At 69.6% G+C, this 57,671-nt stretch carries 37 protein-coding genes, 1 tRNA gene and 3 pseudogenes (2 of these 41 cut by a window edge); 20 read left to right on the forward strand and 21 right to left on the reverse strand.

All coding sequences use genetic code 11. The annotated features are described in order from the left end of the window. Positions 1 to 2,331, reverse strand: partial view of an AAA domain-containing protein gene (locus ACF08N_RS01450; RefSeq protein WP_392322498.1) — the start only. The gene continues 3,657 nt to the left of window position 1, outside the view; only the first 2,331 of its 5,988 coding nucleotides appear in the window; the start codon lies at positions 2,329 to 2,331; its stop codon lies beyond the left edge, outside the window. A 576-nt stretch (positions 2,332 to 2,907) separates the two neighbouring features. On the opposite strand from ACF08N_RS01450, the gene ACF08N_RS01455 reads away from it, so the two are divergent. The 4 genes and pseudogenes from ACF08N_RS01455 to ACF08N_RS01470 all read left to right on the forward strand — a co-directional run bounded on the left by ACF08N_RS01455 (position 2,908) and on the right by ACF08N_RS01470 (position 7,018). Continuing rightward, positions 2,908 to 3,297: a hypothetical protein gene (locus ACF08N_RS01455; RefSeq protein ID WP_392322499.1), complete on the forward strand. Its 390-nt coding sequence runs from the start codon at positions 2,908 to 2,910 to the stop codon at positions 3,295 to 3,297. Beyond that, entirely contained in the window at positions 3,242 to 3,697 is a 456-nt protein-coding gene (locus tag ACF08N_RS01460; protein ID WP_392322500.1) for a hypothetical protein, read from the forward strand. The genes ACF08N_RS01455 and ACF08N_RS01460 overlap by 56 nt, the downstream gene beginning before the upstream one ends. Positions 3,698 to 3,783: 86 nt before the next feature. Continuing rightward, positions 3,784 to 6,332, forward strand: a pseudogene (locus tag ACF08N_RS01465) (DUF262 domain-containing protein). A gap of 11 nt (positions 6,333 to 6,343) precedes the next feature. Then, entirely contained in the window at positions 6,344 to 7,018 is a 675-nt protein-coding gene (locus tag ACF08N_RS01470) for a hypothetical protein (protein WP_392322501.1), read from the forward strand. A gap of 248 nt (positions 7,019 to 7,266) precedes the next feature. On the opposite strand, the gene ACF08N_RS01475 is transcribed toward ACF08N_RS01470, so the two are convergent. After that, positions 7,267 to 8,322, reverse strand: coding sequence for an EcsC family protein (locus ACF08N_RS01475; protein ID WP_392322502.1), 1,056 nt, complete (start codon positions 8,320 to 8,322; stop codon positions 7,267 to 7,269). Between the two features lie 686 nt (positions 8,323 to 9,008). On the opposite strand from ACF08N_RS01475, the gene ACF08N_RS01480 reads away from it, so the two are divergent. Both ACF08N_RS01480 and ACF08N_RS01485 read left to right on the forward strand, forming a co-directional pair. Continuing rightward, positions 9,009 to 10,100 carry a MerR family transcriptional regulator gene (locus ACF08N_RS01480; RefSeq protein WP_392322503.1) on the forward strand — a complete coding sequence of 364 codons (1,092 nt, stop codon included), beginning with the start codon at positions 9,009 to 9,011 and terminating at the stop codon, positions 10,098 to 10,100. 363 nt (positions 10,101 to 10,463) lie between these two features. Continuing rightward, positions 10,464 to 13,361, forward strand: a complete 2,898-nt coding sequence (locus ACF08N_RS01485) for a type ISP restriction/modification enzyme (protein WP_392322504.1) — start codon at positions 10,464 to 10,466, stop codon at positions 13,359 to 13,361. 298 nt (positions 13,362 to 13,659) lie between these two features. Here ACF08N_RS01485 and ACF08N_RS01490 read toward each other — a convergent pair whose 3' ends face one another. From ACF08N_RS01490 to ACF08N_RS01515, 6 genes and pseudogenes are all read right to left on the reverse strand, one after another. Beyond that, positions 13,660 to 14,064, reverse strand: coding sequence for a hypothetical protein (locus ACF08N_RS01490; RefSeq protein ID WP_392322505.1), 405 nt, complete (start codon positions 14,062 to 14,064; stop codon positions 13,660 to 13,662). 91 nt (positions 14,065 to 14,155) lie between these two features. After that, positions 14,156 to 15,562: a hypothetical protein gene (locus ACF08N_RS01495; protein WP_392322506.1), complete on the reverse strand. Its 1,407-nt coding sequence runs from the start codon at positions 15,560 to 15,562 to the stop codon at positions 14,156 to 14,158. A gap of 168 nt (positions 15,563 to 15,730) precedes the next feature. After that, positions 15,731 to 16,594 (reverse strand): SMI1/KNR4 family protein, encoded by an 864-nt coding sequence (locus tag ACF08N_RS01500; RefSeq protein WP_392322507.1) that lies wholly within the window; start codon positions 16,592 to 16,594, stop codon positions 15,731 to 15,733. Continuing rightward, entirely contained in the window at positions 16,591 to 16,923 is a 333-nt protein-coding gene (locus ACF08N_RS01505) for a deoxyxylulose-5-phosphate synthase (protein WP_392322508.1), read from the reverse strand. The genes ACF08N_RS01500 and ACF08N_RS01505 overlap by 4 nt, the downstream gene beginning before the upstream one ends. A 264-nt stretch (positions 16,924 to 17,187) precedes the next feature. Continuing rightward, positions 17,188 to 18,267 (reverse strand): pentapeptide repeat-containing protein, encoded by a 1,080-nt coding sequence (locus ACF08N_RS01510; protein ID WP_392322885.1) that lies wholly within the window; start codon positions 18,265 to 18,267, stop codon positions 17,188 to 17,190. 66 nt (positions 18,268 to 18,333) lie between these two features. Continuing rightward, positions 18,334 to 18,957, reverse strand: a pseudogene (locus ACF08N_RS01515) (pentapeptide repeat-containing protein); the annotation flags it as partial. Positions 18,958 to 19,134: 177 nt separating this feature from the next. Here ACF08N_RS01515 and ACF08N_RS01520 point away from each other — a divergent pair. After that, complete coding sequence (locus ACF08N_RS01520; RefSeq protein ID WP_392322509.1) at positions 19,135 to 19,674, forward strand: hypothetical protein; 540 nt, start codon at positions 19,135 to 19,137, stop codon at positions 19,672 to 19,674. A gap of 52 nt (positions 19,675 to 19,726) precedes the next feature. On the opposite strand, the gene ACF08N_RS01525 is transcribed toward ACF08N_RS01520, so the two are convergent. Then, positions 19,727 to 20,899: a hypothetical protein gene (locus tag ACF08N_RS01525; protein ID WP_392322510.1), complete on the reverse strand. Its 1,173-nt coding sequence runs from the start codon at positions 20,897 to 20,899 to the stop codon at positions 19,727 to 19,729. A gap of 146 nt (positions 20,900 to 21,045) precedes the next feature. Between ACF08N_RS01525 and ACF08N_RS01530 the strand changes: the two are divergent. The 3 genes and pseudogenes from ACF08N_RS01530 to ACF08N_RS01540 all read left to right on the forward strand — a co-directional run. Then, positions 21,046 to 21,333 (forward strand): annotated as a pseudogene (locus tag ACF08N_RS01530) (Scr1 family TA system antitoxin-like transcriptional regulator); the annotation flags it as partial. A gap of 245 nt (positions 21,334 to 21,578) precedes the next feature. Then, entirely contained in the window at positions 21,579 to 22,412 is an 834-nt protein-coding gene (locus ACF08N_RS01535) for a helix-turn-helix domain-containing protein (RefSeq protein ID WP_392322865.1), read from the forward strand. After that, positions 22,409 to 22,615 carry a DUF397 domain-containing protein gene (locus tag ACF08N_RS01540; RefSeq protein ID WP_392322511.1) on the forward strand — a complete coding sequence of 69 codons (207 nt, stop codon included), beginning with the start codon at positions 22,409 to 22,411 and terminating at the stop codon, positions 22,613 to 22,615. The genes ACF08N_RS01535 and ACF08N_RS01540 overlap by 4 nt, the downstream gene beginning before the upstream one ends. 85 nt (positions 22,616 to 22,700) lie before the next feature. Here ACF08N_RS01540 and ACF08N_RS01545 read toward each other — a convergent pair whose 3' ends face one another. The 4 genes from ACF08N_RS01545 to ACF08N_RS01560 form a co-directional block, all read right to left on the reverse strand. After that, positions 22,701 to 27,029: an Eco57I restriction-modification methylase domain-containing protein gene (locus ACF08N_RS01545; protein WP_392322512.1), complete on the reverse strand. Its 4,329-nt coding sequence runs from the start codon at positions 27,027 to 27,029 to the stop codon at positions 22,701 to 22,703. Further along, positions 27,026 to 30,283, reverse strand: a complete 3,258-nt coding sequence (gene drmD, locus ACF08N_RS01550) for a DISARM system SNF2-like helicase DrmD (RefSeq protein WP_392322513.1) — start codon at positions 30,281 to 30,283, stop codon at positions 27,026 to 27,028. Before drmD ends, ACF08N_RS01545 begins: the two co-directional genes overlap by 4 nt. 131 nt (positions 30,284 to 30,414) lie before the next feature. Beyond that, on the reverse strand, positions 30,415 to 31,671 hold the full coding sequence (locus ACF08N_RS01555; protein WP_392322514.1) for a protein kinase: 1,257 nt from the start codon (positions 31,669 to 31,671) through the stop codon (positions 30,415 to 30,417). Positions 31,672 to 31,769: 98 nt separating this feature from the next. Continuing rightward, on the reverse strand, positions 31,770 to 32,711 hold the full coding sequence (locus ACF08N_RS01560; protein ID WP_392322515.1) for a serine/threonine-protein kinase: 942 nt from the start codon (positions 32,709 to 32,711) through the stop codon (positions 31,770 to 31,772). A gap of 141 nt (positions 32,712 to 32,852) precedes the next feature. Between ACF08N_RS01560 and ACF08N_RS01565 the strand changes: the two genes are divergently transcribed. After that, a complete protein-coding gene (locus ACF08N_RS01565; RefSeq protein ID WP_392322516.1) occupies positions 32,853 to 34,838 on the forward strand; it encodes an N-6 DNA methylase in 1,986 nt (661 codons plus the stop codon). Between the two features lie 42 nt (positions 34,839 to 34,880). Here ACF08N_RS01565 and ACF08N_RS01570 read toward each other — a convergent pair whose 3' ends face one another. Next, positions 34,881 to 36,356, reverse strand: a complete 1,476-nt coding sequence (locus ACF08N_RS01570; RefSeq protein ID WP_392322517.1) for a serine/threonine-protein kinase — start codon at positions 36,354 to 36,356, stop codon at positions 34,881 to 34,883. Positions 36,357 to 36,585: 229 nt separating this feature from the next. Between ACF08N_RS01570 and ACF08N_RS01575 the strand changes: the two genes are divergently transcribed. The 5 genes from ACF08N_RS01575 to ACF08N_RS01595 all read left to right on the forward strand — a co-directional run bounded on the left by ACF08N_RS01575 (position 36,586) and on the right by ACF08N_RS01595 (position 47,157). Continuing rightward, positions 36,586 to 38,259, forward strand: a complete 1,674-nt coding sequence (locus ACF08N_RS01575; RefSeq protein ID WP_392322518.1) for a PD-(D/E)XK nuclease family protein — start codon at positions 36,586 to 36,588, stop codon at positions 38,257 to 38,259. Continuing rightward, on the forward strand, positions 38,252 to 39,433 hold the full coding sequence (locus tag ACF08N_RS01580; RefSeq protein WP_392322519.1) for a hypothetical protein: 1,182 nt from the start codon (positions 38,252 to 38,254) through the stop codon (positions 39,431 to 39,433). The genes ACF08N_RS01575 and ACF08N_RS01580 overlap by 8 nt, the downstream gene beginning before the upstream one ends. Then, positions 39,426 to 43,082, forward strand: coding sequence for a hypothetical protein (locus ACF08N_RS01585; RefSeq protein WP_392322520.1), 3,657 nt, complete (start codon positions 39,426 to 39,428; stop codon positions 43,080 to 43,082). Before ACF08N_RS01580 ends, ACF08N_RS01585 begins: the two co-directional genes overlap by 8 nt. A 39-nt stretch (positions 43,083 to 43,121) precedes the next feature. Then, the gene (locus ACF08N_RS01590) at positions 43,122 to 46,208 is read left to right on the forward strand and encodes a pPIWI_RE module domain-containing protein (protein ID WP_392322521.1); all 3,087 of its coding nucleotides are present in this window, start codon (positions 43,122 to 43,124) and stop codon (positions 46,206 to 46,208) included. Between the two features lie 145 nt (positions 46,209 to 46,353). Continuing rightward, positions 46,354 to 47,157 carry an N-formylglutamate amidohydrolase gene (locus tag ACF08N_RS01595; protein ID WP_392322522.1) on the forward strand — a complete coding sequence of 268 codons (804 nt, stop codon included), beginning with the start codon at positions 46,354 to 46,356 and terminating at the stop codon, positions 47,155 to 47,157. 27 nt (positions 47,158 to 47,184) lie between these two features. On the opposite strand, the gene ACF08N_RS01600 is transcribed toward ACF08N_RS01595, so the two are convergent. Next, on the reverse strand, positions 47,185 to 47,739 hold the full coding sequence (locus tag ACF08N_RS01600; protein ID WP_392322523.1) for a M23 family metallopeptidase: 555 nt from the start codon (positions 47,737 to 47,739) through the stop codon (positions 47,185 to 47,187). A gap of 184 nt (positions 47,740 to 47,923) precedes the next feature. Between ACF08N_RS01600 and ACF08N_RS01605 the strand changes: the two genes are divergently transcribed. The 3 genes from ACF08N_RS01605 (at position 47,924) to ACF08N_RS01615 (ending at position 49,996) form a co-directional block, all read left to right on the forward strand. After that, positions 47,924 to 48,472: an NUDIX hydrolase gene (locus tag ACF08N_RS01605; protein ID WP_392322524.1), complete on the forward strand. Its 549-nt coding sequence runs from the start codon at positions 47,924 to 47,926 to the stop codon at positions 48,470 to 48,472. 145 nt (positions 48,473 to 48,617) lie between these two features. Further along, positions 48,618 to 49,274: a hypothetical protein gene (locus tag ACF08N_RS01610; RefSeq protein ID WP_392322525.1), complete on the forward strand. Its 657-nt coding sequence runs from the start codon at positions 48,618 to 48,620 to the stop codon at positions 49,272 to 49,274. Continuing rightward, positions 49,271 to 49,996 carry an SMI1/KNR4 family protein gene (locus ACF08N_RS01615; protein WP_392322526.1) on the forward strand — a complete coding sequence of 242 codons (726 nt, stop codon included), beginning with the start codon at positions 49,271 to 49,273 and terminating at the stop codon, positions 49,994 to 49,996. The genes ACF08N_RS01610 and ACF08N_RS01615 overlap by 4 nt, the downstream gene beginning before the upstream one ends. 137 nt (positions 49,997 to 50,133) lie before the next feature. Here ACF08N_RS01615 and rbsD read toward each other — a convergent pair whose 3' ends face one another. The 6 genes from rbsD to ACF08N_RS01645 all read right to left on the reverse strand — a co-directional run bounded on the left by rbsD (position 50,134) and on the right by ACF08N_RS01645 (position 56,447). After that, positions 50,134 to 50,523 carry a D-ribose pyranase gene (rbsD, locus tag ACF08N_RS01620; protein ID WP_392322527.1) on the reverse strand — a complete coding sequence of 130 codons (390 nt, stop codon included), beginning with the start codon at positions 50,521 to 50,523 and terminating at the stop codon, positions 50,134 to 50,136. Next, positions 50,520 to 51,419, reverse strand: coding sequence for a ribokinase (gene rbsK / locus ACF08N_RS01625; protein ID WP_392322866.1), 900 nt, complete (start codon positions 51,417 to 51,419; stop codon positions 50,520 to 50,522). The genes rbsD and rbsK overlap by 4 nt, the downstream gene beginning before the upstream one ends. 110 nt (positions 51,420 to 51,529) lie before the next feature. Next, positions 51,530 to 53,476, reverse strand: coding sequence for a substrate-binding domain-containing protein (locus tag ACF08N_RS01630; RefSeq protein WP_392322528.1), 1,947 nt, complete (start codon positions 53,474 to 53,476; stop codon positions 51,530 to 51,532). Beyond that, complete coding sequence (locus tag ACF08N_RS01635; RefSeq protein ID WP_392322529.1) at positions 53,466 to 55,100, reverse strand: sugar ABC transporter ATP-binding protein; 1,635 nt, start codon at positions 55,098 to 55,100, stop codon at positions 53,466 to 53,468. Before ACF08N_RS01635 ends, ACF08N_RS01630 begins: the two co-directional genes overlap by 11 nt. After that, positions 55,097 to 56,122, reverse strand: a complete 1,026-nt coding sequence (locus ACF08N_RS01640; protein ID WP_392322530.1) for a LacI family DNA-binding transcriptional regulator — start codon at positions 56,120 to 56,122, stop codon at positions 55,097 to 55,099. Before ACF08N_RS01640 ends, ACF08N_RS01635 begins: the two co-directional genes overlap by 4 nt. 237 nt (positions 56,123 to 56,359) lie before the next feature. Then, a tRNA-Leu gene (locus ACF08N_RS01645) sits at positions 56,360 to 56,447 on the reverse strand. Positions 56,448 to 56,613: 166 nt separating this feature from the next. Here ACF08N_RS01645 and ACF08N_RS01650 point away from each other — a divergent pair. Next, positions 56,614 to 57,671: the 5' portion of a DUF2254 domain-containing protein gene (locus ACF08N_RS01650; protein ID WP_392322531.1), read on the forward strand. It continues 271 nt past the right edge of the window; 1,058 of the gene's 1,329 nt are visible here — the first part of the coding sequence; its start codon is at positions 56,614 to 56,616; its stop codon lies off the right edge, out of view.

Below are 57,671 nucleotides of genomic sequence, written 5' to 3' on the forward strand. Positions count from 1 at the left end.
GAACGCACGGGTGGTGTGCAGCAGGCGCAGGGCTTCGGCGGCGCTCACCGCGGGCTGTTCCTGTGGCACCGGTCCGAGCCAGTCGTGGGTCGGGGCTTCTCGGACGAGTCGCTCGGCGATGTCCTGAAGGCTGCCGCGGTAGTCACCGATCTCCGCCTCGAACCGGTGTGTCTCCTGTTCCCGCAGCATGGCCAGGTCGCGGAGCATGCTCTGCTGTGCGGTCCGGGCGGTGCTCAGCCGTGTCTGCAGTGTGTGGATGGCGCGCTCGGAGGCCTGCGGATCGTAGCCGGCGTACTCGTGAAGGATCCGCTGGACCGAGGCCTCCAGCTCGCGCTGGGCCGCGGCGCCGTCCTCAGTGCGGCTGACGCACAGGTCGCGTACGGACTCGGGCAGCTTGTCGCGCAGCACACGCAGGGCACGCGGTGTGTGGCTGGTGATGAGGACGCGCTTGCCCTGCGCGAGCAGGTCGGTCACCAGGTTGGCGATGGTGTGCGTCTTGCCGGTGCCGGGCGGGCCCTGCACGACGACCAGCCGGTTGGAGCGCAGCCGTTCGGCGATGGTGCGCTGCTCCTCGTTGGCAGGGAGCGCGAAGTACATCTCTCCTGCGGCGGGGTCCGTGCCGTTGTCCTCGGACGCCGCCAGGTCGGCGGCGGTGAGCGCCCCGTCGCGGCCAGCGATGTAGCCGAGCAGTTCGGTGGGCGGCGTACCGGCGTCGACCTGACGGGCGATGGCCCGCAGGGCGTCGAGGGTGGAACGCCGGTTGCGCTCGCGCAGCACGAGGGCGGGGGTGAAGCCGACGTGCGGCACGTCCAGGCTGCGCGGCTTGGCACGCTCGACGGTCGGCAGATAGCCGCCCGCGCTGTGCGCGGCGTTGACCCAGCTGCGCAGGGCGGTGTGCAGGGCGTCGAGGTGTTCCGGGTCGGTGGCGTCGGACGCGTTCTCCAGAACTGCGACGATCTCCTCGCGTACCGGGCCGGGTACGTGCTGGACGGCTTCCAGCATGCCTTCTTCGAGCTCCATGCCGACGCCCGTCGGGTCCGGGGCGGCGGTGAGCAGGCCGGTGGAGGGATCGAGCTGAATGGTGGCCCGGTGGGTGACGAGGTGACGTTCGACGCGCTGCCCGGAGGTGGTCTGCCAGGTCAGCCTGCCGAAGCCGAGGACGAGTTCGTAGGCCTCGCCGAGGTTGGCGGCGTCCTCGTGCATCTTGTGGAGCCGGTCGTACAGCCGCACCAGCGGGTCGATCGCGCGCCGGCGCTCGGCCCAGGCGAGCCACTCCTGTTCCCAGGCCGCGTACAGCTTCTCGATCTTCTCGCGCTTGGGGTGCTCGTCGAGTTCGTGATACGTCTTCTCCAGCGGGATGCCCGCCGCCCAGTCGGGGAACTCGGGATCGATCCGCCGACGCAGGTGCGGGGCGTGGACCTGCTTGAAGTCACGGATGCGGCTCTCATCCACCCAGGGCGCCAGCACAGGCTTGGGCTGCGGCGCGTCCTCACGATCGGGACGGGCGACGGTGAGCCACGCCGGGTCGTCGGTCGCGAGCTCCCCGTCGAGCATGACGGCGACACCGTGATCATCGGGAAGTTCGTCGAACCACACGGTCCCGGCGGCCCCGTCCAGGGTGCGCACGGGCCGTGTCCTCGACGCCTCGGCCTCGGCGAGGAAGCGGAAAATCTGCCGGACACGCGTCGCGTCGTCGGCCTCTGACGCGGCGTCCTGGGGCCGGGCTGCGGGCGCGGTCAGCGCCGGAGCGAGCAGGTAGTCGTCGGCGGCCGCGTCCGGCTCGGGGTCCGCGAACAGGGACCGCTGTTCGTCACCGAACAGCACCGCCTGGTCGGGCAAGGCCGCAGGTACGGTGGCGGCGGCCGGCGCACGAGCACCGTCGGGCGTCGGGGCAGCAGTGGTGAACGTGACGCTCTCCCGCCCGTGCCCGCTCCCGAACCGCACCTCGATGTCCATGTCTCCGGCGGTCCCGGCCGGAATGCTGTAGGCCCAGGTCGCCGACAGCCGCCGTCCGGTGCGCAGCGTCCCGTCGAGTTCGTCGTCGAGGACGTTGCTCTTGTAGTCCTGCACCTGACGGCCGGTCTTACCGTACGGCCCGCAGCGGACGCGCAGGCTGATGCCGTCGACGTCGATGGGCCGCCCCGTGCCGTTGCTCAGGAACAGGGTGCACCGGATCAGGTCGTCTCCCTGTCGCACGCCGTGCGAGTCGTCGGGGTCCACCAGCTCGTACGGCACGACGTCGTCGACCCGGACATGCAACCCGTCGTCGTAGTGATGAACGGAGCCGACCGGCAGGATACCGTCGCTCAGCACGTTCTCGCCCTGGCTCACACGCCACTCCACTGAATACTGAGGGCCAAGAAGCTGGCCTGCTTGTGATCGCGCCCCGGCAGCCCGGGACATCAGTGCAGCACGCGCCCCCAGCACCGCCCCACCTCATGTGAACTCAGCACACGCATGGAGCGTACCAGGATCTCCGCACTGCGGGCCCTGTTGATGTCACATCGTCGCGGACGACAAGCCTGCGCGCGCCGACTCACCGCCGACGGAGGTGCCGCGACGCGCGCCTCGCGTGACACCGCGACGCCGTCAACTTGCCTACTACTTCCGCCGTAACGACCTGCAAGACCCAGCAAGAGCACCACACCGAGACCGACCAGGCAGCCCCGGACAACCTGGACCCTTTCGCCCGCGGTCGCGGGGCTTGTCGAGCTTTTCGCGTGTCGACCGGCCATCGACGCCTCCCCTGCCGCACCCGAGGGCACCCGATCCCGGGAGCCGACCCAAGAGACGCATGAACCGTAGCATCTACACATTGACTCTGTTCACAATCAGCTGCAATCTGTTCCCACGCGGACCGGCCGTTCAGCCCTCCGCACCGAGAGAGCGAAGGACAGAACACGCCCCATGCACATGGAAGTTCGCGAGGTCACACCGGAGCTGGCCGCCAAGTGGCTCACGTGCAACACCAACAACCGGCCGCTCAGCAAGAACACGGTTCAGCAGCTGGCAGCCCAGATCCAGCGCGGCGAGTGGCAACTCACCCACCAGGGCATCGCCTTTGACGAGGACGACGTCCTCATCGACGGCCAGCACCGGCTCGCCGCGATCGTCAAGGCCGGCACCGGAGTGCCGTTGACGGTCACACGCGGCGTGCCCCGTACGGCTTTCACGGTCATGGACACAGGCCGCAAACGCACCGGCCGCGATGCTCTGGCGCTCGCCGGCGAGGCAAACGTCAGTGACCAGCAACGATCAGCTGCTGGACCTGCTGGAGGAACATCCCGGCGTCCGTGACGCCCTGCACGACGGCATCGCCCTCAACCGGGGCTGCCGCATCACGGTCACGGCAGCGACGATCGGCTGGTACGTGACGTCCCGAGAGCGACCCGACGTGGACCAGTCCGCATGGCGGGAGGGAGTCGTCACGGGTGCCTGGCTGGAGCCGGGCGACCCCCGCCTCACGTTGCGCAACACGATGCTGAGCCTCGCCGTCGGCAAGACCCATCGCCGCCGCGACGACTCACGCGAGCACCTGCTCTACTACCTCAAGTCCTGGAACGCATGGCTCGAGGGACGCAGCATGAAGCTTCTGCGCCGCTCCCCGAACGAGACGATGCCGAGGATCTCCAGCCGGCGGCCGGCCGTCCCGCCGCAGGGGCCTCGCACCGACACCGACTTCCACACGCTCGCATAGCGGCAACGACCCGCATCCTTGACAGAGTTCACGTACATTCCCCGGCAGGGGACGGCTCGAGCAGAGCCGGCACGGAAAGGAAGCGCATGCGCGCGCAGGAGATCACCTTCCTCAAGCTGGTCCAGGGGGACAAGCAGTTCCAGGTTCCGCTCTACCAGCGCACCTACAGCTGGGGACGTGAACAGTTGCAGCGGCTGTGGGAGGACGTGGGCGAGCTGGTCGACCAGCATCTCGCGGGTGAGGCGGCCGCGCCGCACTTCCTCGGCTCGGTGGTTCTCGCGCCGGGGCAGATCCAGGCCGGCGGCGTACAGCGATGGCTGGTCGTGGACGGTCAGCAGCGCCTGACCACACTCATGCTGGCATTCACCGCGCTTCGCGACCACCTCAAGGACCGCTCCGACACCAGGGCGGCGGACCGGGTCCATCGCCAGATCCTCGTCAACGAGTTCCATGAGGGACTCGACCACTACCGCTTGCTGCCCACGCAGGCGGACCGCGAGGCGTACACGCGTGCATCGCCTCAAGTCCCCAGGCGGGCGGCGGCGACAACATCGGCGCGGCGTACCGCTTCTTCCGCGGCGCCCTCGCCGAGGCCGAGGAGACCTCCGACGACGACCGATGGGTCGGGGCGATGGAGAACGCTCTGAAGGACCTGCTCTCCATCGTGGAGATCACTGCCGAGCCCGGCGACAACGTCTACCGGATCTTCGAGTCGATCAACAACACCGGCGTCGGCCTCAGCCAGAGCGACCTGCTGCGCAACTACGTCTTCATGCTCCTGCCCAAGCGCGGCGAGCGCGTCTACCAGGAGCTCTGGCTGCCGATGCAGCAGAGCCTCGGCCCGAAGAACCTGGAACTGCTCGTCTGGCCGGACCTGGTCGTGCGTGGGCACCACAAGACCAAGCAGAGCGAGATCTACCGGGAGCAGCAGAAGCGGCTTCAGCCCCTTGCCGGTGACGAGGACGCTCTCCAGCGCGAAATCGCACAGCTAGCCGAGCGGGGGCAACGCTTCCTGCGCATCATCGAACCGCAGCGCGAAGCGTCCGGCTCCTTGCGTGCCGCCCTGGAACGCCTCAAGGCCTGGGGCGGGCAGGTCCACTACCCCCTTGCCCTTCATCTCCTGGACCTCATCGACGCCGGCGCCACGACCGATGACGACGCGGCAGAAGCCCTCCGCTACGTGGAGTCGTATCTCGTACGACGACTGATCTGCCAGACCCCCACCGCGGGCATCAACCGCATCATGATGGACGCGCCGAAGGAGCTGGAGACCGACCGATCGGCCGCCGAAGCGGTGCGTCGGTTCCTGTCCGCCCGACGACGCCGCTGGCCCAGCGACGAGGAACTGCGCTCCGCGATCCGCAGCAAGCCCTTCTACTGGAGCGGCCGTCCACCGCAGCGCGGTTTCATTCTCCGCCGTCTGGAGGAGAGCTACCGGCCGTCGGAGCCGGTCGATTTCGAAAAGGCCTCCCTCACCGTGGAGCACGTGCTGCCCCAGCGGCCGGCCCAGGCATGGTTCGACCTGCTCGCCGACGAGACCGAGAACGGCCAGTCGCCGCAGGAGCTGCACGATCTGTTGGTGCACACCCTCGGCAATCTCACCCTGACCGGGGAGAACTCAAAGCTGTCCAACCACCCTTTCCGGCGCAAGCAGCAGATCCTGGACTCCAGCGCGCTCCGGATGAACCTGGAGATCGCCGAGTCGGACCGCTGGGGCAGGGCCGAGATCACGGCCCGTGGCGACCGGCTCGCGGACCGGGCCACGCAGCTGTGGCCGGGGCCGGTCGGCGGGATGAGGCCGTCCGGTGAGGAGCTGCCCGGTTGGTCGGAGTTGCGCGCCGCACTGGTCGCTATGCCCAGCGGCAGTTGGACGACCTACGGCGATGTGGCCGAACTGATCGGCAGCCACCCGGTACCGGTTGGCAACTTTCTCGCTTCCAACTCGTCCGTGATCGGCGCCCATCGGGTACTCACCGCCGACGGCAAGGTCTCGCCCGCCTTCCGCTGGCCCGACGGCAGTGACCGGCAGCCCCCGCGGGAACTACTGGCCGGCGAAGGCGTGCGGTTCGACCCGTCGGGTCGCGCCCATCGTTCGCAGCGTCTGACAGCTGCGGAACTGGCGACACTGCTCGGCAAGGATGTCCCTCAGTCGGGGCCGACCGCTCAACTCCCGGGCGACGACAGCACTGAGGCAGCCGCGCGCTTCCGTACCCAGCTGCAGGAGCACTGCCCCGAGGCAGCGCCGGGGCTGCTCGCGACGCTCGACTTCTGGTGCGGCCAGGGAGGTCACCTGCACTACGGGAAGCACGAGGAAACCAGCTGCTTCCCGATGCTGGACGCCGGCACGAGCCACCAGCCGCACCTCTTGCGGCCCTTCGGGATCTACCCCGTCAGCGGAACTGTCGAGGTGGTCTTCCAGTACCTCAAGGACCGCGCCCCGTTCGACGACACGGCTCAGCGCCGGGAGTTGCTCCAGCGTCTCAACAAGATCGACGGCATCGACCTCCCCGAGGCGAAACTGGAGCTCCGACCGTCGTTCCCGCTCCGCATCTTCGCCGAGCACGGCGAGGCCGTCTGCGAGGTGCTGGACTGGTTCGTCCACACGGCGGCGCTGGACCTGGCCCGGCGCGGTTGAGGACGGCACCGATGGCCCTTCTGCCCGACGACGAGCCCGTCCCCGACCGCGACGACGTACTGGCCCAGTCGGTTCCCTTCGACCGCGCCCGCTGGCTGTCTCTCCTGCCCTCTGCCGGCTGGTGGCCGCCGGAACTCGACGACTGCCCGCAAGTGGGTGGCCGCCCTCGGGTGGACCGCAGGGCCGTGTTCGGCACGGCCCGCCGCGCCGACACCGCCGAAGGACGCCGCCACCTTCTCGTCGCGGCGCTGGTGTGGGGCAGCGGGACCAAGGCGCGGTCGGTCGCCCGCCGGGCAGAGATCTTCCCCAAGTCTTCGGTGCGGGACATCGAGGAGCGTCTCGAGTGCGGACTGAAGGTGCTCCGGCAACAAGGAGCAGTCGACGCATACTTCGCGTTCAACAACGAGCAGAAGATCCCACACCTGGGGCCCGCGTTCTTCACCAAGGTGCTGTACTTCGCCGGTCACGATCAGCCGGTCGGTCCGTGGCGTCCGCTGATCCTGGACAGCGTCGTGGCACGCGCGCTGCGGGCCGCCGATCGCGGCACTCGGTGGCCCGGTGCAGGCTGGACGACGCCGAAGTACACCCGGTACCTGTCCCTCGCCCATGACCACGCACGGCAGGCGGGGGTCCTGCCGGACCAGGTCGAGGCCGCGCTTTTCGACTACGGCAAGCGGCTGACCTGACCCCGGCATGCGCTCCTCGTCCCATATATCGGGCCGGTGTGCCACCGGCCCGATACAGATGCCCCTTGCCGTACCCGGGGTCCTGCTTCCACTTCGTCCTGCCCCGCCAGGTCTCGTCGACGCCCAGCATCGATAGGCAGCGGGGCGACGAAAACTTCGCGCGCCGACGTGCGGAACGCGTCCATTACCGTCGCCCAGGACAGGCGCAGGTCGCGGGCACCCTGGATGCCGGTGGAGGGTCGCCGAGCTCAGCTGTCCGGCTGGTCCTCGGAGTCGGACGGGGTGGACGTCGGCAGAGCATCCTCGTCCCGGAGCAGTTCGATGACGCCGATCGCGTCATCGTCCTGCGCGAGGTCGGCGTCACCGTAGTCAGGGGCACCGGTCAGGTCGCCGTCTGACTTCTCGATCAAGAAGCGTTCGCGATACGCGTCGCGCGCCGAAACAGCGATTCGATCGATGAGCATGTAGCTCAGCCCTGCGCCAACAGCCATGCCGGCGATGGGCACGAACTGCCCGAACTTCCTTTTCGGTAGCTGCTGCATAAACTTCTCTGCGAAGGTTCGGGCGATCTTGGTGAGAACCTTCTCGTTCAGCTTGGACCAAGGAGCGTTCCTTGCCAGCAACTGGGTGAGTTGGGACAGTTCGGCGTACGCGGCCGTCTTCGCCGATGTGCCCGTGGACATTCCGAGAGCAATCACGGACATCACGAAGAGTTCCTCTTCGGGATCGCTCGGGTCGTAGCCGTAGCAGAGAGCCGTGGCGGCGACCGTTCGAGTGGCAAGGCCGAGCATCAGTGCAGTGTCGGCGGCCATCGCCCCGGCTACAGTTCCGATTCCGGGTGCTGCACCCGCGCCCGCTCCGGCGATTGTTCCGGCACCGGCGAGGACCTCTCCGCCTGTCACGGCTGCAGCGGATCCAAGGCCAGTTGCCGCTGCGGAAAGCGCGTGGCCGTACCGAACCATGTTGTGCCTCGCGACCTCATCGACGATCTGCAGGTCGAGCTCACGGATCTCGTCCAAGCCGGCGATGTCGTGTCCGGCACGTCGATACTGCTCAACGACACGTTTCTTGCTCACTGTCCGGCTTGCGGTGTCTCCCACAGCCTTGCCGAGACCTCTCGCGGCTACGTTGTAGGCGGCAGCCACTTTGTCAGCACCCGGGGTGCTCATCGCCTTCTGGCCCAGCGAAGCGAGCCGGTCCCTGGCCTGCTGCGGAAGAAGGTTTCTCGCCTGCTTGTTGAGGGAGTCCGCCTTTCGCTTCTGGAGTCGGTCCCACTCCCGTTGTTCGTAAGCAGAGAGAGTCATGTCGTCGCCTTAGTAGTCAGAGTGCTTGGAAGCAGTCCCGCATGATCGCGCCCGTGATTTTGCGCCGCTGGACGAGGAACTCCTGGTGGCTGCCCGCCGCGACCCTCAGCCAGGCTTGCCGGCCCTGTACGTGCGTGGTTCAACTACCGAACGAAGGGCACTGGTTGTTACTGCCGGCTCTCCCAGGAGGAAGCGCAGCCCGGCTGCCACGGCGGCGGTGGACGCGGTGCGAGTGATACGCATGGTGAGCCCCAGAGACGTTGCTGATCGGAGTTCGGCCGCCGTGTCGAACGGTCCCACGTGATGCTGCCCGCACGAAGCGCCTCCAGTATGAGCTTTGCGCACACAGTTCACAACCGAATGCCGAAATCGTTAGGTTCACCCCTGTCGATTCCCGCGCACGCCCCATGGGCTCGATCCGCCGCGAGACCGAGCGCCGAGGCGGGGAGAGAGTGCGATGAAAAGGACACCCTGGAGTACGAGCAGGCGCTGGACGCTGTGGTCGACATCCTGAAGGGCCAGGCACGCGCGGGGGCGGCACCGCCGTCGTACGGCGATCTCAGTGCCGAGTTGACTCGACGGCACGGCCACCACCGAGGCCGACTGTCCGGCCTGAGCAACATTCTTTTGGGAGGGACACGGCCGAAGTTGACCCTCGACCTGGTGCAGGCCCCAGAGTTCGGGACGTGGAGAACGACATGCACAGCATCGGCGAGACCGCCCGGGACAGCGGCCTGCGCATCAGCAGCCTGCGGTTCTACGACCGAGCCGGTGTGCTGGTCCCGGCCCACGTGGACCCGGTGACCGGCTACCGCTGGTACGCCCCCGAGCAGATCGAAGAGGCCCGGTTGCTGGCCCGGCTGCGGCGCGCCGCCATGCCGCTGCCGGACATCCGGCTCGTGCTGGCCGGCTGGTCCGGCGCGGACACCGACCTGGTGCGGAAGCTGCTCGAGGCCCATCTGCACCGTCTCGAAGTGGGGTTGTCCGATGCCCGCAGTGAGTTCGCCACGCTCCGAAGGATGATCGAAGACAGGGAGATCCCCATGACATCGCTCCGTACTGCCGCCGTCCGGCTGTCCGCCTCCGCGCCCGAGGTGGCCGCCGCGCTGGCCGCGGTCCGGTTCGCCGCGGGCGGCGACCCGGAAATGCCGATGCTGGCCGGCGTCCTGTTCGACGTCGAGGCCGAGGCGATCAGCTTCGTGGCCACCGACCGATACCGGATGGCGATCGCCCGGACCGCGACCACCGGGTACGACGGCCCACGTGTCCAGGCCATCGTGCCCGCCCCTCTGGTCGACGCCATGCGGGCACTGCTGACCTCAGAAGAACCCGTCCAGCTCACCGTGGACGGTGACCGCGTGACGCTGGAGGCCGGGGACCGCCAGGTGACTGGCCAGAGCCTCGGTCACGAATTCCCCGACTACCGGCGTCTCGTCCGTCTGCCGGCCGGGCGCCGCGCTCTCGTCGACGTCGCCGCCTTCCGGCAGGCCCTGGAGGCCGGCCCCGTCCGAGCGGGCGAGGTTCGCGAGCAGGACGGCGTGGCATGGGACCTCAGCGTGCTCAAGGTGACTGCAGATGACACGGTGACCGTCTGTGGGGACGACGACGACGAGTCCCAGGTCGCGGTCAATCGCGAGTTCCTGTTCGACGCGCTCACCGCCGGATCCCGTGACCGTCTGATCCTCGAACTCGGCGCCCCCACGGCCCCCATCGTGATCCGCCGCACCGACGACGAGGACGCGTACTCGCTGCTGATGCCGGTCCGCCTGGACGGCTGACGCAGCCCCCGGCGCTCGCCCTTGCCACCCTGGGTACGTAAAACTCGCCCAGGGGCAAGGGCGGACAGGGAGGCGTGCTCGCTCGTTGATGGGAGCACACCCTGAGCGTCACATCCAGCGCAGCCGTCTGACAGCCCAACTCCCGTACGCCCTCTGCCCATTTAGATGTCAGTGCCCCCATACTGCCCATCAAGAGGGAATGGCCCCGTTCGGCATCCGGGGGCCCGGGGCCTGGGGGGACCATGGCTGACGCACGCCTTCAGTGGTTGCAGGACGCCATCTCGGTTTTCGGCATGGAATGCAGGCGCAGTCTCGGGGGGGCCGGGCGACCGCGAGGCCGCGATCCGAAGTCCTCTGGAGCAGTTGTTCCGCACAATCGCCTCTCACCGTGGCCTGCCCGAGGTCACCTGGCACCCGGAGACGCGCATACCGCATCTCGGGGTCCGGCCCGACTACGCCGTGCGCGTCGGCGCGGAGATCACCGGCTACATCGAAGTGAAGCGCCCCGGGAAGAGTATCGACCCTGATACCTTCACCGGCCATGACAGACGGCAGTGGCAGCGTCTGCGTGACCTCCCCAACCTGCTCTACACCAACGGCACCCACTGGCGCGTCTTCCGGTACGGCGTCCAGATCGGTGAGGAGGTGGTGCTGGCAGGCGCGTTGAAGAGCGCCGGAGAGAAGCTGAGCGCCGCGAATCCGGCGGCCTTCGACGCCCTGGCCCAAGCGGTGCTGGTATGGGAGCCGACAGAGATACAGCGAGTCGCGGTACTCGTGCAGCACATCGCGCCGCTGTGCCGCCTGCTGCGCGAGGCTGTACGGGAACAGCTGCGGGCGGAAACCCAGCTCGACACAGCCGACACCGGCGGCAACCGCCCCTTCACCGGCCTCAGAAGCGACTGGCGACGGTACCTTTTCCCCACCGCCGACGACGCCACCTTCGCTGACGGCTACGCCCAGACGGTCACCTTCGCACTGCTCCTCGCCCGGACGGAGGGCATCCCGCTCACGGGAACGAGCTTCCATGAGATCGGCCGCCGCCTCAACGCCGGCCACGCCCTCATGGGCAAGGCCCTCCAGTTGCTCACCGACAACGTCAACGAGCGGTTCGAGGTGACCCTGGACCTGCTCGCCCGCACCGTCGAGGCCGTCGACTGGACGACGATCAGGCAGGGCAATCGCGACGCATACCTCCACCTCTACGAGTCGTTCCTCTCCGTCTACGACGACGACCTGCGTCAGCGCAGCGGCTCGTACTACACGCCGCACCAGGTGGTCGAGGAGATGGTCCGCCTCACCGAGGAAGTGCTGCGCTCCCGCCTGGGCAAGGCCCGTGGCTACGGCGATGAAGCCGTCCACATCGTCGACCCGGCGATGGGCACCGGAACCTACCTGCACACCATTATCGAGCGGGTCGCCCAGCAGGCTGTCCGACGGCACGGCGACGCCATGGGGCCCGACGCGATCGGGCGCCTCGCCAAGCGCCTGTACGGCTTCGAGCTCCAGATGGGCCCCTTCGCCGTCGCCGAACTACGAGCCGCCGACCTGCTCAAGAAGCATGGTGCCCAGCTCCCGCCGGGCGGCCTCAACCTCCATGTCACGGACACCCTCGACGACCCGTACGTCCAGGAGGAGCAGCTTGCCTCCACGTATGCGGCACTGTCGGTCTCCCGCGCTCGCGCCAACCGGGTGAAGGCCAGCGTCCCCGTCACGGTGGTCATTTCGAACCCGCCGTACGACGACAAGGCGGAGAACCGCGGCGGCTGGATCGAGAAGCGGGTGAAGGGTCAGGGCCGCCCGCCTCTCGACGACTTCCGGCATCCTGGCAACGGTCGTCACGAACACGCGCTCAAGAACATGTACATCTACTTCTGGCGCTGGGCGACGTGGAAGGTGTTCGACGCCCACGCGGACGACCGGCACGGAGTCGTATGCTTCATCACCCCGTCCGCCTTCGCCACGGGTCCGGCCGGGCGGGGCATGCGTGACTATCTGCGCAGGGTGTGCGACGAGGGTTGGATCATCAACCTGTCGCCGGAGGGACAGCGTTCGGACGTGGCCACCCGAGTGTTCCCGCATGTCGCCCAGCCGCTGTCCATCTGCGTCTTCGTCCGGCGTGCGGACCACATGCCAGGCTCTGCCGCCCGAATTCACTACCGGGCCCTGCACGGCAAGCGGGCGGACAAGTTCGCCCAGCTACGCGAGGTGGGGCTCGACGACGACGGGTGGCGGGACGCGCACGCGGAAGGGATCCGGCCCTTTACGCCGGCGACAGTGTCGGGGTGGGACGACTATCCCGCGCTGGACGAGCTCTTCCCATGGGGCAGTCCGGGCATCAAAGCAAATCGATCATGGGTGACTTCGCCGTCCATTGACGTTCTCATGCGCCGGTGGACTCGTCTCATTGGTGAGGAGGATCCGGCGGTGAAGGCTCTGCTCTTCAAGGTAACCGACAGCCGTGGGCTCGGCTCTCGGCCACCCGGCCTTCCTGGCTTTCCCCATGTCGGCCGGACTGTCGCCGATGAGACCTATGACCGCCCGCAGCTGTTGCAGATCGGTCTGCGCAGTTTCGACCGCCAGTGGCTCATCGCAGACAACCGCGTCATCGACCGACCCCGCTCCGAGGTGTGGGAATCCCTACTACCAGGGCAAGTGTTCCTGAACCAGCAGCACACTCACGTGATCAATACGGGTCCGGCGCTGGTGGCAACCGCGCTGCTGCCGGACACGGACCACTTCAACGGCCGGGGTGGGCGAGTCCATCCCGTTCTGCACCCGGATGGCACTGCCAACGTGCCCACCGGCCTCCTCCGGTACCTGGCCGGTAGTGTCGGCGTGGAGGAGGTGACCGTGCACGACCTCGCCGCCTACGCCGTGGCCGTGGCCGTCGCCGGACACAGCGCCTTCACCGAGCACTTCGCGGAGGAGCTGCTGACCGCCGGAGTACGGTTGCCCCTCACCCGCGACCCGGCCCTGTGGAGCGAGGCGGTCCGCGTCGGCAACGAGTTTCTCTGGGCGGCGACGTACGGTCGCAGTGGCACTCCACCCGACGGCGCGGCGTCCGGCGAGGAAGGAGTCGGGTTCGCCCCGGAGGACCCTCGGCAGGTGCGGTACGCGACTCGAATAGGCACCGCCGTGCCCGACACCGTGGCGTACGACGAGGCGACTGGCACCCTGCATGTCGGGCCGGGCACCTTCACCGGAGTCCCGCCCGGCGTCTGGAACTACGAAGTCGGCGGCATGCACATCGTCAAGAAGTAGTTCGGCTACCGAAAGGCCTCCCCCACCAGCCGCAAGACCAGCCCGCTGGACGACATCCATGTCACGTCCTGGCCGAGCGACTGGACGGAGGAGCTCATCGAATTGCTGTCCGTGTTGCGTCGGCTGATCGACCTCGCCCCGGCGCAGCAGGCCATCACCACGAAGATCGTGAGCTCGCCGGTCGTGACCACGGCAGACCTCACATCGGCCGGCGTGCTCCCACCGCAACCCAAAGCGGCACTCGCTCGGCGTCGCGTGGTCCTGGAGTTCGGGGGGGCCGGATGAGCCATGATCGCGGCTATTCGCCGCCGGCCGCCACGTGAGCCTGCGCCTGCTCCAGGGTCCAGGCCCCCTCTGCCAGGCGCTTGAGTGCGTACCCGGCCGGGCGGGGCGCGGCACCTCGCGCGACAGTGTCGGAGAAGGACACCACCGCGTTGAGGCGCGCGGTGAGTTCGTCGCACTCTGCGGAACGAAGAGCTGCCGCGCCGGCCGCGGTGAGCCGAAGAGTGCCCTGACCGCCGCCTCGTTGTTCGACAAGGCCTGCCCACAGGAGCGTGGGCAGGATGTCCCGGACCGCGTCCGTGTCGAGGTCCCGGGCCGTGTAAGACGCGGGCTCCGATTCGGGCGCGGGCAGGTCGCAGAGGTCCAGTTCCCGCAACAGGTGGTGCTGAAGGGGGGAGAGGGCAAGAGAAGGAACGAGCATGGGGCCCAGTATGTGACGAGCGCGCCTGCACCCGCCGCGAAACGGGCGCAGTTCACCAAAGACAGAAAGGCGAGGCTCCTCACCGCCGGAATCACCGCAGCGTGTTCAACAGCTTCTCGAGCCGGGTGACGAGCCGCTTGCCCTCCTCTGCCACCTTCGTAGCCTTGCCGGACCAGAAGTCGGAGCTCTTCAGCGACGTGTACTGGCGGATCCAGCTCTCCGCGCTACGCACGCGACGTCTGACCTCGACCCGGTCTTCGCCGCTGAGCCCGTGGAGCGCTTGCAACTCGTCCACCAGGCCACTGACCTTCCGCACGAGTGGGTTCGGAGCGCTCGCCCGTCGCGGTGCCGCCGGTTCGCCCGCTTTCACCTTGGCCTGGGGAGCAGCGACATGTTCCTTGGATGCGGCCGCGGTCACGTTGACGGCACGTACCTTGCGCGGCCCGGGCACCGAGGCCGAAGCGGGAGTGTCCCGCTCGACCGCCGGCTCGGCAAGCAGCCCCGTCTTCCGGGCAGCCTCACTGTCGAGCACGTCGCACCGCTCCACAAATACGGCCCAGGGGTAGTCGCTGTCGTGCGTGACGACAAGGCGTGCGCCACCGCCTGAGCGGTAGACACGGTCACGCACCAGCAGCCCGTCCATGTGCACGGGCAACGAGACGAGCGCGCGGATCGGTCGACTGTTCGCCGGCTTGACGTGCGCGGTGAACAAGCGCCGCCCGGACCAGGTGAAAGGAGTGCTCGACTGGCCCTTCGCCCGGGCGACCAGTTTGAACACGAGGCCGCCGCTGACCGGAAACGCCACCGACTCCGCCAGATTCTCCTCACTCCTCACCGACTGAGAAGAAGGCATGATCAATCCCGCTGATGTGAACGAGCATGCCTCCAGTGCATCCCACCTCACATCACGGCCGCGCCCGAGGGAGCCGATCTCGACCCGCCGTTCCCCGCCCTCCGTATGCAGGCGCAGGCAAAGTGCCGTGCCATGCCGCTCCACCAGCTCACGGGTGACCGGTCTCACGCCTGGCATGACCCAGTCCACCTCACCGGCGGTCGCTCTCAGCTCGGCGTCTGAACGCTGCCATCCGTCGAGATCGATGTGGGCCATCTGGAAGCGAATCCGGCGGTTGCCGTCCGGCAGGTGGACGTCCACCGCGCCACCCGGGCGGCTCGCATCGAAGGAACGTACATGCGCTTTGCCCCGGATCTTCTGCTGTTGCAGCAGGCGCTGCACTCCACGTTTGACGAAGAGGTGGTCGGCACTCGTCTCGCCGTTCGCCGTACGGTGACAGACGGGGGCGGATGGATGGTGGGCAAAGTGACAGACCTTGTCGGTGTAACGACGGTCGCTCAGTTCACCACCGCACCCGCCGAGCTGAAGGCCGCACCAGTAGGAGTAATTGGGGTGCTTTCTGCGCCAGCGGTCGAGTTCCCGGGCGTCCATGGGCAGGATCACTGGGTGTTCGGAGTTCTTCCCTCCGACCACAGCGGTCTGCACCAGGCGATGATCAAGCACGGCGAACGCACTCCACCCTTCAAGCCCCACCCAAGCGGGTGCAGACTGGTCGCTCCTGCCTTGCAAGCCGCACCTCTGCACCCCTACCTCAGTATGTGATCCACGCACTGAGTTCACAAGGGAGTCGTGCTGGCGGAACGCCGCCCGCTGCTACGGGTTCTCGTCGACGACGGCGTCCCAGGTCGGCAGCGGCCGGCCATCGGCCGCGGTGATCCGAAGCACTTCGCAGCGCATCCGCCCTACGGCGACCAAGAGACGTTGCCGGGCCGCCTCGCTGTCCTCCGGCGGGAACGAGATCCGGATCTGGTGCGGGCGCGACATGTCGTACGTGAGCAGCCAGTCGGTGTCGGCTGTCGCGCAGTGGTCCTGGCCGAAGTCGCCGTCGTCCGTCCGCCAACTGCCCCGGTCCACGGTCGGAGCCAGGGCGTCCCGGAGGATCGCCAGGCGCCGGTCGTGCGCGTACGGGCCCTCGGTGATGCGGAGGCAGCGGTGGGTGCGGGGCCGGAAGGCGTTGAACCACGGGCCCAGGTCCGGCTCCATGTCCACGAGCAACCGGGTTTCGAGACGCGCCCCGGCCCAGGCCTCGACGAACGCCGCCGCGCCCATGGTGTGGATCTCGTACCAGCCGTCGCGGCTCCACACCACGACGGGCCAACTTTCTGGTGCCCCTTCGGTGAGCCAGCAGAGCCAGTCGGCGTCGATGGTGGTGCCCCAGACCAGCAGTCCGCCCGCAGCCGGGTGGAGCGGGTACGGGTGGCGCTCCCGGTCCCTCTCGGGCGTACCCGACGGCGTGCCGCGCTGCCATTCGAGGCGGTTGTGCTCGCGCGTACCGAAGGGTGTGCGGAGGTTGAGGTAGTCGCAGAACTCGCCCCATCCATACGTCTCGACAAGGCGCTTGTAATCGGCGGGCAGCGGCGTGCCGAGCACGTTCTCCGCGGCCGTCCAGTTTCCGCGGGCGTGGACGGGGGTGGCCGGCGGTCTCACGAGTCGCACGAGCGCGGTGTTGTCCGTCATGGCACGTCAGGGCGTGCGAGTGCGGTGGCGATCGGCTCACCAGTGCGCTCGGCGTACGTCATCCGCTCGCGCACCTCGCGGAGGGTGCGCGGACGGTAGCCCGGCCCGCAGCAGCAGCCCATGTGGAAGCGGACGCCCGCGTACAGGAGGACGGACAGCGTCCGCCAGGCCGCGGTGTCCCCGCGACGGGGCGCCGCGAACGCGGACCCTACGTGGATCAGCGGCTCCGCACAGCGGGGGCAGACGCGTTGCGGCCTGTCCCGGTCATAGGGCTGCTTGTACGAGGCCCGGCAGGGCAGGCAGACGTACGAGGTCTTGGCGTGGGGCATGCGGCCAGGGTAGGCGGGGGATGCGCGGGGCTCGACGGGGTTTTCGGCGGCCGGGCCCTCCCGGCGCTCCGGTGGTTCCATCGGACCGGGCTCACGCGGGCGGCCGTCGCGTCCGTTCCCTTGGGGGTGCGACACGTCTTCCCACGCGGCTCGGCCACTACCGGTGGCGGGCAGCCGTTGCTCGAGACCACCTGGCCGCCGTCCGGATCGCCGCCCCGGGACACGGTGATCGTCCGAAGTGGGACGTCTCCGTGTTCCGTTCGGCTACCGCTTGACGCGGCCGCGGACGGCGAGGACGGCGAGACCGAGCAGGACCGGTTCCGAGAGCCGGGAGGCCATCTCGGTGTACGTACCGATGGTGGTCAGATCCTGGCCGCTGCTGCGGAACACCACCGAGTTGATGACCACCCGCAGTGACCTTTCGAGCCGTTCGCCCGTCAGTCGCTTCCGGTACGGTCCGTCGGGATTGACCGGAGCAGGCGTGTCGGTCCTCAGCGTGATGCTCCGGCCGGTGACGGTGCCGGTGCTTTCGGGCTTCGGACTGGCCTTCGGCAAACCCCACAGCATCATGACGGCCACGGTCGCGATCATGGCCAGCAAGAGCCATCCGAGGGCGCGTGAGGCCCGCAGACCGTACCCGGACACCGCCCAGTACAGAGCGAGCAGGCCCCGCTCGGCCCGGGGGGTGTCCGGGTCGTGGCGGCGCATCTCCATCTCGCCGTAGTAGAAGTCGGCGGCGCCGGGCTCGTTCTTGCCGTCCTCGGACGCCTTGCGCAGCTGCCGGTACACCGCGGCGAGCGCGGCCGGCTCCAACGCGTTCTCCCCGTCCGCAGGTGTCCAGCCGTCCGCGGCCGTGTCGCGGGCGGCACGCCAGTGATGTTCTTCCGCCAGTGTCCTGCGCGGTGTCCAGCGCACCGGCCACCAGCCGCGCCGTCGTATGCCGGAAGGGGTGGTCGCCAGGACGCAACGCCCCTCCATCCGCAACTGGTCGAGGTGGACGGTTCCGGCGAAGCGGCACTCGGTGAGGTCGACATCGGTGAGCACCAGATGCGCGGCGTCCACCCCCTGCACCGAGTGGACGCGCACGCGGGGGTCCGTCAGGCGCTGCCCGGCCACGTCCTCGCCGATCACGGCGAAGGGCCATGACCGGGCAACGACGCTCAGCGGGTATTCCAGGACCGCGTCGCTCAGATCCACGCCCGCGTACCGCAGGCGCAGCGCCGCGGTGGAGGCCCATCGTGTCCGACGACAGGTCAAGGCTGCCGTCGCCGCCTCGATGGTCACGGCGACCCCGAACACCGCCTCGGACAGGCTCAGTTCTCCTTCGCACACGAGCGGGCCCACCGCTGAAGCGTGTCCGAAGACTGCCCTGTCGAACCAAGCGTTGCCTTGGAACTTCGCCCCGAGGAAACGCGCGTCACCACCGAACCTCGCCCCGCTGAACCTGGCGTCGCGTCCGAACGCCGCCTGATTGAACTCCGCGTCGCCGCCGAACTCCACCCACCGAAATCGGGCCTGCTCGTGGAACCTCGCCCCGTCGAACCTCGCGTCGCCGCCGAACTTTGCCCTGGGAAAGCCCGCGTCGTCGCAGAACTCCACCGCGCTGAACCACGCGGTCCCCTCGAACTGCGCCCCGAGAAACCGGGCGTCACCGATGAACTTGGCCCCAGCGAACGCGGCTTCGTCGCCGAACTCCGCCCCGTCGAACCTCGCGTCGCCGGCGAACTCTGCCCTGCCGAAAGAGACTTTGCCGAAGCGGAGCCGGTCTGTCGCGGGGTCCCGCAATCGGGCAAGAAGCTCATCGAGCAGCTCCTCGGTCAACCGGGTGCCACGGTGGTCGAGATCGGCACCCGGCTGCAGACCGGCCAGATAGGCGGAGCGGTTCGCCTCGCCGAGGTGGGCCAGGCACTCGGCATACGGGGCGACCCGGCGGCCGCGGCAGCCCGCAGCGTCGGCTGACGGATCGGATCCATGCCCGCAGCATGGCCAGTCAGGGGCGCTCGGCGGCGGCGCGGCAGGTGCGTTGGCGGTCACGCCCGATGGTACGTCGGCCGGCGGGCGGTCTCAGCTGGACCTGATGTCTGCCATGCCGGATTGCCCAGGGGTGCACGACGGCACGTACCTGTCGAGGCGAAGCCGGCAGCGGGGCCCTGTTGCGGGACAGGCGCTTTTCCACGGAAGACTGTCAGTGCTCGTTCCTAGGATCGAAGCATGTCTGATGCCTACACCGTCTTGTGGACCCATGACACGTGCCGTGCGCTTCGTAAGTCGGGGCGCGTGGGCACGCGGCCGCCGGTCGCCTTCAGCGGCGTCCATTCCTCCCTGCCAGCCTGGTCGGGTGCCCGTGCCGGGGACGAGGTGTACGCGCTGCACGTCAACCGGTGTGTCGTGCACGTGGTGTCCCGGATGCGAGTGATCGACATCGGACGGCGCGACTGCTGCGGCACCAGCCCCGCGACCTGGCAGGACCCGGCGTTCCCCGGACACGACGACTGGTCGATGCTGGGTGCCGACGGCTGCGGCGCCGCGGCCGTGCACGTCGACGCGACACCGGTACGCTTCGACATGACGATCCCCGGTGATCTTCTGTCGAGGCTCGCCTGGCGCAACCGCCGGGGCCGGACCCGCAATCTGAGACACGTGGTGGACGGCCGCCTCGAACGCTCGATCAGCCTCCAGGGGTTCTACCGTCTGACCTCCGAGTCCGCGGACGAGTTGGCGGAGATAGTCGCCAACGCCGCCCCCTTCTGAGACTTCGGGCTCCGACTTGGAGGCCCTGCCACCTCGGCGGACGCGTTCCTCGTTACCAGGCTCGGACGGACTCCACCCCGGAGATGAGGCTGTCCCGCGCTTCTTCGAGGCCAGGGCCGTGGAGTGATTCGGCCTCGTTCACGATGTGGTCGAGGGCTGCGAAGAGCTCTTCGCGTTCGACGGTCTCGATGAAGCCCGATCGGTGGTCAAGCCGGTTGAACGCCTCACCGAAGGCACGTCCGATCTCCTCAACGCGTGCCGACCGACCGTCCGCGGGTTGTTCAGCGAACTCCAGAAGGATCGCCTTCCGTGCCGCCTTGTACTGAGTGACAGCCCTCTTGTAGATGGTCGTGCTGACCTGTTCGCGACCGTCCCAGTCGCGCAACGGGTTGTTCCGGTTCTCCCTGACCCATTCAGGCTTGCGCGCCCGGAGGACAGAGACGTAGGTGCCTGCTGGGATCTCGGGTCGCCAGGTCCTGCGCATGGCCGAGGCGTAATCGGCAGGGATGCTGAGGAGGTTCAGTGATTCCAGCTCTGGCACGCACTGCGGACGAAGACGGTCTTCACCGGTCATCCCGAACAGGTCGACGATGCGGATCCCCCGGAGAGAGGCCAGTCTGTTCAGCTCGCCCGCGGCTGAGAGAAGGCCCAGACGCCCGTGCATATGGAGCCAGGTCACCCCAGGGAAACGCTGGACGAGCTGAGCGCAGTCGAGGAAGTCGATGTCCCTGATCGTCAGCTGGGTGACCTCTGACCGTGGTGCTGTCGGCCGGCTGAGGAATTCGTTGACCGTCTCTCCGGTGTACTCCGCCTTCCAGGCTGCGCTCGGGTCGTCATGGATGCCCCCGTCCCACCGCCGCTGCCGGGCGAGTTGCTCGCCCAGACGCCACCCGGAAGCCCAGCAGTTCGCCGGTTCGTCATGGAGCAAGGGCATCGATCCGACGAGCTTGTGACTGCGGGGCAGAACCCATTCCTGGTTGCAGAACGACAGTGCCCCGTTCCATGAGTGGTGGGTGAGCCTGAGCGGGGCGACGTCGCCGAGATCGGCCACGGATGACGGCTCGGGGCCGGACCAGTCCAACTCGAGCACGGCCGCCGTCTGTGAATCGGCGTCGAGTCGGACTATCTGCGCAACCGTCCACTCCCCCAGATCCCGCGAATGGGCAGCCACGACGTCGCCGACCGTGAGTGGCCGTGGCGGCGCAGCCTGCTGCCGAATCGACATGCCCTGATCTTAGTCACGGCTGGCTGCGCACCATCTACAGGTAGTCGTTCTGCCCAACGATCTGCCGTTGGGCCCTCGCGCTGGGGCCGGACCCGCGATCTGTTCCCATGCCGGTGGAGATGCTCCGTCGGTCACCGGGTCGGAGATCGGATGCCATGGCCGGCCGGCTCGGCTACCTCCTCACGGTGGGCGCGCTGCCGGCGGTGTCCCTGGGGATCATCCCCATGACCGTCGCCGAGCGGAAGCAGTGCCCGCGCGAGACGTTCCACATGTACGAGGACAGGCTGGTCTCCGTCGAACTGGTCTCCGCCCAGGTCCGCATCACACAGCCGGCGGAGATCGCCCAGTATCTGACGGTGTTCGAGGAGCTGCGGAGCATGGCTGTGTACGGGGCCACGGCACGCGCCCTGATCGTGAAGGCGATCGACGCCCTGGGCGGGTCGAACGAACGGCGTGACCTCGGGCGATGTCCGTACGGGGTACGGGCCGTGCGGGTGGGCGGCGTCCGGAGGATGGGGTGGGCGGCATGTGTACGGGCGTTGTACGGGTGCGGGGGCGTGTCCCCGGGATCGCCGGTCGAGTTGAACCTTGGCCGGGCGCGGACGGGGTTGCGTGCGCTGCGGTGCGAGCGGGGCGAACTCGGGGACGGAAGGGCGTGAGGGCGGTGCGGGACGGGCGAATCAGTCGCACGGCGAAGACAAGGGAGGAGCACAGCGACCTGCCAGGGGCCTGGTCGGCGTACGGACGGCTTCTCCAGCACCTGCGGAAGCGGGCCGGGTTGAACCAGCAGGCGCTCGGTGAGGCCGTCGGTTACTCGCTGGAGCACGTCGCTTCGGTCGAGCAGGGGCGGCGGCCGGCGAAGGCGACGTTCACGACGGCGGCGGACCGGGTGCTGGAGGCGCGGGGTGTGCTGGAGGTCCTCCAGGACGAGGTGGACCGGGCGAAGCTGCCGCAGTTCTTCCGGAACTTCGCGCTCATCGAGGCGGAGGTGGTGAGCCGCTTCTCGTACGATCCGCTGCTGGTGCCGGGGCTGTTGCAGACGGAGGGCTACGCCCGAGCCGTGTTCGCTGGTCACTGCCCGCCGCTGAGCGAGGAGATCGTGGATCAGCACACGGAGGCGCGGCTGAGTCGACAGAAGCTGTTGACGCGGGTGCCGCTGGCGGAGCTGTCGTTCATCGTGAGCGAGGAGGCGTTGCGGAATCCGGTGGGCGATGCGGAGGTCATGCGCGGGCAGTGGCAACGACTGTTGGACGTCGGCGCGTTGAGAAGCGTGGAGGTCCAGGTCATGCCGTCAGTACCGGGGTTTCACGCCGGACTCAACGGCCCGTTCGTGATGCTGGAGACGAAGGATCACCAGCACCTTGGATACATCGAGTCTCAAGAAGTCGGGTGTGTCGTCAGTGATCCAGCAGAGGTGAGCGCCTTCGGGTTGCGGTATGGCAAGCTGCGATCGCAGGCACTGAACGGCGTGGAGTCTGCGCGGCTCATCGAACGGCTGGTGGGAGAGACATGAGCGTGGAGCAGGTAACCGAGAACGTGGACGAGCTGCGCTGGTTCAAGAGCAGCTACAGCGGATCGGGCGGCGGCGACTGCGTGGAGGTGGCGGCCGGTCTCGACGCCGCGTACGTACGGGACTCCAAGATCGCGGACGACGGGCCGGTGCTGCGGGTCGGCCGGGGCGAGTGGGCGGCGTTCGTCGCGCTCACGGCGGGATAGCTCCGACCAGGACTTCCGAGCGCAACAACGGGCTGGTTCGCATCACCTGAGGTGATGCGAACCAGCCCGTTGTCATGCCGTCGGCTCAGAACAGGGCGCCCTCGGCGCCCTCACCGAAATCCGACCCACCTCGTGCAGCCAACTGCTCCTTGCGCTTCCGAACGGCCTCGGGCGAGGGCGGGGGCAGGTCGGGGTGCTTCTCCCTGGCCTTCTTCTCCGTCACTCCCTTGTGCAGACCGAGGTGCACCTCGTCGGCGTACGCCTGGTGGTTCAACTGGCGCAGGCGGTCGATGATCTCGTTCCTGGCGAGGAGGCCGATGGTGTAGCGGGTGCCCTGGTCTGTGTCGTGGAAGCCGTGGTCGAGAGGGAATTTCTCGTGCGTGGGATCGGCGGGCGGTGTCTGGCCGGAGGTGTCCAGCAGGTCCCGCCAGCCATACGCCTCGACGGTGGCTCTGTCGATCTCCTGGTGGAGACAACGCAGCTCGATGATTTCCTCGTCCTGACAGTCAGCACTGTGAACGAGATTGTAGGTCTCGGTAAGGCCTATGGCACGGCTGAGCATCAAATCGCGACGACGGGTGTCCAGCTGGGCTCCAAGAGCACGGAGCTGTTCAGTGAGCGGGGGGCGGACAAGGGTCTCGAAAATATCGGTCGGTGTATAGCGCAGGTCCCCCTTCATCGTAGAGGCGCGGTCAATGGCCCACCAATAGTGTGGGGAGCTGGAAAGAACGGCCAGCAGCGCGAAGTCGTCCGAGGCGAAAACACACAGCGCGTGCGAGAAGACCTGACCGGTCGGCACCATGACCGGCATTACCGACTTGCTGGTACTGGCAACCAGAATGCACCGGGAAAGCCCGGAGACAGCGGACTCCAATCCCGGCGCACGCTCCGCATATTGCCACCAGCGCTCGCGCCTGGCTTTTCTGTTATTCTTGTCGCGCTCCGGCTTCACTTGGTGAAGAACTTGCTCGTAAGCACGAGTGTATTTCTGCGCTGTCTCCAGGGGCCAGTTCCGGAAGTTGATGATCCAGCGATCACTGGAATGGGAGGGATCGTTGTTCACATCCTGACCGTTCAGGAACGGATACACCACCGAGGTGTACTCTTCGGAAGTATCAATCCATTCCTGGGCCACCGACTCCGCAAGAGTGAACCCCAGGCCGTCCACTTTCGAACCATTGAAGGAAATACCCGAGTTTCGCATCAACTCGTTTCCCCAGGGTTCTTCCCGAGTGGCAGGGTTGAGGGACGTGGTGATTCCACGGGGCACCGCCAGATCGGTCAGTACTCGCGCAGCTTCAGCAGACAAAGGAGATCGGCTGACCCAAACGGCACAGTACTCGAGTTGCGCCGACCGCGCTGGCCAAGGTTCGCTCTTTACCGCCCGGCGAATCAGGCCGTAGTCCGGCTGGACCTGATCCAGTCCCACCTCTCGCGTGTCCCCTTGGGCCAGCGTGTTCGTTGCGATCAGCCCGGTCTGGCCGCTCTCGTTGAGCAACGAGCAAGCCCGCAGCAGAAAGTAGGCGACCAGGTCCGCGTTGCCTCTCACACCACCAGCAAGGTACTCGACAAGAGACTCTCGATAGTCCTCCCCCATGATTCCGGTGATCTTACTGCCGCCCAGGAAGGGAGGGTTGCCCACAATCGCATCGAAACCATCTCGGCCGCTGAACACTTCGGGAAAGACCAACGGCCAATGTACGGGACGCCGTTCAAGGGCCTCTCCGGGCAGCTCCGCCGCCAGCCATTCCTCCGCAGTGGCCCGCGCTTCGCACACCACCTTCGACTCGTCCTCGACCCCGTCCTCCACGATCTGCCGCACGATCCACGCGGCACGTGGGAAGAGGTCCCGAATCCGTTCCCCACCGTCTTCCTCGTACCACGGCACCCGCCCCGAAGCGCACGTTGCCAGCGCAGCCCCCGCGATCAGGTCACCCACCAGCCGCAGACGCCGCGAGTGCCGGTTGACCTCCTCCAGCCGCTCCCGCTTCTGCTGGAGCGCCGGCAGGTCCACACCCTTGATCGCAGTGATCGAGAGACGCTCCCGCGTTAGCTGATCCACCAACTCCCTCGCCTGTTCGGCAAGGATGTCGGCCTGCTGCCCCGGCTTCATGTGAACGGACTGGAGCTGCTCCATACTGTGCACGCCCAGCAGCGAGTCGCCGCACACCAACCGGTCGTCCAGGAACGTAAAAGGGCGCTCCGGGTCCATGGAGACCAACCACAGCGACAGCTTGGCCATCTCCACGGCCATGGGGTTGATGTCCACCCCGTACAGGCAGTGCTCGATGACCTGGCGACGCGCCTCGACGACTACTGGGTCCTGTTCGGCGTCCGCAGCCGTCACGGCGTCCACCGCGCGGCCGGCGCGGTAGGCCATCGCGTCCGCTCGGCCCTCGCTCTCCCAGGCCTCGATCAGCCGGTCCGCGAGGTAACGGCACGCGGCCACCAGGAACGCCGCCGAGCCCATCGCGATGTCCGCGACCTTCAAGTCGAGGATCTGCTCAGGAGACTTGAGCCGCCACTCCCCCATGTCCGCCGTCTGCAGCGGGCCCGGCTCGTAGACCAGCGGCTCCAGTGCGTGCAGCACGACCTCCTCCGCCAGGAAGCGCGGCGTGTAGTGCGTGCCCGTGTTCTTGCGGAGCGAGGACTCCGTGACGTGCAGCGCGCCGTTCGGGATCACCGTCGGCAGGCCGCGCAGGTCCTCGCGCAGGATGCCGACGAACGGCAGCAGCCGCTCCGTCAGCCCGGGATGGTCCTTGGTGACCGCATTCAGCCGGCGCCGCGCCTCCGACGCGTCCTCCGCGGACAGCGGTGCGAGCTTCTTCTCCAACTGCCCGGCCGTCGCCGACGGCTTCGGGTCCTTCCACTTCTCGTGGACGGACTTCGCCAGCGCCTTAACCGACGCGCCCGCCTTCGCCGCCAGCGATTCCAGCTCCCGCAGCGGTACCTCGTGCTCCAGGCCCTCCGGCCCGATGAGGCCGACCATGTGCTCGGTGGCCCGACGCCCGTCGAAGGAGAGCAGGCCCTCGTACACGTAGCCGATCTGCTCGACGTCCAGGGCGCGGAAGCTCAGCGTGCGGACCTCGCGCTGCTTGCCCTTGCCGACGCGGACCTCCTGCACCGACTGGAGCATGTGGAGCACGGTCCGGTCGTCGATCGGGAGCAGCGGGGTCGTGCGCTCCAGCCACGGGTACTTGTCCGGGTCGAAGATCGATCCGTCGTACGCGGGGAGCTTGAGCTCGGGGTGGTTGATTCCCCCGTGCACGGCGTGGAACAGGGCGATGAGCCGGTGCCAGGCAGATGTGGTGTGCTCCAGGGAAGTCTCGCCCTCCTCGTCCGCCCGTGCCTTGAGTTCGTTGCGCAGGAAGCGCGCCGAGTAGGACCGCGCGTACACCTCGTTGTCGGCGGGCAGCAGGCCCCGCTCCTCGGCGAAGAGGAGGAAGACGACGCGCATCATGACGGCGACCGCGCCGCGGTACACGTCACTCGCCGCGACGCCGGAGGCGTGCAGGCCGGGCGCGCCGTTCTCGATGGCGCGCACGTCGGCTCGCCCTATGGCGTCGACGAGGAGTTCCACGGCCTGGCGGACCTGCACGCCGAGTGCGTCGGTGACGTCCTCGCCGGCCGCGAGGCTGGCCTTGAGCAGGCCGACGAGCGTGTCCGCCTCCTCGTACTCGAAGAAGCGGCGGCGGCGCAGCAGCGACACGAACGCGCGGACGACGTTGCGCTCCGCGGCCTCGTTCCAGCCGATGGTGTCGAAGACGGCGGTGGTCGTGACGCCCCCGACCGGGGCCCACACCAGGCACCACCAGCGGCCGTCCGTGACGAGCCCGAGTGCCACGCCGTGGTGGCGGAGCAGGCGGGCGAGGCGGTCGGCGGGGCCTGCGGCCCAGTCGCCGTCGCGAGTCCCGCCGACCGCGCGGCCGGTCGGGGCGGTGCCGGCGGGGACGGTCATGCCGAGGAGGCGGACGCGCTTGGCGGCGGAGTCCACGTCGGGTTCGGCGGCGAGGTCGGTCCCGGGTTCGACGAGGGCGAAGTCGGGGCGGACCTCGGTGTTGTGCTCGGCGACGCGCAGGGTGAGGCGGTCGAGGCCGTGGTGCTCGGCGTCACCCTGGCGGAAGGCGAGGGCGTCGTCCCAGCCGAGGAGCTGGCGCAGGACGTAGGCGACCCACTCGTCGCGGCCGGCGGTGGTGTCGGTCTGCCAGTCGGCGTGGCGGGCGCGCAGACGGGCGCGCTCGTCCTTCTCCAGGGCATCGAGCTGGGGCCAGGCGCGCAGCAGGACGGGCATGGTGAGGAACGGGCCGGAGACCTCGGTGAGATCCAGCCACTCCTGGTGCTGGCGGCGGCCGTCGAGCGCCTTGGCCTTGGCGGCGGCGAGTCCACTGCTCTTGGTGGTGGCGGGGCGGCTCATCGGCTGGCTTCCTTTGCGGGGACGACGAAGACGACTGCGACGGGGAAGAGGTGCGAGCGGGGCTCGCGGTAGCGGGCCGCGATGGCGGCGAGTTCGCGTGTCCGCTCGGCGGGCAGGCCCTTGAGACGATCGTCCCAGCGCTTGCGGTCGTCCTCGAACTGGCGGCGCTCGTGACCGGTCAGCTCGTGCGCGGACATCAGGGCGAGCTGTTCGCCCTCGCCGTCGCCCTCTTCCTTCAGCTTGGCGCGCAGGGTGTGCTCGAAGCGGTCGAGGGTCGCGGTGATGCGCCGCTCCTCCTCCGCCTGGCGGTCGGCGAGGCGGCTTTCGAGCTGGCGGCCGAGTTCGCGGGCGCGGGCGGAGAGGGAGTCGTACAGCGGCTGCTGGAGCTTCGGCCAGGCGTCGGTGAGCTGCTGTCGCAGGTGCGGGGCGGCCTCGGTGCCGTCGGTGAGGGCGCGGGACAGGACGCGGCCCTGTTCACCCACGGACTCCCAGCGGCGGAAGCGTCCGGTGTCGCCGAACCAGCCGCCCGCGTAGAGGACTTCCTCGTGGAGGCGGGTGCCGTCGTTGCCGACGAGGACGTACCGGGCGTACGCGGAGACCAGCGTGGTCGTGACGGCCGGGTCGTCGGAGACGACGGCAGTGACGCGGTTGAGGCCGACGGTGTCGGCGTTCCACACGGCGGCGGTCAGCAGGCGCGTCGACAGGGCGACGAGCGGGTGCTTGAGGTGGGCGAGGACCACGTCGTCGCGGCCGTGGGCGGCGACGGCCGGGGAGAAGGTGAGGGGGCGCTGTTCGCCGTCGCGGAGTTTGTGGGCGAGGCCGCGGGTGGCTCGCTCCCAGCTGCCGGACAGTGGCTGGACGTCGAACAGGTCGCCGTGCTCGAAGTCCTCGGCGCGCACCAGCGAGGGCACGAGCGCGGGCTGGTGGTCGAGGGCGAGGGCGGTGTCGACGACGCGCTTGATGTTCACGGGCGTGAGGCCGAGCGTGGAGACGGTCTCGTCGTACTGGTCGGCGAGCTTCTTGGTCTGGGCGGTGACGTTCTGCTCGGGCGCGACCTCGCCGCCGGTGCGGCGGCCCTTGATGGGCTTGGGCTTGGCGTTCTCGATGTCGACGGGTCCGGTGTCGCCGGTCATCCGGCGCTGGACGGCGTCGGCGAGGACCGCGTTGACGGAGCCGAGGTCGTGCTCCATGCGCGCGACCTTCTTGGCGACGCGGGAGAGGAACTCCAGGTCGGCCTCGTAGGAGCCGGCCTGGGCCTGCTGCCAGCCTGAGCCGATGAAGTGGGTGATCTCCGGGTCCGTCTTCTGTCCCCAGCGGTCGATGCGGCCGATGCGCTGTTCGAGCTTGTTGGGGTTGAAGGGGATGTCGTAGTTGATCAGCCGGTGGCAGTGGTTCTGGAGGTCGATGCCCTCACCGGCGGCGTCGGTGGCGAGGAGGATGCGGACCTTGCCCTCGGCCCGGGAGGGGTCGGTCTGGAAGCCGAGGCGGATGCGTTCGCGCTCCTCGGCGGACAGGCCGCCGTGGAGGCGTTCGACGCGGCCGCCGTCGGTGAGCTTCTCCTGCTGGAGGAGGTCGTGGAGCCATTCCTGGGTGTCGCGGTACTCGGTGAAGATCACGACACGCTCGTTGGTCCAGTGCTTGCCGTCGGGGCGGCAGATGGCCTTGAGCTCGTTGATGAGCGCTTCGGCCTTGGAGTCGGGGGCGGCCTCGTGAGTGAGCGCCCAGCGCTCCATGTGCTGGAGGAGTTCCAGCTCCTGGCCGTCCTCGGCGGGGGTGAGGGACGTGGATCGGGTGAGGGCGTCGTCCTCGGCGTCGACCAGGCCGGTGTCGTCGAGGTCGGCGACCATGTCCGCGAACTCCTCCAGCCACTCGGGGACTTCGGCGGCGGCCGCGCGACCGCGCACCGGGCCGGTGTCCTCCAGGTGGGAGAGGTAGACCTGCACGGTGTGGAGGAACGCGGCCGGGGAGGAGAACAGGCGCTTCTTCAGCAGCAGCGTCACCAGGTCGGCGGCCCGGCGTCCGCCGCGGGCCTGCGGCGTGAGCTTCTTGCGGCGCAGCTCGGCGAACGAGCCGAGCAGCTGGTGGATCTCGCGCTCCTGCGGCGTGTAGTCGACGGACAGCTCGACGGTCCGGCGGGTGCGGAAGCGCGGGGTGCCGTCGGCGTTGGTGACGGTCGACTTCAGGCGGCGTACGACGGTGTCCTTGAGGGCTTCCTTGTCGGGGTCGACGCCGCGTGCGAAGCGCTGGTCGTCGATGAGTTCGAGGAGGGCGGTGTACGACTCGGGGTAGCCGTTGTGCGGGGTGGCGGAGAGGAAGAGCCGGTGCTCGAAGTGCGGGACGAGGCGGCGGATCAGCTTCGTCTGCTGGGAGTCGACGGCGTAGACCTGCTTGGGCGCGGCCGGGGCGACGTGGTGGGCCTCGTCGAGGACGAGCAGGTCGAAGAAGCGCTTGTGCTCGCCGTCGCCGCTCTCCTCCGGGGCGCCGATGACCTCGTCGAGGAGGCGCTGGGCCTTCTGGCCGCGCAGCCACGGCAGGGACACGATCGTGAGCGGGTGGACGCGGAACGGATTTGCCGCTGTGCCGTGGGTGCGGCGCAGCCGGGCGCAGTGCTCGGAGTCGACGATGGTGAACTCGAGGCCGAATTTCTCGGCCATCTCGTCGCGCCATTTGAGGGTGAGGCCCGCCGGGCAGACGACCATGGTGCGCCGGGCGCGGCCACGCAGCTGGAGCTCCTGGACGACGAGTCCGGCTTCGATGGTCTTGCCGAGACCGACGTCGTCGGCGAGGAGCAGGTTGACGCGAGGGGCGCCGACGGCGCGGGAGACGGGCTCAAGCTGGTACGGCTCGACGGCGACGCCGGAGCGGAAGGGGGCCTGGAGCGTCTTGGCGTCGGCGGACGCGACGGCGGACCAGCGCACCGCGTCGAGGAACGCGGCGAGGCGGTTCGGGGAGTCGTACTGGCCGGTGGACGCGTCAGGGAGGGAGCCGGCGGGCAGCACACGCCGGCCGGGCTCGACCTCCCAGATGACGGAGAGGGTGTCGCCGAAGCGGCCGTCGGCGACGGACTGGAGGTGGACGAGGGTGGCGGCCCTGCGCGGGGCGGTGTCCTCGCCCTCCTCCACGGTGTCGGGAGCCGGCGAGGGCTCGACGCGGGCGACGACCCAGGACCGTCCGCGTACCTCGACGAGCTTGCCCTCCTCGGGGAGCTCCTCCGCCTCGGTGCGTTCCGCTTCGCGCTGGGCTGCTGGCGTCATCGGCAGTGTTCCCCTCGATCCGTCGTGCTGTCGTCCGTAGACAAGTGTCCTGTCTCCCACCCGGACGCGAAGGCATACTAACACCCACCGCGACTGTGAACACAGATTACAAAGATGCGTTGGCCGTCGGCTCAGCGCATCCGGTCCAGTCGTGCCAGCAGGGCTCGAGAGCGCCCAGCTCTCGGGTCGGCGTCGGCGAAGGTCCGCTCCTCGTCGTCCGCGAGACGGCGCAGCAGCTCATGGGCAGGATGCCGTTCCCCGGACCGCACGAGAAGCACCGCGATCTCGTAGCGCGTGTCCAGGACGGCCGGGTCACCGGGGCCGAGCAGGCTGCGCTGCTCGGCAAGGGCCGACTTGAGTTCGTCGAGGGCTTCGCGGGTACGCCCGAGGGCCCCGACGCACAAGGCGGCGCCCACCCGGGCGGCCAGGAAGTCGGCCCGGGCGAGGTCGGCCGAGGCCAGCAGCTCCTCGTACCCGGCCAGCGCCGCCGCGGGACGCCCCGCACGGCGGAGGGCGGCGATCTCGGCGAGCCGGGGATGCTCCGGCAGCGTCTGCCGCGCCGGGACGGGGACCCACGGGGCGAGCAGCGCCTGAACCTCCGAGGCGGACGCGGGGCGGTCCTCCGGCCGCTTCTCCAGCAGGGCGCCGACGAGCCGGGCGAGGCCCTCCGGGACGTCCGGGCGGTGGCCGGCGAGCGGGGGCACCGGCTCGTTGGCGTGCCGGTGGTACAGCAGGAAGGGGCTGCCGTCGGTGAACGGCGGCGTCCCGGCGAGCAGTTCGTACAGCACGCAGCCGAGCGAGTAGAGGTCGCTGGCGGGCACCGTCCGGCCGACGGCCTGTTCGGGCGCCATGTAGACGACGGTCCCGGGCGCGGCGTTGCTCGCGGTGAGGCGGGTCTCCCCCGGGCGCGGCTCCAGGGCGGCCGCCACGCCGAAGTCGAGGACCTTGACCTCGCCGGACAGGTTGATCATCAGGTTGGACGGCTTGAGGTCGCGGTGCACGACGCCCTGCCCGTGGGCGTAGGCGAGGACGCCCGCGACCGCCTGGGCGATCCCCGCCGCGCGGTCCACCGGCAGCGGACCCTCGTCCTTGAGGACGGCGTCGACGGCGCGCCCGTGCACGAGCTCCATGACGAGGTACAGCTCGCCGTCGAGACTGCCGTGGTCGAGGACGGCGGGTATGCCGGGGTGACTGAGTCGGCCGGTGAGGCGTGCCTCGCGCAGGAAGCGGCGCTCCAGAGTGGTGATCTCGGAGTTGTGGCCGCGCGGAGCGAGCAGCTTCACGGCGACTTCCCGGCCCTCACCCCGGTCACGGGCCGCCCAGACGACGCCCATGCCTCCCCGGCCCAGTTCGTGCGTGAGCTCGTACCGCCCAAGGCTTCGCCGCATCGCGCCCGTCCCCAGTCCTGGCGCCGGCGGCGCCCGTCACACCCCTGTGGCCGGGGCGGTGCGGTGCGCCCGGCCTGCGGCGGCCATCCTCTCACCGATCACAGCGGCCTCGGCCCCTGCGGTACGAGGAAGGGGCGGCGGGGGTCCTCCGGCAGCGCACGCCGGGTGGCCAGGGCGGGGTCGGGTACAGGGAGGTAGGGGGCCAGGGCGGCGTACACGTCGGTGGCAGAGGAGGGCCGGTCGTCGCGGTTCTTCGCAAGCAGTGCGGTCACGAGCGCCTGGAGGGGATCTGGAACATCCAGGCCTGATGTTCCGATCGCCGGTGGTTGCTCGGTCAGGTGGAAGGAGGCCAGGAGCGCCGGCTGGTTGGTGTCGAAGACGGGGGCACCGGTCAGCATGTGGTGGAGCAGGCAGCCGACGGCGTAGAGGTCGCTGCGGCCGTCGAGCAGGTCGTGTCCGGCGAGGAGTTCCGGTGAGGCGCAGAGGATGTTGCCGATGCCCTCACCGGTCATGGTGAGACGGGGGTCGGTGTCCGCCAGGGACTTGACGAGCCCGAAGTCGAGGATCTTGACGACGCCGTCGCGGCGGACCATGACGTTCTGCGTCTTGAGGTCCCGGTGCACCAGGCCTGCCGCGTGTGCGGCAGACAGTCCGGAGCACAGCTGCGCCGCGACGGCCGCCGCAGTGGCGACCTCGAACCGTCCGTCCTCCTGCTGGTCGAAGAGGAACTCCAAGGTGGTGCCCTCGACAAGCTGCGTCACCAGACAGCAGACGTCGTCGGTGATCGACGCGTCGTGGACCGTGGTGATGTTCGGGTGATCGAGCCGGGCGGCGGCCTTGGCCTCCCGCTCGAAGCGTGCGAGGGCTTCCTTGCGGCTGTCGGGAACAGCGAGCAGTTCGGCGGCGATCGTCTTCACCGCGACAGGGCGCTCGAGGTAGAGGTCGGTCCCCCGCCACACCTGGCCCATCACGCCCCGCCCCAGCACCGACTCGAGTTTGTAGCGGTCCCGAAGCACCACCCCCGGAGCGAAGGCCTGCATATCTCCCACTCTCCACAGTTTTCGCACAGTGACACCACATGAGCACTGTGAACATTGTCAATCATCGTAGTAGCCTGCTCCACGACGGAGCCGCCGGGACGCCGACCATGCCCTGCGGCCCGAGGAACCCGGAGCCCGCAGATGAGTACACCCCGAGCCGTACCCGTGAGCCTTGCCGAGATCGCGCGCATCGCGGGAGTGGGACGGGCGGCCGTCAGCAACTGGCGGCGTCGCCACGACTCATTCCCTTCGCGTATCGGCGGGACAGATGTCAGCCCGCAGTTCTCGCTGTCCGAGGTGGAGCAGTGGCTGCGCGACAACGGCAAGCTCCAGGACGTCGGAGGGCGGGAGCTCCTCTGGCCCCGGTTCGAGGCCCTGGGCAGCAGAGACGATTCCGGTCTGGCCATCGCGGAGGCAGCACGCCGCATGCGCAACCCGCGCGCACGCTCCGGCGACAAGGAGCTCTCCGCGCAGGCGCGCGACCTGGTCGGGGAGGCCGCCCGACTGGGCCGCTCCGAGGGCGCCAGGGAAACCTTCGAGTTCCTGCTGCAGCGATGGCTGGACACCCACGTCCGGCAACTGAGCACCACGCCCCCCTCGCTCGCGTCACTGATGGCCCGGATCGCGCTCGATGCGCGTATCGGCGACGAGCCGGACGGTCTGACCGTCTTCGATCCGGCGTGCGGCACCGGCCACTTGTCCGCGGCGGCCGCACAGGCCCACGACGGCACAGGTCTGGCGCTGCTCGCGTGCGAACAGGACGCGGCCCTGGCTGCCCTCGCCTCCGCCCGGCTCGGTTTCGCCACCGAGGGACGCGACGTGCGGACCGAGATCGTCACGGCCGATGCGCTGCGCGACGACCCGTACGCGGGCCTGAGGGCCGACATCGCCCTGTGCAATCCGCCTTTCAACGAACGCGACTGGGGTTACGAGCAACTGGCCACGGACCAGCGCTGGACGCATGGGCTGCCCCCGCGCACCGAACCCGAACTGGCCTGGGTACAACACCTGCTGGCCCATCTGCGACCCGGTGGTACGGCGGTCGTCGTCCTCCCGCCGGCCGTCGCGTCGCGCAAGGCGGGACGCCGCATCAGGGGGTCGTTGCTGCGGACCGGGGTGCTGCGGGCAGTGGTGGCACTGCCTCCGGGGTGCGCCCAGCCGCACAGCGTCTCGCTGCAGTTGTGGGTGCTGCGGGCCGCGGGCGAGGGTGTCGCGGCGGCTCCGGCCGGACAGGACGCCCTGCTCGTCGACGCCACCCCGTTCGCCAGGCCCGGCGCACGTGAACCCGGGCCGGACTGGGATGCGTTGTCATCTTTCGTTCTTCGCGCCGTCTCCGAACTGGACGACCCGGATGCGGAGTTGCCGGAAGGTGCGGTGCGGGTCTCCCTGCTCGATCTCCTGGACGACGAGGTCGACGTCACTCCGGGCCGCTACACATCGGTCGGCGCGGAGGCCACAGGAGCCGAGCTTGCCGCCTCGTGGGGTGAATTGTCCGAAGCCCTCGGAGAACTGACGCAGCTGGCCCAGGTCCTGTCGAAACTGGGCCTCACAGAGGGCGAGGCGCGTGCGACGGCCACAGTGGGCGATCTTGTCAAGGCCGGTGCCCTCACCCTGCGCTCGGGACAGCAGCCCGCTGAGACGACGGGCCCGTCCCAGGGCGGGGCCGTCCCGCTACTGACCGTCCCCGATCTGCTGATTGACGGCGTGCCGAGCGGTTCGGTGCCGGCGGACGCGGAGCACACGGTGGCCGAGGACGGTGACGTGGTGGTGGCCGGGGTCGTCCGTGCGTTCCGGGCGTGGGTGCACGAAGGGGCGCCCGTGGCGCTGGGGCCGCAGCTGTACGCCCTGCGCGTGGCACCCGAGAAACTGGACGCGCACTTCCTCGCCGGCTGCCTGCGCGCGCCGGCCAACGGCCGCCAGGCGGGCACGCACGCCTCCAGTTCGTCGCGGGTGGACATCCGGCGGTTGCAGGTCCTGCAACTGCCGCTGGAGGAGCAGGCGACCTATGCGGAAACCTTCCGCCAACTCACCTCGTTCGAGAGGCTGCTCACCGAGCTACAGGGCCTCGGCAGCGGGCTGGTGGGCGACGTGAGCGACCGGTTGGCGGCGGGCGGACTGACAGGCTGACGACACACGCGGAGAGGCGTGCGTACGGCGCGAATCCGCGCTTCAGGAGGCCTCAGGCCCGGCGACACGCTCGTCGATGTCGACGGCTACTTCGTCGCACACCTCGGTCAGCTGCCTCGCGAGGGTCTCCGGCAGAGTCATGGCGAGCCGGCGGCACTCGTCCAGCTCACGCACAGCCGCGTCCAGCTGCCCGAAGGCGAGCCTGCATTCGGCCGCACGCAGCCGTGCCGTTGCACGAGCCAGCAGGCCTTCGTCCCCACCGACGGGTCCCAGGCCGCCGGCCAGACCGTCGTACAGCGTTGCGGCCTCACCGCACTCTCCGGCCAGCCGCAGGCCGTCGGCGGCAACCTGCCACACCCGGGCCACCAAAGGCCGGCGAACGCCCCACTCATCCCGTGCACGTGCTGCGAGTCCGGCGAGGCGGCGCACCGCTTCGGCCGGCTTTCCGGCGGCGACTTCGGCCGACGCCGACTCGTACAACTCCTCGACCTCGGCGCCGTCGAGCCACTGGTCCTCCTCCTCGCCGCCGGAGCAGGTGTCCCCGAAGCCCGTGTCCGCAAGGCGCTCCGCCCGGCGGGAAAGGCGGAAGGGGGCGGTCGGGTCCGGCACCAGACGGGGGCGGGGCGCCGGGTCTCCCGGCCGGGGCGCCAGTGACCGAAAGGCCTGCCGTACCGCTTCCGCGACGGGACGGTCCTGCGGGGCCTTGGCGAGCATGCGCAGGATCAAATCATCCAAGTCCGGTGGGACGTTGGCTCCGTGGAGGGAGGGAGCCAGAGGCTCCTTCTTGAGATGCATGTCGTTGAGCGTGTGGTCGTCCGCCGCCACGAACGGCCGACTGCCGGTGAAGAGCTTGTAGCAGATGCAGCCCAGGGCGTAGATGTCCGTGCGGGTGGTGGGTTCCTTGGCCAGGATCTGCTCGGGCGCCTGATAGCCGCGACTACCGAGCGTGGAGCCCTGTCGCGTGTAGCTGGTGGCATGGGTCTCGAGCGGCTTCGCGATGCCGAAGTCGATCAGCACGGCGGACCCGTCGGCGGCCAGCATGATGTTGTGGGGCTTGAGGTCCCTGTGTACCAGCGGCTTGGTGTGTGCGCACACGAGCGCATCGGCGACCTGGGCCGCGACGGCCGCTGCACTGCTCGGCGGCAGCGGTGCGTGTTCGGTCAGGAACGTATGCAGGGTCTTGCCCTCGACGAGCCGCATGACGAAGTAGGGCAACCCGAGATGTGTGCCCTCACCGAAGAACTCAGGGATGCCGGGGTGACGCAGCTCCCTGAGCAGACCCGCCTCTCTTCGGAAACGCCCTCGCAGGGCTTCGATCTCCGTCTGGAGTTCCAGGGCGTCGAGATGCCTCAGGTCCTCGGTGTCCGGTCGCAGGAATTTGACTGCGACGCGATTCCCGCTGCGGATGTCGACGGCCGACCACACTTCGGCCATCCCGCCCTTGCCCAGCAAGCTCGTCAACTCCCAGACACCGCGCAGCACGTCACCCACCCGCACCGGCTCACCCCACACGTCCACACGCACCTCTCCCAGCCGAACCGCCCTGCCGACGAAGAGCATATCCGTGTATGCGAGTTCTTCTTGAATCTGCACGCACTGAGTTCACAGATATGCCATGCTGAACATGCTCCACCATCTGACCGGTTGGGGCGGGGGAATGCCCCCTGCCCGCACGGACCGCACAGGGGACGCCTTGAACCTTCCGCCCATGCCCGCCGGCGTCACTGGTGACCCGGGAATCGTCCGAGTGACACCACGCCACACCAAGTCCGGCAACCACACCTGCCCGGACCAGATCCGCACCGCCGTGCGCCCCCTGGTCGGCCCTCCGGGCGGTTCTCCCTTCCTGAACGGTCCTCTCCAGGAGTTCGCCACCACTCCGCTGCACGGCTGTCTGGACCTGATCGAGTTGGAAGGCCGCCCCATTCCGGCGGCCGTGGCCGAACTGCATCGCACCCGCGGGGTACTCCAACGCTGGTGGTCCCCCGCCCACCCCGTCCATCTTCGGTGGACCGAAGAAGCTCTGGCTCGTTACGTCGACGCACGGACCTTGGAGCAGAACGCCGCGAAGGCGGCCGGGCTGCCCCCCACCGAGCCCGTGGCCGACCACTGGGTGTGGCGCACTCCGACGAGATCCCCGGACCCGCGCGGCGTCCGGCAGTACGAGCACACCGTGACCGGGCGGCGTTACCAGTCGGCCGACGGACTGGTCCGGGATCTGTGGCTGACGTCCATGGGGCGGGCCAAGGCGGTCCGCGAGGCCGCCGAACTGGCCGCGATGGCGCTCGTCCTGGCGCTCGGCGGCAACGGGCCCAAGCCGAAGTTCGGCAAGGCGTCACCGGCGGAGGCAAGTTACGCCGTTCGGCCGCCCGAGCGGGTCCGGGTTTTCGACTTCGGTTGCGCGGACGGCAGTCACCGGCTGCTGCTGGACTGGGACCAGGACGAGTGCACCCGGCGGTTCCGTGACCATGCGGCGCCGGCGTTCACCGGCGCCGCGACCACCGCGGGGAGCCGGCCAGGCGGCGCCTGTGTCGAGTGCAAGGCGATAGAGGGGTGCGAAGCTCTCGAGAGAGCCCCCCTGTTGTGGCCCGGGCGACGTCCGCAGCCGCGACGACCGCGCCGTTCCGTCTCTGCCTGGGACCTCAGGCTCTACAGGCAGTGCCCCGCCCAGTTCCATCTCACTCGCAGGCTCCACCTCGACGCGCTGGAGGAGGAAGGCGACGGGGCACGCAGAGGACGTGCCGTGGACGCCTGGCTCAACGAAGCCCACGCACTGCGCCCTCCACGCGGCTGCCACGAGGTGCCCCTCCCCGCTGATCCCGAGGACTGGAGTGCCGGCGCCCACCGACTGCAAGGCCACCTCGCCACCGAGGCCTTCGCCATGCTGCGCGAGCACCGGTCGGTGTGCCCGCTCGACCGGCTCGGCAGCGACGAACAGGTACTGACACAGGAACGGGTCACGGCCTACGTGCCGGAGCTGGACGTGGTCGTCATTTCCGTGCCGGACCTCCTCTACACACGCCGGGGCGGCTGGGTCTGGCGGGAGACCAAGAGCGAGGCCAAACCGCTGTGGGAGGGGGAACCCCTGATGTCCCGGTACCCCCAGCTCGCCCTCGGGGTACTCCTGCTCGCCGCCGGCACCCATGGAGCCGATCCGCGCCGGTCCTGGGTGGAGCTCGAGGTGCTGCACGGCTCCGACGTCGCCCTCGAAAAGCTGGACCCGGGGCGGACGTCCGTAGTGGACGAAGCGCGGGAGGTCGTCGCTTCCCTCACCGAACCGCTGCTGCACGACACCGAGTACGTACCACGCACCGGATACCACTGCCTGGGCTGCGAAGCACGCCCATGGTGCGAGCAGGGCACCGCATACGCTGACGCCCGGGCCACCCCCTCCACCTCGGAGGACGCCGCCCATGCCTGAACCGTCCTCCGTGCCCGGAACCCTCGCAGAGCCCGATGTGCGACTGCTGCGTGATGTGGCCACCGCGGTCGTACGGCTCGACGCAGTCACCCGCCTCGCCTCGTTCTCCCTGCCGTACCCGCCGCAGGCCCAGCGGGCGCTGGACGCTCTGGTCCTCGCCTGCTTGCGCCAGGGCGCGCGTCCCCCCTCAGGTGTACCGGAACTGCTGCGCTGGTGCCGGACCCGGCCTCTCGGCAGCTGGCCGCTGGAGGGCCTCGGCGCCGCACTGTTCGACCCCGACGACCGGCTCATCGAGCCCCGGTCGGGCACCCCCACACAGCTCTGCCACGAACTGGCCGTCGAGGGCGGCGGCGACAGCACGACCCGCCAGTACGACCGGATCGTGATCCACGAGGCCATGCGCCGCTGCCGGGACGCCAACTCTCCGGAGTCCTACACGGCGTTCCGCCGAGTCCTGGTCAGCCGGCCGGTCCTGACCCGGGCGGACCTCTTCGACCTCCAGACCGACCTGTACCTCGACCCGGTGATGGAGCTGCTGGAGCTGATCTACGTGCCCGCCCCGGACACGTACCTCCAAGGTGATGCCTACACCCCCTGCGCCCGCTGCCGGACGCTGCTGACACCGATCGATCAGGGCAAGTGGTGGTGCGAACACGAGCGATGCCGCCGGCTCGGCGCCCCTCCCCCAGGAACACCTCTGGACCGAGAGGACTCCGGGGAAGTGCTCCACCTGGCACGGCCGCTGCGGCTCTACGTCACCGGCCCCGGCCACGCCGAGGCAGAGCTCGAGGACGCTCTGAGGGGACTCGGCCTCACCGTCGAGATGTGGCCGGGCTTCGACGCGTACGACCTCCGCGTCACGTTCCCCGACGGACACGTCTGGGCCCTCGACGTGAAGGACTGGGCCCACCCCGGGCTCCTGGGCCGTTCGGCACAGCCGGTTCGGCCTGAACCGCCCTACGACGAGGCCTGCTGGGTCGTACCCCGAGTCCGGACGGACATAAGGCGGGATTACCTGGCCGTGTACGCGCGCGAGCGCAAAGAGCGTGCCGGAGGCCTGCGGTTGCTCACCGATCAGCAGGTCCTCCGGGCCGCGGCCGCACGTCTGTACGGTGAACGCGGGGACGACAGCCGCATCGCCCCCCACAGTCAGGGAGGAGCCGATCATGCGTGACCGCAGCGCCTGGTACCAGGACCTCGCCCGGGAACTGCGTCCCTGGCCGAAGACGCACACCACCGCCCGGCCGGCCCTGCTGTGCCAGGTGGAGCTGGCCCTGCGCCTCCTGGAGCAGCTCGACCCGCTGCGCACACCGGACGGCGTCTGGACGCTGTTGGGCGGTTACCCCTTCGCTGACGCCGCCGGTCTCGCGACCGGTCCGAAGGAACGACTTGCGCTCACCGCTGCCCGCCATCTGCTGTGGCCCATGCGGCGGCACCGCATGTGGGAACAGTGCCTGGAGGCATACTCCGAACTTCCAGAACAGCTGCGTGGGTACCGGCTCGTCGAAGGAGCCGCCGCGCGAAGGGTCGACCCACCCGTCGCGGCACACCGCTTCACCGTGTACGACACCGCCCTGGGGCGCCTGCCGGAGTTCGCCGCGAAGCCGCTGCCGCAGGCCGAGGCCGGCTCCTATCGCTTCATGGACCACCGGCGGCCGACCTCCGTCTCGATCACCGCGGACCTGCTCCACGATCGAGCCGCCGGTCACGACGTCACCGCGGTCCGCACCTCAGACCCCGGCCCACTTCATGTGCCGCTGTCCGAACTCGCCGATGTCGCCCGGTGGATGGACGACCAGGAACGGCACCGACGGCTGAAGGCGGGCAACTGGGAGACCCGGCTGAGCGACCTCGATCTCGACACACGTACTGCGGACGGAGCCGCGTTCGCGCCCGGCAAGTCACTGCCGCTCGACGGACTCACACACCTCGTCGGCATGGTGGGCGCCGGAAAGTCGACCCTGATGCAGCTCATCGCCGTGTGGGCGCATCAGCGTGGACAGCGCACCACCCTGGTGGTGGGCGACGTGGCCGAACAACTGGCGCTGGTCGAGGGATTCCGGTCCCTCGGGCTGTCCGCCGCCCTGGTCCAGGGCGGCACGACACGCGAGCAGCACACGCAGCGCCTGCACCGCCGTCTGGCAGGGCGTGCCAACCACCACTCCCTGCTGCAGCACACCGAGGGGACGTTCGCCCACCTGAGCACAGCCTGCCCCCTCGACGCCCTGCGTCATCTGGAGACCACAGCCCCCTTGCGCTACGCGGACGCACCGTGCGGCACCCTGCACCCGGTCCGGGTTCCACCGACTCCATCGGACCGGGCGAAGCCGCAAGACCTGGCGGAGCTCCTCGAAACACTCGGGCGGGACTCCGCGGCAGCACCGACGGAACCGGATGAGGTGGCCGGCATGAGGCACCCACACGCGTGTCCGCTGTGGAGCGTCTGCCCACGCCACTTCGCGGCCCGCTCCCTGGTCGACGCCCTGATCTGGGTGGCCAACCCGGCGAGTCTTGTGCAGACAGCAGTGCCGCGTCAGCTGAATGCCGAGCGTCTCCGCTACCTCGAACTGGCCTGCCTGCGCAGCGACATCGTGATTGTCGACGAGGCGGATCGGGTCCAGATGCAGCTCGACCGTATGTTCGCGCCTTCGGCGACGCTGATCCAGCGTGGCAGCGAATCCTGGCTGGACCGACTGCAAACACATGCGATCGAGGAACTGGCACGCCAGGGTCGTCTGCCTCTGTCCGATCGGGACGTGGCCCGCTGGTCGGCATCCCTGGATGTAGTCGGCCAGGCCGCGGACAGGTTGCTGGCCAGGCTCATCGACGACCCGGAGCTGCGCGAATGGGCCCAGACCGACTACTTCAGCGCCTGGACGCTCCAGGAAAGGCTGCTGCACGAATGGTTCCCTGCGCCGGCCAGGTCGCACGACATGGTGGAGGACGAGGACGAACTGTTCGACGACGACGAGCGAGTCGGCGAGACCGTGCACGGCGACGACGCCGAACGGTCGGACACCCCGTATTTGGGACGCCGTGCAGAGGTCACGAAGCTGCTCGACACCTACCGCGACGACCCGCTGGGCGACCGTGGACCGTACGACTCGACCACCGACGCCCTCACCCGGCTCGCCCACGACCTGCTCCACACACTGAACGAGAAGGGCACCCGGGCCCGGGCCCGGGCAGTACTCGGCACTCTGCTCGAAGGAGCGCCCGGCGCGAACGAGCGGCCTCAGCCCCGTGCGCGCCGCCGAGGGCAGCCGACCCGTCCGGCCGACGTGCCACTGAGCGAGGCATGGCTGGACCGGGCGGCCATGCGGCTGGAGTTCACGCTCATCCTTGCCGTCCTGCATCAACGCCTCGACCGAGTCACGTTCCTGTGGCCACAGGTGGAGGCGGCGCTGCGGCTGGACTCGGGCGGCAACGAGCTGATGCGCAGGCCACCACTCGACTACGCCCCGTTGGTGCCGGAAGCGCCCATGGGAAACGTGCTCGGATTCCAGTACCTCCCGGACGAACAGGAGACTCCTGACCCCGAGGGCCGTCGGTCGGGGACTCTGCGGTTCTTCCGCTGTGCCGGTGTCGGGCGTGAGCTCCTGCTGTCACTGCCCAAACTGGGTGCCCGCCCCGAAATCGGCTCGGCCGGGCCGCATGTCCTGCTGATGTCCGGGACGAGCTGGGCGGGAACCTCCACCCGTGCGCATGTGCTGGCTCCGGTGCGCGCGGTGCTCAAGCCGAACCCCCGAGCATTGCGGGCCGTCCGCGACAGCGTGTTCTCCCACTGCTTCCTCCACGACGACGCCGGGCGCCCCCTTCGGCATTCCGGCCAGTCGCTCGACACTCGCGACGACGTGCTCCGGGCGATGGTGCTCAAGCTCGCGCGCGACGGGAGGGGCGGGGAGGCCGGACCGCTCAAACGCGAGCTCAACCGCATCACGGACGACCGCCGACGTCGCGCGCTGCTGTTGGTCGGCAGTTACCGGGAGGCAGACCTGGCAGCCGGTCTGCTCAACGAGGTCCCGCGCTGGCGAGGCCGGGTCCGGGTCCTGATCTCCGACGACACCCAGCTCGACACACGCGACACCGAGCGGGAGGGGGCAGCACCGGCGAGCGCGATCCGGCGCGGTGACCTGGCGTCGTTCGCCGAGGACGAGGACGCGGAACTCCTGGTCGCGCCCCTGATGGCCATCGAGCGTGGTCACAACATCCTGACCGTTCCCCAGGTGCCGGGCGAGGACCGCGTGGCCGCGTTCGGGACGGTGTTCTTCCTGGCCCGCCCGCATCCGCGGCCCGACGACCTGTCACTGGCCGTGTTCGCAGTCAACGACTGGGCGTCGCGGTTCGTGCGGAACATGGCGGACTCCGCATCCGGCACCTTCTCCGATCTCGTCGCGAAGGCCTCAGGGCTCGACGAGGCCGGCCAGCAGTTCCGGACAGTCGCACGCGGGGTGTGGCGCAGACTCCTCTCACGCCCGTACATCTACTCGGTACTGACGGAGCAGGAGAAGGAGTCCTTCGCCTGGGACCATTTGGTCACCATCTGGCAGGTGATCGGCCGACTCGTGCGGGGTGGTGTGCCCGCCCGGGTCGTATTCGTCGACGCCGCCTTCGCCCCGGCCCTCGCCGCGGCCGGGGCACCTGACCCCCAGCCGGACCGACACCACGACCCCGGACTGCTCGTGCGACTGCGGGACGTACTGGCGCCGTACCTCGATGACCGCCCTCCCACCAGCCGGTTCGCCGACCCCGGGGACGCCGCGCTGGTGAATCTTCTGTACCGCCCTCTGTACGAGGCGCTGTGCGACCTGCGCCCGCTCTGAGGGCCTGTCCCTCTTCCGACTATTCGAAAGGCTCTCGCCGTGTACGGATCGATCAGGCGCTCCGCCTATCACCACGACCTCGATGCCTCTCCCTGGACCGCCCGCTACCGCGCCATGGCCTTTCCCGAGCACTGGCACGGTGACCTGCTCGCGTTGTGCAACCACGGCAGGAACGAGGAAAAGCACTGGGCCACCGTTCCGACGGGCCGTCTCGACGGCGTACTTCAGACCCTGGCGCCTGACCTCGTCGTCCGTCCGAGGCCCCGTCCGCCCGTGGGCGACGGTCCGCCGCCGGAGCAGGACTACTGGCTGTACGTGCCGGACAGTGTGCCCGATCCGCTGCCCCCTCCGGTGATGGCCCGCCTGCTCGACGCGTGGCTGCGCACCCTGGGCCCGAAGGACGCAGAGAACGACCCTGGCTTCCGCAGGCAGTTGCTGGCAGCAAGCGCCGAGCTGCGCTCGTCCCTGCCGGCCTGGCGGGAGGGGACCGGCGATCTGGAGGTCGATCTTTTGGGCACACCGGTCACGGAAGGCGGCACAGCGGCGCCTTCCGGTCGCCAGTTCCAATTGGCGACGGATGCACTGGCCCGCCGCATCCTTGACCTTCCGCCCTACGAGTTCGACGGGGGCTTGCTCCGCTTCCGCGCCGTACCACGCCGACCGAACGAACAAGGGGCGGAGCTGGTTTCCCAGCCGCTGTGCCGCACGGTGAAGCGCAAGGAATGGTGGTTCTCCATCGTCCTGAACGTCACGCTGCAGACGACACCCTTCGATCCACGCCCGCGACTGCACCTGCATTGGCGGGTCCGCCGGTGGGCCACCCACCCCCGGCAGAAGACCGGAAGGCTCGCGCTGCCGTACGGACAGGCGACATCGGTATACCTGCGGCCGGCCGTTCCATGGCTCCCCGGCGCGCCCCTCAGCGAACGGTTCGCGGTGGCACGGCTGGTCCGCCCCCGCGGCTCCGGAACCTACGACTGGCTCCACAACGATGCCGCCGGGATCCTCCGCAGGCTCAGCCTGCAGGGGCAGTTCCCGGCCGTCGACGAGCTGCTCGGCGATCCCGCCGCATGGATCGGCGAAGGGCCTCAGGTGCAGGCGGCCGTGGTGCACAGCACCCGCAACACCTCCGGCCACGAGATCGGCACCGGACTGATGCCGCATCAGCGGTCGGAGCTGACGCGCTGGGCCGAGGCGGCCCTCCCCGAGGGCGTGGTCCGGGTACCGGACCTCTCCCGACGCGGTGTGCAGACGGCCAAGCCGTCCAACGCGCGACGCAAGCTCACCGGGAACGAGAAAGTCACGGAGGAACGCCGTGCCGCGGACATGCGACGCAGGACCCTGGCCGCCGTGTCCGCTCCGGGGGCCGAGCGCGCCGTCCCGGCGGGTATGCCCTCATCCTCTGAAAAGCCGGTTGTCGAGGCGAGGCTGTTGTGGCGGACCGCGCAGCTGCGCCGTTCCGCGGTCCAGGCCTTCGCCGAGGTACTCGGTCTCGCCCCCGCCGAAGAGGCAGTAATAGAACGCTCTTTCGAAGATGCGCGCCCCGGCGCAGCTGTCGTGCTCGACTGGAGCACTCCTGAGTTGGACGTACGGCTGCGCTGTCTTCCCCTCAACAACGGTCTCGGCGAGCCGCTCGCCCTCGATCCGGCCGTACGCGGCCGAGGCAGCCGACTCGCACAGGCGGTGACGTCACGACGTGAAGCGGCACGCAGCGCTCTCAAGACCGACGGCGCCGCACAGGAGTGCCCGGGTCTCGCCCTTGTGGAGATCGATCACCCTTCGGTCTTCCGGTCGGCCGGCACCGACCCGAAGTTCGCCCTCCGGCTCGGCTGTGCAGATGCCGGGGCGCTGACGCAGTTCGTGGTGACGCCGACCGAGGAGGGCCGCGTCCAGAACATGGATTCTGTCGACTACCGGGTACGCAATGCCTGGTTGGACGGCCTGCGCCAGCTCGGCGTGCGCGTGCTGCCGCAGCACACCTTGCAGGAGAGGCTTCCCGGGGACCTGCGGTACGCGGCTCTCTGGATGGTCAAACGGCGCAAGGACGGTCCCACTCGGCTTCCCAAGCACGTACCTGTCGCCGTTCTGGTCACTCCCCTGTCCGGTCCGGAAGGGCTCGCGCTCGTCGAGGGCTGGGACGACAGCCGACGCGAATGGGTACCGTACGCGTCATTCCTCCTGAACCTGGTCCAACAGGCAGAGATCGGCCCGGACACCTTCAGCGACGACGCGTATTCCGAGCCGGCGCTCCTGCCGGCTCCGCGGGACGGCGAGCGCCCGGTGGCTCCGGCGCGTGTCACGTCAGCGGCGCGGCGGACGAACCTGCGCGAGCAGCGCCGCAGTACGGCGAACTTCCTCCAACGGGTGCTGTACTCACTTCAGGGCACGCCCACCGTGCTGATCGCCCATGCCCAGAACAGCCGGACGCACTGGCCCTGGTTGCAGGACGGCCGGGTGATGCGCGACCTGATCAAAACCGGGCACGCGCCGGAGGTGCGGCTCGACGACGATCTGCGCCTGGTACGAATCCGGGGCGGCTCGACCAACGAGACAGCTCAGTGGTGGGGCGTCGCCGATACGGACGAGGAGAAGAACGGACAGCCGGCCGGCTTCTGGGTCCTGCCGAAGCATGCTCAGGCAACCCCCGACCAGCGCGTCTTCTACAGCGCCACGAGCCGACCCCAGTCCCAACCGGTTTCGCCCGCTCTGGACCGTCTGGCAACCCGCACCACTGCTGCCGGCAATCTGGTGTCCCAAGCAGGCAAGGGTGCGTGGAACCCGGCTCTCACGGAGATCACCGTCCTCGGCAGTCACGCGCAATCAGGCGACGATCCTGAGGCGATCGCCATGGCCATGCACCAACTACGTCAATCGCCCGACTACGCCGATGCGCTGTCTCTTCCGTTGCCCCTGCATCTGGCGAGACTCGCGCAGGCCTACGTGTTGCCGATGATGGCTGAGGACGGAGCGGCACCATTTGTCACTTCTGATTCCGGGGTTCCCACTGGCCTTGAATCCGCCGATGAGGTTGGCGCATCCGACGTCGAGGAAGACGACTCGGAGCTCGTCCCATACCCTGCGCAGGATGAAGGAGAAGACCCCGAGGAGCAGCTGTCACTCTTCTGACAGAAACCGTGGCCAACTGTGCCGGCGTGCCCACGAACGGCTATCGCATCTGCCTGGGTTGCCGTCTCGTTCCTCGGCCCCTGCCGCCATGGGCAGCTTTCGAGAATAGCCAGAGCATCAGTCCCCACCCCACAAGGACCAGCGCATGAACGGCCCTCCACCGTCCTTCCAACTCCTCCCCGGCGCCCCCGACTCCCCCGTCCTCCTGCACGTCCCGCACTCCTCCCGCGCCATACCCGCCGATGTCCGCGCCGGTATCGTGCTGGACGATGCGGCGCTGGAGCGGGAATTGGATCACATCACCGACTCGCACACGGCGGAGATCGCTGCCGTCGCGGCCGCAGCCGCCGGCATCGCGCCCTGGCGGTTCGTCAACCAGCTGTCACGGCTGGTGATCGACCCCGAGCGTTTCCCCGACGAGCGGGAGGAGATGCTCGCCGTCGGTATGGGCGCCGTCTACACGCGGACCACGCACCGTGAGGCGCTGCGGCCCGACGGGTACGACGGCAGCGGCCTGGTCCGGAGCTACTTCGAGCCGTACGCCGCCGCCATGACGGCCGCCGTCGACGCACGGCTCGCCGCCGCCGGGCGCGCGGTGGTCATCGATGTGCACTCGTACCCGTCCGAGCCTCTGCCGTACGAGCTGCACGGTGACGGGCCTCGGCCGCCGATCTGCCTGGGGACCGATCCGGTCCACACGCCGGCCGGGCTGCTGGACGCGGCGCGCGAGGCGTTCGCCGGATTCGGCGGCACCGGGACGGACAGCCCGTTCGCCGGGACGTACGTGCCGTTGAAGCATTACGGGCGGGACGAGCGTGTCAGTGCGCTGATGATCGAGATTCGGCGGGACGTGTACATGAAGGAACCCGGCGGCGAGGCGGGGCCAGGTCTGAAGGCCCTCGGCACGGCCCTGGCGGGCCTTGTGGAGGCCGTCGGCTCGTTGGGGTGAGCCGCCGCTTCCCTGGCCCCGCCCGCTTCACGCGCGCGTGTTCACGCTGACCGGCCACGAGCCCGTAGGCGGTGTCCAGCCCTGGAGGGTGGCCGGGATGCCGACGCGCGTGTTGCAGTTGATGACCTGGAAGTGCAGGTGGGCTCCGTCGGCCGCTCCCGTGGCGCCCGACCAGCCGATGATCCGGCCCTGCGGGACCCAGTCGCCCGTGTTGTAGATGGCGCGGTTGAGATGCGCGTAGTGCGTGCACTGGCCGTTCGAGTGCCGGATGATGACCTCGATGCCGTTCTGCCAGTACGGCGACCAGTCCGAGACGAGGACGGTGCCGCCCTGCGCGGCGGAGACCTCGTAGTTCGCCGGGAGCCCGAAGTCCCAGGCGTATTCGTTGTACGGGCCGGTGTGCGAGTACGTCCCCTCCGGCCCCTGGGTCACCAAGTAGGACTCGCCCGACGGGTAGGGCAGTTCGTAGTAGTAGTCGGCGGCCGCGGCGGGAGGGGCTCCCGCCAGGCCGATGCCGGCGACTGCCACCACCGCACTGGCCGCAGCGGCGATTCTGCGCAGGACCTTGCTGGCATGGCTCACTGTGTACCCCCGTTGTCGTGAACGAACGGACGAGACGTGGTTGCCCTCTCAACTGGTCCATAAAACAAGCTGGTTGAGAAACCCGCTCCTCCTCACCACGTCTTCCGAGCCACCGCGCCGAGGGCTGGGGAGCCGGTCTGACAGCATTCCGCTACGTATCGGCCGAGAACGAAGGTGAATCCGTATGAGCGGCGGTCCGCAGTCCGTGGAACGACCCGAGCGCGCCTTTCCCACTCCCAACGGGCTCGTCGGTGTCGGTGTCGTCGTGCTCGACGCCCGGAGCGCGGACCTGCGCGAGCAGCCGGACGGCGACGCTGCCCCGGCCCTTCGCGGGAGGGTGCTGCTCGGGCTCGGTCACGACGGCGTCTGGGAACTGCCCGGCGGCAAGGTCGATCCCGGGGAGAGCTTCGAGGAGGCCGCCGTGCGTGAACTGGCCGAGGAGACGGGGCTTCGGGCGGACGCGGAGGGCGTCCGGATCGGCGCTGTCCTCGTGGACGGCACTCGTGGCGTCACCCGGGTGACCGCCGCCGCACTGGTCGCCGCGGCGTCGGGCGCGGCCGAAGTCCGTGAACCGGACAAGATCGCCGGCTGGGAGTGGTGGCCGCTGGACGCCCTGCCGGAGCCGCTGTTCGCGCCGTCGGCCGCCGTGCTCGACAGCTCGCGGCCGCCCCCGGGACTACGGGACAAGGCGTTTCACGGCTACCCGGTCGGCAGGGACCGATCACGCGACTGAGACCCCCTCCTGGCGTGGCCCGCCGGCAGGATGGCGCGCGACGGCCGGCCGGGGGCGAGCAGGCGCACGGCCCCCTGACGCGCCGGAAGCGAGCACCGCGCACGCCGAGAGCGGCACTGTCAGTGGCGTGCGCTTTGATGGCCGTATGACCGTTCACGACGTTGCCGCCGCTCTTCCCGACATCGCCACCCTGCGCAGGCTGTGCCGGGCCGTCGCCGTGGCCGAGGCCGTCCTCAATCCCGGTGACTACCGGACCTACACTTTCGACGCGGACTGGTCGGAGACGGAAGAGGTCTTCTCCATGCGCAACGGCGGCGGCGACGAGTTCGACGTCGTCTTCTCCCCCGCGGGGGCGTACATACGCGGCTTCGACCACGAGTCGCCGATGAGCCCCTATGACGATGACCTGCCGTGGCCCGGTGTCGTGGATTCGGTGCCCGAGGTCTTCCGGTCCTGCGTCGAGGAACCGGCGTTCTCGGACGGGGACATGCCCCTGGTGACCGCGTGCCTGTGGCGGGAGGCGGGCGACGACCGCTGGCGCACGGGCCGGATCGAGTTTCCCGAGGGCGCGGCCGATCCGGACGGTTCCGGCTATCTGTTCGAGCTCTTGGTTGATCCCACGCCGGAGGCCTTCCAGTCGTTCGCCGAGGACTACTACGAGCGGCCGGTCGACATCAAAGCCGTGCACCACATCTACGAGGGGCGCCCCTTGACCGAGGACGTCGTGGCGCGGCTCAACCCGCGGGCGTCGTTCGCCGACATCGTGGCGGAGGCCGCCGGGACGGGCTACCCGGTCCGGTGATCCCCCCGTTCGACGTCGCCGCCGCACTGCGCGGCGGTGTGACGGGCCGGGAGCATGCCTGGGAGTTCCTGCGCGACTTCGCCGCCGCGTGGACCGGGCGACCGCTGCGTGACGGCGACGGATGCTCCGAGGGCGAATGGTCCGCCGCCGAGGGGGCGTTGGGGTTGGCGTTGCCGCGCGCCCTGCGGGAGGGGTACGCGCTGCTCGGGCGGCGCGCCGATCTGACGGCCGGGCAGGATCCGCTCGTGCCCCCGGGCGAGCTGTACGTGGACAACAGCTACGACGGGGGCGTGCTCGTCTTCCGCCGTGAGAACCAGGACTGCGCCTCCTGGGGCATCCCGGTGGGCCGGATCGCGGACGAGGACCCGCCGGTGGTCGTGGAGACGGCCGACGGGTGGGTCCCGTTCCTGGACCGGATGTCGCTCGCATGGGTGGAGTTGGTCCTCAGCGAGACGCTGCCGGCCTCCGGCCACCGGTACGACGCCTGCGAGCTGCCGGACGAACTGCTTCCGGTGCTCGAGGCCGGGTACGCGCGGGTGGACCTGCCCGACCATCCGATGTGGGCGAGCGCCGACGACTCGCCCCTGCGCTGGTACGCCGCCCCGGGCCGCGTACTCCGCCGTGACGGGCTCGGGAACCACTCCTGGGTGCACGCCGGCGGGCAGACCGCGGAGCACCTCGCGGCCCTCCGTGCGGAGCTGCCCGGCCCCTGGGTCTGCTGAGCGCGTCGTGGCCCGACACGCCGGAAGCGGACGCGTCACGACCGGGCGCGCCGGAACCGGGCGGTCGCAGCCCGAAGCGTCGCTGCCGAACACGCCGGAACCGGACGCGTCCGGCAGGACGGACCGGATCTGACGGGTCAGAAGAACACGCCGCAGCGCAGCAGCACGTTCGCGTACGGCCGCGCCTCCCCCGTGCGTACCACCAGGTGCGCTCCCGCCGAGAGGGACTTCAGCCCGTCGTGCGGGACGAAGTCCAGGGCGGGAAGCCGGTCCGCCAGGAGGCGGGCCGTATCCGGGTTGGCCTCGCGTATCTCGTCCGCTGCCGTTCCGCCCTCCACCACCAGCTCGTCGAGCAGGCCGTCGAGTACCTCGGCGAAGGACGGGACACCGGCGCGGAAGGCCAGGTCGACGACCCGCGGGCCCGGCGGGATCGGCATTCCGGCGTCGCAGACCAGGACCGTGTCGCCGTGGCCCAGTTCGGCCAGGGCCCCTGCCAGATGGCGGTTGAGGATGCCGGAGCGTTTCACCGGTCCGCCACCTCCTCCGCCGTCGGGTACGACTCCTGCGCGCCCTGTCGCGTGACGGCCACCGCGCCGACGCGGGCCGCGAACCGGGCCGCCTCGGCCAGGCTGTCGCCCTGGCCGAGGCGCCAGGCGAGCGCGGCCGTGAAGGCGTCCCCGGCCCCGGTCGTGTCCACCGCTTCGGCCCTGGGGGCCGGGACGTGTACGGCTTCGGCGGCGGAGGCCACCAGCGCGCCCTGCGCCCCGAGGGTGATCACCACGGTCTGCGGGCCGAGTTCGAGCAGCGCCTTCGCCCAGTCCTCGGGCGCGGGGCCCGCGGCCGGTCCCAGGATGAAGCGGGCCTCGTGCTCGTTGACCACCAACGGGTTGCAGGCGGCGAGGACTTCGGCGGGCAGAGGGGCCGGCGGGGACGGGTTCAGTACGAGACGGGTGGCGGGCGGCAGCGTGCGGGCCACCTCGGCGACCGTCTCCAGGGGGATCTCCAGCTGGAGCGAGACCACCCGGGCGCGGGCGAGCAGGTCGCCGGAGGCGCGGATGTCGTCCGGGGTGAGGCGGGCGTTGGCGCCCGGTGCGACCACGATGCTGTTGTCGCCCGACGGGTCCACGGTGATCAGCGCGACTCCGGTGGGCGCCCCGCCGACCAGGACGGCGTCCGTGTCGACCCCGGCCTCGCGCTGCGATTGGAGCAGCAGCCGGCCGTGGGCATCGTCGCCGACCCGGGCGAGCAGCGCGGTCCGCGCGCCGAGGCGGGCGGCGGCGACGGCCTGGTTGGCTCCCTTGCCGCCCGGGTGGACGGCCAGGTCGGAGCCGAGGACGGTCTCGCCGGGCCCGGGGCGGCGGTCGACGCCGACCACGAGGTCGGCGTTGGCCGACCCGACGACCAGCAGGTCGTAGTCGTACATGCCTGTCCTGCCTTCGCTGTCTTGCGTCACGGAAGACGTGGCCTCGTTGCCGTGCATCACGAGAGGCCGGTCCCCGCTGTCGTGGGTCACCATGTTGTCGCTGTCGTGCGTCACGAGAAGTCGGCCGCGTTCTTCTGCGTCACGACCTTCACGGGCACCTTCACCATGGTCTCGACGTCCTTGCCCTGCGCCGCCCTGATGGCGTTCCGGACGGCGATCCGTCCGAGCTCGGCGGGCTGCTGGGCGATCGACGCGTAGAGCGTGCCCGCCTCCACCGCCTTCAGGCCGTCGGGGGTCCCGTCGAAGCCGATGACGGCCACGTCCTTGCCGGCCCTGCTGCCGAGTGCCTTGACGGCGCCGAGGGCCATTTCGTCGTTCTCGGCGAAGACGCCGTCGATGCCGGGGTTGGCCTGGAGCAGGTTGGTCATGACGTCGAGGCCCTTGGTGCGGTCGAAGTCGGCGGGCTGCCGGGCGACGACCTGGATGTCCGGGTACGCCTTGATGCCCTCGGCGAAACCGGCACCGCGCTCACGGCTGGCGGACGTGCCGGCGGTGCCCTGGAGGACCACGATCCGGCCCTTGCCGCCGAGGCGTTCGGCCAGCGTCTTCGCGGCGAGCTTGCCGCCGGCGACGTTGTCGGAGGCGACGAGCGCCTCGGTCTCGGCCTTGTTGACGCCGCGGTCGGCGGCGATCACCGGGATGCCGGCCTTGTTGGCTCCCCGTACGGCGGGGCCGATCGCGTCGGAGTCGACCGGGTTGACGATGACGGACGTCACGCCGGAGCTGGTGAAGTTCTGCAGCTGGTTGGCCTGCTGCGAGGCGTCGTTCTGGGCGTCGGTGACGGTGAGGTCGATCCCGGCCGCCTTCGCCTCCGCCTCGGCGCCCTCCCGCATCTGGACGAAGAAGGGGTTGTTGAGGGTCGACAGCGACATGCCCACCTTGGTGGTGGTCGGGGACGAGCCGGGGTTGAGGAACGACACGGCACCGACGACGGCGGCCACGCACACCGCCGCGACGGCGAGCTGGATCGCGCCGCGCTTCCCGCCGCCGCCGGAGGCGCCGGCGGGGACGGGCGTGGCACCGGCGCGGCGGCGGGCGGTGTCGAGCAGGACGGCGAGGGCGATGACGACGCCGATGACGACCTGCTGCCAGAAGGCGGAGACGGACAGGAGGTTGAGGCCGTTGCGCAGGACGGCGAGGATCAGCGCGCCGATCAGGGTGCCCGACGCCTTGCCGACACCGCCCGCGAGGCTGGCGCCGCCGATGACGACGGCGGCGATCGCGTCGAGTTCGTAGCCCTGGGCGGCCTGCGGCTGGGCGGAGACGAGCCGGGATGCGAGGACGATGCCGGCGACAGCGGCGAAGAGCCCGGACAGGGCGTAGATGACGAGCTTCTGGCGCTTGACGCGCAGGCCGGACAGGCGGGCCGCTTCCTCGTTGCCGCCGATCGCGTACATCGAGCGGCCGATGTAGGTGCGGGTCAGGATCAGTGCGGTGACCAGGCCCATCGCGATCATGACGAGGACCGGGACGGGGAGCAGGCCGCCGAGGGTGTCGCCGAGGACGGAGACCGAGTCGGGGAAGGCGATGGGGCTGCCCTGGGAGATGACGAGGGACAGGCCGCGGCCGATCGACAGCATGGCCAGTGTGGCGATGAACGGCGGCAGTTTGCCGTACGAGATGAGGGCGCCGTTGACGAACCCGCAGGCCAGGCCGGTCGCGACGGCCAAGATGACGGCGAGCCAGACCGGGACGCCTTCGGATGTGGCCGTCCAGGCGAGCACGGTCGCGGACAGCGCGGCGACCGAGCCGACGGACAGGTCGATGCCTGCGGAGACGATGACGAACGTGACGCCGAAGGCGAGGATCGCGGTGACGGCGGCCTGGACACCGACGTTGAGGAGGTTCTGCGTGGTCAGGAAGTCGCCCGAGAGCAGCGACATCGCGACGACCAGGACCACGAGAGCGGTGAGCGCGCCGTTGTCGAGGAGTATGCGGCGGACGGACCAGGCGCCGACCGCGCCGCCCGTGTCGTTCTTCAGCGTGTCAGTGGCCACGGGGGCTCTCCTCATCCTTCACTGCGGGGTTCTGCGCGGAGTTGTGCGTCGGGTTCTGTGCTGCGTCCTGCGCGGTGCTCGTCGCAGTGCTCGTCGCGGCGTTCTGCGCGGGGTTGTGTGCGGTGGTGTTCGTCACCGGGGACGTGACCGCGAGGGCCATCACGGCGTCCTGGGTGGCTTGTTCGGCGGGGAGTTCGCCGCTGATCCGGCCCTGGGCCATGACCAGGACGCGGTCGCTCATGCCGAGGACCTCCGGCAGGTCGCTGGAGATCATGAGGACGGCGTGGCCGGCGGCGGTGAGTTCGTTGATGAGCTGGTAGATCTCGACCTTGGCGCCGACGTCGATGCCCCGGGTGGGTTCGTCGAGGATCAACACCCTGGTGTCGGCGAGCAGCCACTTGCCGATGACGACCTTCTGCTGGTTGCCGCCGGACAGGGTGCGCACGTGCTGGCCGAGGCCCGCCATGCGGACGCCCAGCTGCTCGGCGATCCGCGCCGCGGCGGCGCGCTGCCCCTTGAGGTCGACGAAGCCGCCGCGGGTGGCGGCGCGCAGGGTCACCAGGCCCAGGTTCTCCTGTACGGAGGCGTCGAGGACGAGGCCCTGGCCCTTACGGTCCTCGGGGACGAGGCCGAGGCCCGCGCCCATCGCGGCGCCCACGTCGTGCGCCGGCAGGGTGGTGCCGAGGACGTCGACGGTGCCGGCGTCGTACGGGTCGGCGCCGAAGACGGCGCGGGCGACCTCGGTGCGGCCGGCGCCGACGAGACCGGCGAGGCCGACGACCTCTCCCGCCCGCACCTCGAAGCTGACGTCGTGGAAGACGCCGCCGCGGGTCAGGCCGCGGACGGACAGCAACGGCTGTCCCGTCTCGGGGCGTTCGCGCGGGTACTGCTGGTCGATGCTGCGTCCGACCATGAGCCGTACGAGTTCGTCCTCGGGGGTCGAGGCGGGCACCTGGTCGACGGAGCGGCCGTCGCGCAGGACGGTGACGCGGTCGCCGAGTGCGGCGATCTCCTCGAGGTGGTGGGTGATGAAGACGATGCCCACGCCCTCGTCGCGCAGTTGCCGCACGATGCCGAAGAGCTTGTCGACCTCCTCGGAGGTGAGGACCGCGGTCGGCTCGTCCATGATCAGCACGCGGGCGTCGAGGCTGAGGGCCTTGGCGATCTCGACCATCTGGAGGCGGGCGATGCCCAGTTCCCGTACGCGCGCCCGTGGGGAGACGTCGACGCCGACCCGCTGGAGCAGCTTCTCGGCGTCGGCCTCCATCGTCTTGCGGTCGATCATGCCGAAGCGCCGCGGCTGGCGGCCGAGGAAGATGTTTTCGGCGACCGTCAGGTCGGGCACCAGGTTGAACTCCTGGTAGATGGTGGCGATGCCGAGCCGTTCGGCATCCTGGGCGCTGTGGATGCGGACCTCGCGGCCGTCGGCCAGGATGCGGCCGGCATCCGGGCGGTAGGCGCCGGAGAGCGTCTTGATGAGGGTGCTCTTGCCCGCGCCGTTCTCGCCGAGCAGGACGTGCACCTCACCGCGGCGCAGGTCGAAGTCGACGGCGTCGAGCGCGACGACTCCGGGGAAGGTCTTGCGTATGCCTTCGATGCGCAGCAACGCGTCGGGGCTGCTCACACGGTGCTCCTCTGGTTCGGGTCGTTCGAGAGGGGTTCGCCGCAGGAGCGGCGGACGACGAGACGGGCGGGGAGGGTGACGGACTGCGGCGGCCGGCCCTCGATGAGATCGGTCAGGGCGCGGACGGCGGCCCGGGCGAGCTCGGCGGTCGGCTGGGCGATGGCCGTGAGGGGCGGGTCGGTGTGCACGAACCACGGGATGTCGTCGAAGGCGGCGAGCCCGATGTCCTCGGGGACGCGCAGGCCGCGGGCGCGGATGGCGTCGAGCGCGCCGAGTGCCATGAGGTTGTCGGCGGCGAAGACGACGTCGGGCCGTTCGGGCAGGTCGAGGAAGCGTTCGGTGGCGCGGCGGCCGCTCGCGGCCTGGAAGTCGCCCTGACCGATGCGGTCGTCGGGCAGTGGGAGTCCGTGCTCGCGCAGTGCGTCGCGGAATGCCTCGACCCGTTCCCGGCCGGTGGTGGTGGCGGCCGGGCCCGCGATGATGGCGAGCCGGCGGTGGCCGAGTCCGTGGAGATGGGCGACCAGGTCCCGGATCGCGGCGCGTCCGTCGGCGCGGACGACCGGGACGTCGACGCCCGGGAGCCAGCGGTCGAGGAAGACCATGGGCGTGCTGCCGTGCGCGGCGTCGAGGGTGAGCGGGGAGCGTCCGTCGGCGGGCGATACGAGGAGGCCGTCGATGCGCCGGTCGAGCAGGGTGCGGACGTGGTGGTCCTGGAGCTCGGGGCGTTCGTCGGCGTTGCCGATGATGACGCTGTAGCCGAGGGCCCGGGCCTCCTCCTCGACGAAGCGGGCGAGTTCGGTGAAGTACGGGTTGAGGACGTCGCTGATGACGAGGCCGAGGGTGCGGGTCTGGTCGGTGCGCAGCGACCGGGCCACGGCGTTGGGCCGGTAGCCGAGGGCGTCCACGGCGGCGAGGACGCGGGCGCGGGCCTCCGGGCTGACCGAGGGGTGGTTGTTGAGGGCGCGCGAGACGGTGGCGACGGACAGTCCCGCCGCGGCGGCCACATCCTTGATGCCGGCCATGTCCGGACCACCTCCTTGTGGGTTCCGTGAGCCTCGTGCCAGGGCCGGGGGGACCCGTGGAAACGTTTACAAGGCTGTATGGAAACGATTACATGGCCGGAATGCAAGAGTCCGGACGCAGAGCGAGATCAGATCGTGACGAGGGCGCTCAGGTGAGCGGAGCACGGCCGGACTCTTCGAGTGGAGTCGCATACGCCCCGGGAACGCAAAAAGACCCCAGATGAACTGGGGTCCTGCTGGTGTCCGAGGGGGGACTTGAACCCCCACGCCCGATAAAGGGCACTAGCACCTCAAGCTAGCGCGTCTGCCATTCCGCCACCCGGACCGGTGGTCGGCCCCGGTCTCCCGCGGCGACATGGACAACAATACCAGGGGATCGAGGTGCCCTTCACCCGTATATCCCGTGGTCAGAGGTGTCCGAGCGGCCCCGAATCTCCGGCGTCACGGCGCGTGTCCGCACAGATGCCCAGCGTGCGGCTACCTTCGGCTGCGTGAGTCCACGCACCTACCGGCGGCCCCGCGCGCCCTCCCCGCTGCGCGAGCATCTGCGCGACACGTTCTGGTTCGCCCCCACACTCGCGCTCTTCCTCGTCTTCCTGCTGTGGATCGCGGCCGACGCCGTCGACACGGCTCTGCTGGACACCCTGCAGGAGGCCCGGGAGTACGACGTGGTGCGCTCCCTCACCAGGATCGCCGAGGACGCCAAGACCATCGTGACCACGGTCAGCTCCGCGATGATGACCTTCATCGGTGTCGTCTTCAGCATCTCGCTCGTCGCGGTCCAGATGGCCGCGGGGAACTTCAGCCCCCGCGTCGTCCGGATCTTCATCCGGAGCCGGATCAGCAAGCTCACCTTCTCCGTGTTCCTCGCGACGTTCCTGTTGTCGCTGCTCGTCCTCACCTCGTACGACAGCGAGACCGATCCGCGGAACGTGGTGTCGGTGCCGCTGGTGCAGAGCGCGCTGACACTGCTGCTGGTCGGGCTCAGCCTGCTGCTGTTCATCGCCTATGTGACGCAGACGCTCCAGCTGATGAAGGTGGGGCCGGTGGTGGATCGGGTGACCCGGGAGGCGTTCGGAGTGCTCGCCAAGGTGCCCGTGCAGGGCGCGGACACCGGCCCCCTGCCCGCCGAGGCGGCGCGCATCGGGCATCAGGGGCGGGCCGGGACGCTGCGGGACGTCCATGTCGCCCGCCTCGTGCGCGCCGCGCGGCGCAAGGGGGTGGTCCTGCGGCTGATCCCGCGGATCGGGGACTTCGTCGTGCCGGGGACGCCCGTCCTCGCCGTCCACGGCGGCCAGGGTGAACGAGGCGGACAGGGCGGTCTGCCGTCGGGGCGACTCCTGCGGTCCGCGGTGTGGGTGGGCGTGGAGCGCACGTTCCACCAGGATCTCGGGTTCGGTCTGCGGCAGTTGTCCGACATCGGGCTGCGGGCGCTGTCGCCGGCGGTCAACGACCCTACGACCGCCGTGCAGTGCATCGACCGGATCGTGCAGTTCCTGGCGGCGCTCGCCGAACGGCCGCTCGGCGCCGTGCACCACCGCGACCGCGA

It is taken from the genome of Streptomyces sp. NPDC015127 (assembly GCF_043080095.1).
GTDB lineage: Bacteria > Actinomycetota > Actinomycetes > Streptomycetales > Streptomycetaceae > Streptomyces.

Coding starts and splice junctions, on each gene's coding strand:
- ACF08N_RS01455 (WP_392322499.1), top strand. CDS start 2,908: ATGCACATGGAAGTTCGCGAGGTCACACCGGAGCTGGCCGCCAAGTGG.
- ACF08N_RS01470 (WP_392322501.1), top strand. CDS start 6,344: ATGGCCCTTCTGCCCGACGACGAGCCCGTCCCCGACCGCGACGACGTA.
- ACF08N_RS01475 (WP_392322502.1), bottom strand. CDS start 8,322: ATGACTCTCTCTGCTTACGAACAACGGGAGTGGGACCGACTCCAGAAG.
- ACF08N_RS01490 (WP_392322505.1), bottom strand. CDS start 14,064: ATGCTCGTTCCTTCTCTTGCCCTCTCCCCCCTTCAGCACCACCTGTTG.
- ACF08N_RS01500 (WP_392322507.1), bottom strand. CDS start 16,594: ATGACGGACAACACCGCGCTCGTGCGACTCGTGAGACCGCCGGCCACC.
- ACF08N_RS01505 (WP_392322508.1), bottom strand. CDS start 16,923: ATGCCCCACGCCAAGACCTCGTACGTCTGCCTGCCCTGCCGGGCCTCG.
- ACF08N_RS01520 (WP_392322509.1), top strand. CDS start 19,135: ATGTCTGATGCCTACACCGTCTTGTGGACCCATGACACGTGCCGTGCG.
- ACF08N_RS01525 (WP_392322510.1), bottom strand. CDS start 20,899: ATGTCGATTCGGCAGCAGGCTGCGCCGCCACGGCCACTCACGGTCGGC.
- ACF08N_RS01540 (WP_392322511.1), top strand. CDS start 22,409: ATGAGCGTGGAGCAGGTAACCGAGAACGTGGACGAGCTGCGCTGGTTC.
- ACF08N_RS01545 (WP_392322512.1), bottom strand. CDS start 27,029: ATGAGCCGCCCCGCCACCACCAAGAGCAGTGGACTCGCCGCCGCCAAG.
- drmD (WP_392322513.1), bottom strand. CDS start 30,283: ATGACGCCAGCAGCCCAGCGCGAAGCGGAACGCACCGAGGCGGAGGAG.
- ACF08N_RS01555 (WP_392322514.1), bottom strand. CDS start 31,671: ATGCGGCGAAGCCTTGGGCGGTACGAGCTCACGCACGAACTGGGCCGG.
- ACF08N_RS01560 (WP_392322515.1), bottom strand. CDS start 32,711: ATGCAGGCCTTCGCTCCGGGGGTGGTGCTTCGGGACCGCTACAAACTC.
- ACF08N_RS01565 (WP_392322516.1), top strand. CDS start 32,853: ATGAGTACACCCCGAGCCGTACCCGTGAGCCTTGCCGAGATCGCGCGC.
- ACF08N_RS01580 (WP_392322519.1), top strand. CDS start 38,252: ATGCCTGAACCGTCCTCCGTGCCCGGAACCCTCGCAGAGCCCGATGTG.
- ACF08N_RS01585 (WP_392322520.1), top strand. CDS start 39,426: ATGCGTGACCGCAGCGCCTGGTACCAGGACCTCGCCCGGGAACTGCGT.
- ACF08N_RS01595 (WP_392322522.1), top strand. CDS start 46,354: ATGAACGGCCCTCCACCGTCCTTCCAACTCCTCCCCGGCGCCCCCGAC.
- ACF08N_RS01605 (WP_392322524.1), top strand. CDS start 47,924: ATGAGCGGCGGTCCGCAGTCCGTGGAACGACCCGAGCGCGCCTTTCCC.
- ACF08N_RS01610 (WP_392322525.1), top strand. CDS start 48,618: ATGACCGTTCACGACGTTGCCGCCGCTCTTCCCGACATCGCCACCCTG.
- rbsK (WP_392322866.1), bottom strand. CDS start 51,419: ATGTACGACTACGACCTGCTGGTCGTCGGGTCGGCCAACGCCGACCTC.
- ACF08N_RS01640 (WP_392322530.1), bottom strand. CDS start 56,122: ATGGCCGGCATCAAGGATGTGGCCGCCGCGGCGGGACTGTCCGTCGCC.